Origin of the sequence: Bacillus cereus, from assembly GCF_002561295.1 — a bacterium.
GTDB lineage: Bacteria > Bacillota > Bacilli > Bacillales > Bacillaceae_G > Bacillus_A > Bacillus_A cereus_S.
The window spans coordinates 115,343-167,918 of sequence record NZ_NTUG01000003.1 but is presented as its reverse complement, the minus strand read 5'-3'; the positions used below and the strand labels follow the sequence as shown (position 1 = coordinate 167,918).

Below are 52,576 nucleotides of genomic sequence, written 5' to 3'. Positions count from 1 at the left end.
ATTCTAGCCGCTAGAGCTGGGACATTGTTTGCACCGAATTTTGAGGTGGGAGTATTACTGCCCATTAATGCGGGATAAAAGGAAAGTATACGTTGCGTTTCAAAACGACATGATATATGGTACGAAATGGCGCTATTTTTCGGTGTAACGTATAGGTTGCGCAGATTATGCAACTACAACTATCTTTACTCTTCATCATTCATGTACTCATACTAGGGCATAGAGAGAGGTGATGAGCTCATTATGATTTTTAGCGAACGCTTAAAAGAAGAAAGAGAAAAAAGAAATTGGTCGCAAAATGATTTGGCTGAAAAAATTCATGTAAGTCGTCAGTCTGTTTCGAAATGGGAGACGGGAAAGAACTATCCGAGTATCGAAATCATCATTCATTTGAGTGATCTATTTGGTATTACAATAGATGAGTTATTGAGGAGTGATGAGGAGTTGAAGCAGAAAGTGATTCAAGATAGTAAACAATTAGCGCATCCAAAATGGAAGATGTTTTTTGATAGTGTATTTATGTTAGGGTTATTTTTGTTGTTATTAAAAATTAGTGTACTGCTGTTAAATAAGTTTGCAGGAGCAAATATAACCATTTTAGCAGGGGCACCGTATGTCATGAATTTTGCGCCGTTACTACTAATGGTGATAGGTGGCACAGGGGCGGATAAGTTGAAAAAGATGTATCAATAAAAAGCTTCCCCTAAATTGGGGCAGTTTTTTTATATCGGCGGAAAGCACGAATATATCAGCGGTTTTTCAAATATATCGGCGATTCGACATAGGATATCGACCGTTCGACAAGGTGCGACAAGGAAGCGAGTTGAAAATTTCCACAACTCGCTTTTCTTTTCTCCTAAATTGTGTACTATAAAGGGTAGAATGACGTAAAGAAGGGGATTTTTGAATGGAATTTCATGAACAACAGATTTTGCCAGCTGTTCGGCAAATTAAAGATTTAGAAAAGTTACTACATAGCTCTTATGAGTATATTGTTATTTTAGATATTCATATCGGTCAATTGAAAAGTGTCGTGGCACTGGCGAAGCTGCATGGTAAAAAGGTATTTTTGCATGTCGATTTAATTCACGGACTGCAAAGTGATGGCCATGCGACGGAGTTCTTATGCCAAGAATATAAGCCGTACGGACTATTATCGACCAAGGCAAGTGTCATTATGAAGGCGAAGCAAAAGGGTGTTGTCGCGATTCAGCGTATCTTTTTAATCGATTCGAGTGCAATGGAGAAAAGTTGCAATCTTTTAGAGAAGACAAAGCCAGATTATATTGAGGTGCTTCCAGGCGCTTTAACAGGTGTGATTGCTGAAGTGAAAGAACGTACGGGCGTACCGATTTTAGCAGGTGGATTTATTCGCACAGTGGAGGATGTAGAAAGAGCGCTCGCGGCTGGTGTCACAGCAATTACAACGTCGAAAAAAGAACTGTGGAAACATTATAAGAAATAGGAAAAAGGAAAAGCTTTCTTTTAGGTAGGAAAGAGGATCCACCAATGTATAGAAGCGGTCAGAGCCTAAATTCGCCCCGAGCCGTGTGAAAACAGAGGGGGAAAATGAGTGGAAGGCCGCTTTTGTCTTCATAGCACTGGCTTGTATGTTGAGAAATTAAAGTGGATGTAAAAAGTGTCGAAAATGTGAAAAAATTTTATTGACACCGCTTTCAATTGAGGTTAACATTATAGACAAGTTAATAAACGTGACGGAGAAAAGTAGAGATCCACATTTCATTGATTCTATACAAGTGTTGTATAGAATCGTGCCAGATGTGGATCTTTTTCTTTTGAAAAAAAACGAATGGCCATTCATTTTGCCTCTATCACATTGGAATCATTTAAATTGATTGTGGAGGGATTTTATGTCAGCATTTTTAGGGGAGTTAATAGGGACAGCGTTGTTAATCGTTCTTGGTGGCGGCGTTTGTGCTGGTGTAAGTTTAAAGAAGTCATTTGCTAAAGATTCTGGTTGGATCGTTATTACGATGGGCTGGGGCTTAGCAGTTGCTGTTGCAGCATATGCAGTTGGATCAATTAGTGGGGCACATTTAAATCCAGCTTTAACAATTGGACTCGCATTTAAGGGAGCGTTCCCATGGAGCGATGTACCAGGCTATATCGTAGCGCAAATGATTGGGGCAATCATCGGTGCAATTATCGTATATTTACATTACTTACCGCATTGGAAAGAAACAGAAGATCCTGGTACAAAATTAGGTGTTTTCGCAACAGGACCAGCAATTCCGAACACATTTGCAAACCTTTTAAGTGAAATGATTGGAACATTCATTTTAGTATTTGGTATATTAGCAATTGGTGCAAATAAATTTGCGGATGGTTTAAATCCATTTATCGTAGGTTTCTTAATTGTAAGTATTGGTTTATCATTAGGTGGAACAACAGGATATGCAATTAACCCAGCACGTGACTTAGGTCCACGTATTGCACACTTCTTCTTGCCGATTCCAGGAAAAGGCGGATCAAACTGGAAGTATGCATGGATTCCAGTTGTAGGACCGATTTTAGGTGGATCACTTGCAGGTTTATTCCATCAAGTTGTATTTGAAGGGAAACAAAATGCAGCACTAATTTATGTGATAATTGCAACTGTGATTGTACTAGCAATCTCTTATATGACAAGCAAAAAGAGCGAAAATAATACAAATAGTAGAAAAGTAGCATAAGGGGGAACCGATTATGAAAAAATATATTCTTTCATTAGACCAAGGAACTACAAGTTCACGTGCAATCCTTTTTAATAAGGAAGGAAAAATTGTTCATTCTGCTCAAAAAGAGTTTACACAACATTTTCCAAAGCCAGGTTGGGTAGAGCATAACGCGCACGAAATTTGGGGATCTATTTTAGCCGTTATCGCAACTTGTTTAAGTGAAGCGGATGTAAAACCAGAACAAATCGCGGGCATCGGGATTACAAACCAACGTGAAACAACGGTTGTATGGGATAAAGAAACGGGTAAGCCAGTTTATAATGCAATCGTATGGCAATCACGCCAAACAGCGGAAATTTGTGATGAGTTAAAAGAAAAAGGTTATGGCGACATGGTTCGCGAAAAAACAGGTCTTTTAATTGATGCATACTTCTCTGGTACGAAAGTAAAATGGATTTTAGATAACGTTGAAGGTGCAAGAGAAAGAGCAGAGCGCGGTGAATTATTATTCGGAACAATTGATACATGGCTTGTATGGAAACTGTCTGGTGGTAAAGCGCACGTAACAGACTACTCAAATGCATCACGTACATTAATGTTTAATATTCATGACCTAGAGTGGGATAATGAACTTTTAGACATGTTAACAGTGCCAAAGAGCATGCTTCCAGAAGTACGTCCATCATCTGAAGTATACGGTCATACAATTGATTATCATTTCTTCGGTCAAAATGTACCGATTGCAGGTGTGGCAGGTGACCAACAAGCAGCGTTATTTGGACAAGCTTGCTTCGGTGAAGGTATGGCGAAAAATACATACGGAACTGGTTGTTTCATGTTAATGAATACAGGTGAAAAAGCAGTTGCGTCTGAGCATGGTCTATTAACAACAATTGCATGGGGTTTAAATGGTAAAGTTGAATATGCATTAGAAGGAAGTATTTTCGTAGCAGGTTCAGCAATCCAGTGGTTACGCGATGGCATGCGCATGTTTAAAGATGCAAGTGAGAGCGAAGAGTACGCGAGTCGCGTAGAATCAACAGACGGCGTATACGTTGTTCCAGCATTCGTAGGACTTGGAACACCGTACTGGGATAGTGAAGTGCGCGGAGCAGTATTTGGCGTAACGCGTGGTACAACGAAAGAACACTTTATCCGTGCAACGCTAGAATCATTAGCGTACCAAACAAAAGATGTATTATGCGCAATGGAAGCTGATTCTGGTATTAAGTTGAACACATTACGCGTGGACGGCGGAGCGGTTAAGAATAACTTCTTAATGCAGTTCCAAAGTGATATGTTAGATGTGCCAGTAGAGCGTCCAGAAGTGAATGAGACTACGGCTTTAGGTGCAGCATATTTAGCCGGTCTTGCGGTTGGATATTGGGAAAACCAAGATGAAATTAAAGCGCAGTGGAATATGGATCGAAGCTTTGCGCCAACAATGGAAGCGGAAACAAGCGAAGAGCTATATGCTGGATGGAAAAAAGCAATTGAAGCAACAAAAGCTTTTAAATAATTATAAACAGTGTTATAATGGTGACAAGTTAATAATTCGGTAGGAGATATGGAGAGACCACAACACGCTATAGAGGCGAAATCTATGGCGGCGTTTGTGGTCTCTTTTTTCGTATAAATAGGGAGGAATTACCATGAAATTTTCAAGTAAACAACGTAAAGACGTATTAAACGGAGTAAATAAACAAGAGTTAGATGTGATCGTAATTGGTGGAGGGATTACTGGTTCTGGTATTGCATTAGACGGAGCAACACGCGGGTTATCAACAATTGTATTCGAAATGCAGGACTTTGCAGCAGGAACATCAAGTCGTTCAACAAAACTTGTACATGGCGGTTTACGTTATTTAAAACAACTTGAAGTGAAAATGGTAGCAGAGGTTGGGAAAGAGCGTGCAATCGTATATGAGAACGGTCCCCATGTAACAACACCAGAGTGGATGCTATTACCGTTCCATAAAGGCGGCACATTCGGTGCGTTCAGTACATCAATCGGCCTTCGCGTATATGACTTCCTAGCGGGGGTAAAACGAAGTGAACGTAGAAAAATGTTTAGCCGTGAAGAAACAATGAAGAAAGAACCGCTTGTAAAACAAGAAAACTTAAAAGGCGGCGGTTACTACGTAGAATATCGTACAGATGATGCACGTTTAACAATAGAAGTAATGAAAGAAGCAATCGAGCATGGTGCAAAAGCAGTGAACTATGCAAAAGTAGATGGTTTCTTATATAAAGATGGAAAAGTATGTGGTGTACGCGTTATCGACTTATTAGATGGCGAAGTATATGAAGTGTACGGTAAGAAAATTGTAAACGCAGCTGGTCCTTGGGTAGATACACTTCGTGAAAAAGATAATTCAAAAAAAGGAAAAGTACTGCAATTATCGAAAGGTGTTCACTTAGTTATCGATCAAAAACGTTTCCCACTTGGCCAAGCGATCTATTTTGATACACCAGACAAACGTATGGTGTTCGCGATTCCGCGCGGCGGGAAAACATATGTAGGTACAACTGATACGTTCTATGATAAAGATGCAGCAGTACCACAAATGACAACAGAAGATCGCACATATATCATTAATGCGATTAACTATATGTTCCCAAGCGTTAAGATTACAGAAAAAGACATTGAATCAAGCTGGGCTGGTGTTCGTCCATTAATTTACGAAGAAGGTAAGAATGCATCTGAAATTTCTCGTAAAGATGAAATTTGGACTTCTGAATCTGGCTTAATTACAATCGCAGGTGGTAAGTTAACAGGATATCGTAAAATGGCAGAAATGGTCGTAGATTATGTAACGTCTTTATTACAAAAAGAAGGACATAGCGCATATCCGAAGAGCGAAACGAAACATATGCCAATCTCAGGTGGCCATGTAGGTGGTTCTAAACAATTACCAACCTTCATTGCAAAAAAAGCGCAAGAAGGAACAAAGTACGGTCTAACAACGCAGCAAGCGGAAGAGTTTGCGAAATTCTATGGCTCTAACGTTGATATTCTCTTTAACTTAGCAAAAGAGCTAAAAGCAGATGCAAAAGAGTACAACATGCCGTTAGACGTGATTGTACCGCTTGTATACGCAATGGACTATGAAATGACAGCAAAACCTGTTGACTTCTTCGTACGCCGCAGAGGGGCAGTATTCTTCAACATTCACTGGGTATACGATTGGAAAGAAAACGTAATTGCGTATATGGCAGCAAAATTAGGCTGGAGCAAAGAAGAACAAATGAAATATACAGCTGAATTAGAAAAAGCATTAAGAGACGCTGTCGTGCCTGTAGATCAGCAGGAGCAAGCTGCTGCGTTAGCGTAAGTAAAGTAGAAAAATAGAAAGAAAAAGAGTCTGGATCCAGACTCTTTTTCTTATTATTACAATCTATTATATTTGAATTATTTAGTAATCAATGCAAAAATACCAATGATAATGAAAATAATGCCTCCTACAAGTTGTCCGATTCCTGAAGCTCCGCCCTGTAGTAAGAAGCTAATTATGTTATTTTTCTTCTTATTTTTACGAAAATCGTTTTTTATACGATAAAAGCCCCAAGCGATGAAAATCGCTCCAAAAATAAATGCCAATGCAACCATTCATAAACCTCCGTTGGTTATTAAAAATATATTATCTGTATAAATCTATATTTTTATAATTCATTTGTCCATATTTATTTTTTAAAAACAGAAAAAATCTAGATAAAAGCAACTTTTTTTTATATTTTTTCATGATTTTTTTTGTTATAATAGCATACGGGTTAAGGGTCGAACTTTATCGTCCCTTGTGTTTTTATCTGCATCTAGCTTTTAGCTAGATGCTTTTTTTATGGACGACTAATTCCTATATAGTGTAAACCTTGTTTTGTTACCTCATTTTTCTCAATACAATTGCGTCTATCGATGATGTCTATGAAAGACAGTGCTTCCAATATACTTGGTGTTATAACGAAAAACTACCACAACCGAAATAGTTATGGCAGTTCCAAACGGTGTCCGATATTCCTTGGTATAGCGGGGATGTTTAAGTCAAAATCAGAAATGGAAAACACTATATTTTCTTCATGTTTCAATAGGAGAAAATCGTATTTTATTAGGTTTTTATTTGTTGGTCGAAATTACCAGTTGGGAATATGACAACGGATACAATATTTATGTTGACACTTAGCGTAAGCGCTTTTATAATCAATTTGATAATAATGAAAATCACTATCACTAGAGGCCGTAGGGGGAAGTAATCCATGACATTCAAGTTAAAAGTATTATCTGCAGCAGCAGTAGCATCTCTTCTTTTTGCAGGATGTGCGAAAGAGGAACCAAAAAAATCTGAAGCACAAGACAAAAAAACAGAACAATCTGCTAAGAAAGAAGAAACAAAACAACAAGAAGTAGATTTTGTACAAGCTTATAAAGAGGGAGTAGCTGAACTTGAAAAGGCGAAAGAAGGGAAAGAGGTTGACTTTGATAAAGTAACAAAGTTATACAAAGATAAATTACAATCTCTTGTCCAAAAACGTGATGGTGAATTTAATGAACAAATCGACCAAACAATTACAGCTGCATTAGAAGCAGGGAAAAAGAAAGAAATGGAACCAATGGTTGTAAAGCAACTATTTGATAAATTAATGCAAAAAGAGTTTTTCCAATCGATGCGCCATGAGTTTAAAGAAATTGATACAAACTGGGACAAAAAAGATGTTGTGAAAAAAGAAATGGATGAAGCACTTGCGTTTTATAAAGGCGTAGAAGGTACAGTTGGAAAACGCGATACAGCGTACGGTACACAAATGGCTTCTCAAATTCAAGGCGGATTTGATGAAATGCAAGCTGCAATTGATAAAGACGACAAACTTGCATTTGCACTTGGTAAGCAAGTTGTAGATAAAACGATCATGAAAACATTCTACTTAGCGACAGGTGGAGTTCCACATGGTTACGCTACAAAAATGGTAGAAGCAGTAAAGACAGATGAGAAAAAAGCTGAAATTGAGCAAGCAGAAGGATGGGCATTTTATCAAGCAATCTATCCGTATGTGAAAAAGCATGCTCCTGAAGAAGCGGACTTCATTTTAAAGCAATTTGATTTAAAAACAGATGTGAAAACAGTGGATGCAAAAGCAGTAAATCAAGCATTTGTACGTGGATTCTCAAAAGTTGCCCTTCATGAGTATAAAGAAAGCCAAGAGAACTTTGGAAAAGATAAAGGTCCTATTACAGCATTAGAAGGCGCGTTATTCATTAATATCATTGAAAGTGATTTGAAAACAGTACTTGGCGAACAGGAAACAGTAGAGTTAACAAAAACAGCACAGTCTTATTTAGAAGCAGTGAAAGCGAAGAAGAAAGAAGATGCTGATAAATTGTTACCACAACTTGAGGCTGCGTTAAATAAAGCTGTTGAAGCAGCGAAATAATCTGCTCATACGTATGTCTTTTAGAAGAAACCTTGTCTTGACAAGGTTTCTTCTTTTACATAGTGTGGTAGAGGGTGGTGAAATGAATGAAAGTATTAATTACTGGAGGAGCTGGTTTTATCGGAAGCCATCTTGCTTTAAAGTTGTTAGAACAAGGAAAGCAAGTGGTACTACTTGATAACTTCCACTCCTATTATGCGAAATCAAGAAAACAGTTTCAGTTGGAACAAGTGCAGCAATATGGAAACGTTCCATTTTACGAGTGCGATATTTTGCATAAAGAAGATGTGAAAGCTGTTATGCAGCAAGAAAAGGTTGATGCAGTAATTCATCTAGCTGGATTTCCAGGGGTGAGACCGTCGCTTGAAATGCCAGGTGCTTATATTGATATTAATATAAAAGGGACGAGCAATGTATTAACATGTGCGGGAGAAGAAAATGTAAAACATGTTATCGTGGCATCCTCTTCTTCTGTGTACGGAGAGAAGAAGGGAATGCCTTTGCAGGAGGAAATGGCAAATGGCCGTGTTTTATCTCCTTATGCAGCATCTAAATATGGGGCAGAATCGCTCTGTCACGCTTATCAGTATATGTATGGATTTCAACTAAATATTTTACGTTTCTTTACTGTGTACGGTCCGTGGGGCCGTCCTGATATGGCAATCGCAAGCTTTATTCGGAAATTACTAAATGGAGAAGAAATTGTTGTATACGGCAAGGGAACGGGCCGAGATTACACTTACATTGATGATATTACAGAAGGAATTGCTCTTACGTTAGAGTCGAATAGAAGTGATGTATACAATCTAGGATCGAATGAACCTATTTTAATGACAGAATTGCTTACGCAGTTAGAGAAGCATTTCCCACTTATGCGTGTAAGGAGAGAGGCGCATCGTAAAGGGGATGTGACATCGACGTGGGCTGATATTTCGAAGGCGAGAGAACAGCTTGGATATGAGCCACGTGTATCTTTTGCAGAAGGGTTGGAGCGAACGATTGCTTGGGCGAAACAATATCCGGATACTGTTTAATCTTTGTGGTATTTTTTTGTTATGTGTTTTCTTTGTCATATCGTGGAAATCGTTTGAAGCGTCTTCTTTACGAGAGCAACTATATGAATTATGGAAACATCCTAGTGCGGTAGTGCTCCTCATTGTGATATATGGTGTTGCATTTTTCTTTCGTGCGTATGCATGGAAGCTATATCTTCACCATCATATTACAATGAAAGAGGCTTTATATGGATTGTTTTATAGTTTGTTTATTAATCACGTTTCTCCATTAAAAGTAGGGGATGCTGTTCGCATTGCGATTATTACAAAAGAAAAGAAAGTGACATTAGGAGAAGCGACACAATCCGTTGTCGTGCTCCGTATATTAGATTTGTTAATCCTCGGTATAGTTGGAGCTGCAGGGATGTTTATATTGTGGGGAGATATTTTGCTAAATGCTCCCGTTATTCTTGCTTGTCTATGTATCGGAATTGGTATGTTGTTTCTTATATATAAGAAAGCACCGCAATTTGCAAGGAGCCAGTGGGAGCAATTAAAGGCAGTTTTGTTTACAGTAAAAGGGATTATCATTATTTTACTGATTGTTATAAGCTGGATTTGCGAAGCTTTTGTTATATATGAAATTGCGAGTTCTCTTACATTTATACAAGCGATTTGGGTCAATAGTGTGACCATCGCCGGGCAAGTATTTCAATTAACGCCAGGCGGTATTGGGACATATGAAACGGTAATGACGTTTGCACTAAGGGCGCTTGGTGCAGGATCCGTAGAGGCGTATGAATGGTCATTAATGAGTCATGGGTTTAAGTTTATATTTTCTTATGGTGTGGGCGCACTTTTACTCATTTTATATCCGATGGAGTTGCGTTCACTTGTTAGTCAGAAGGGAGAAAACATCCGGTGGAAGAAGTAAAAAAGGCATCAAAATTTGAAAAGGTAGCAGCTCGCTGCTGGAACTTACTGAATGAAGGGAAACCATTTACACCGATTTTTGTATTCGGTACATTTTTATTGTTTTCTATCTCGCAGTTTGGACAACCTGGTTTTATTCCAGCGTTTTTTAGCAGTTTTGTTCTCATTGTACCTTTACTTGTTTTATATTATTTGTTTGATTTTCCGTTATTTTTACGAAACTATTTATGGTTTCCGTTTGTCGCTTATTTAATTGTATTTAAGATGGTCCATTTACCATTATTCTTTTTTGCATTAGGATTATATTTCTTCTTTACCATTTTATTTTGGGGAACGTTATATTATCATTTGCGGATTGGGACATCATGGTTGAACTTTACACGATTTTGGAAGCTTGTTTTGAAAAATAGTGATTCTACAAGTGGAAATGCACAAGAACAGATGCCAAAGTTTTTATTACTACTTTCGCTTTGGTATTACTACTACGAGTTCTTCCAAGAAGGCGGCGCATTTAGTGGCGTAGATTGGAAAACGCTTCTTATATTTTATGGTGCTCTTCTTGTATATACACTTATATTACATCGTAATTTATTTGATTGGCAGCCGAAAGCAATTTCTACCTATACAGAAAACATGCCTGAAAATCAAGAGGCATTAAATGAAAAAGTAGTCGTGATTGTAATTGATGGTATGCGAAAAGATCGTTTTGAGGCGGCGCATACACCGTATTTAGATTCACTTCGAAAACAAGGGACAGAGTTTTTAAATATGGAAACGGTATATCCGGCTCGTACGGTTGTATGTTTCTCCTCTATGTTTACAGGAACGTATTCATTTGAGCATGGTATTAAATCGAATATGGTCTGGAAGCATGGAGTGAATGTAGAGAGTATTTTCGATTCTCTTCGTAAAGTAGATAAAACAGGAAAAATGTTAGCGGTTGCTCATTTAGTTGACGCATTTGGTGATGATGTGGAAACATTTACTGCTGTCATGAAAAATGATGTTGTCGACTCGAAAATTATGGAGAAAGCAAGAAAGATTATGGATGAACAAGATCCTGACTTATTTATCGTCCAGCTTATTTCGACAGATCAAACAGGGCATAGTCGCGGCGTATTATATGATGAATATTTACAAAAAATCCATGAAGCAGATCAACATGTGAAACAGTTTATTGAGCATTTAGAGAAAACAGGAAAAGCAGAAAATACGACATTTATTATTTGTGCAGATCATGGGCAAGCAGATGGAATTGGTGGTCACGGTCATTTAGACGAGGGTGAGCGCTTTGTACCATTCTTTATGTACGGTCCTCATATTGCTCAAGGTATAAAAGTAGAAGAGAAAAAGAGTCTTGTTTCTATGGCACCTACAATTGCTTACTTATTAGGAGCACCGTATCCATCGCATAGCCGTGGACCTGTATTAGTAGAAGCGTTAAAGGAGCAGGAGAAGGAATGAAAGTAATTGTTTTTATACCGGCCTTAAATGAAGAGGATTCTATTGCACACGTTATTCAAAAGGTGCCGCGTCATTTTCATCCAAATGTAACGGTAGAAGTACTTGTTATCGATGATGGCTCAACTGACCGAACAGTAGCTGTTGCAAAGGAAGCAGGAGCCGATCATATCGTATCATTTACAAAAAACAGCGGACTTGGCGCAGCTGTTCGAGCAGGTTTGCAGGAGAGCTATCGCCTTGGAGCTGATATTAGTGTAATGATTGATGCTGATGATGAATATCCAGCCGACGAGATTCCGAATGTACTTGAGCCTATTTTTGCTGGAGAAGCGGATTATACGATGGGTTCCCGTTTTCGGGGAACCATCCAGGGAATGAGATTGCATCGACGTCTTGGGAATTACTGTTTTACAATGCTACAATGTGTATTATTAAGAAAGTGGATTCGTGATGGGCAATCCGGTATGCGTGCCTTTTCGAGACAAGCGATGGAGCATGGAGAAATTATTCACGATTACAACTATGCCCAAGTGATTACGTTGAATTTAGTCCGAAAAGGATTTCGAGTACAGGAAGTACCGATTACGTATAAAGTACGAGAAACAGGCGAGTCTTTCATATCTTTTCGTAAGTATATGACACGTGTGTTTCCAGCTATTTGGAAAGAGATGACGCGTCCCGTAGAGAAAGTTACAATTGACTATGCTGCGCATGTATTAAAGGAAGGTAAGAAGTGTTCGTGATGAACATTTCTTATCTTGACAATAAAAATGATAATAATTATCATTAAATTCGGGAGGAACGTTCATGAAAAAAATTAGTATATCATTATTTATTGGTATTTTCTTAATATTCTCGATTCAAACGAGTGCATTTGCTTATTCGTATGGAAATCCAAACGAAGAGAAAGTGGCAGAGGCATATAAGCAAATGGTTGCAAAGTTAGATGAAAATCCAGCCAACTTTAAAGAGGCTAAAAAAGCATATGAAAATGTGCAAGAAGAAATTGATCAGCATATGGGAAAAGAACCTTCTAAAGCGATGATGAAAGACTTCGATAAACAAAATAAAGAAGCTATTATTGCTGATATGCAAAAGATTCTTGCGTTAAATATTAATCGTCGTTTAACAAATGTTGATGAGAAGTTTAGTGACTACGATACAAGTAAGCGTTTATTAGCAAAAGCATTTGCTACATATGAAGCATTATCACCAGCTGTTGGTGAACATAATAAAGAGTTAGATACGAAGATAAAGGATGAATTTAATAAAGCGTTAGAATCATTAGGAAACCCGGGGTTATTTGGGGTAGGGCAAAAAGAAGCCAATCAAGATACGTTTAAGAAAAGTAAAGACGTGATTTTAACAAGCTTACAAAAAGAGTTTAAAATTAAAGATTTTAAAGTGGGACATTTTGATACGAGTGGAAAAGAAGAAGCTGTAGAGGGAACAGGTAAAACAGAATGGACCGATTTAAGTAATTTGAAAAACTGGGCTCCAATCGCAGTGATTGTACTCGTACTTGTTGGAGTTATTGTATACGCTGTCAGAAAACGTAAGTAAGGATGAGGGGGAAGAGCAATGCAACTTCAAGCATTTCTCATTACATTTCGTGAAGTATTAGAAGCGTTGCTTATTGTTGGGATTATTACAACATATTTAAAGCGTACAGATAGTAAACAGTTTGTGAAATATGTTTGGTTAGGAGCCGGTCTTGCGGTTGTAGCGAGTTATATTGTTGCTCTGATATTCCAAGTTGTATTTACTGGTTTTGCCGCTATGGGCAGTGAAATGTATTTGAAAATATCCATTATTTTTATTTCTGCCATTTTGCTTACACAAATGGTATTTTGGATGGCAGAACATAGTAAAAATATGACAGCTAATATGGAAAATAAAATGAGTCAGTATATTACGGCTGGAAATATAATTGGAATGGTCGTACACTCTTTTCTTGTTGTACTTCGAGAAGGTGTTGAAACAGTATTTTTCTTTGCTGCTATTACAGGAGGAAACATTGGAGAAGCGATGAAAGGCTGGGGAGCTATTTCAGGTCTACTCGTTGCAGCTGGTGTTAGTTACTTATTCTTTAAAGGGACGATGCGTATTTCGCTGAAAGTATTCTTTAAAGTAACAGGCGCATTTATCGTTTTAATTGCAGCTGGTCTTCTCGTACAAGGCGTTGCCATGCTTCAGGATTTAAAAATAATCGGCAGCGTTATGCCACATGTATATGATATTACATGGTTATTACCAGAGCATCCTATTGATTATGCTCACTATGTACGTGATCATGGTACTGAACCGCTTCTTTCAGGTGATATTGGTATTTTCTTAAAAGCATTTTTAGGATATTCGTCGATGCCATCTCTTGAAGAAATACTTGTGTATGTCGGATATTTTGTTGTGCTGTATATGTTAATCGTCTTTAAAAAACCCGCAAACAAAAATCAACCAGTAGTCGAAAAAAATAAATCAGCAAGCTAAAAGTACAAGGAAACTCCTTGTACTTTTTTTGCAGAAAGGAAATGAGATGAAACAAGTATTACGCATATGGGCGGTTGTCCTCTTTACGAGTGCGATTTGTATTCGTTTTTTCTATGTGAGCCCATTTGCGGCCACGTGGGATGAAGTTGATTTTACTCTCGCATTAAAGCAATATGATATTTTAGCAATGCAGCCCCATTTTCCTGGCTATCCGTTTTTTATTTTAGGGGGCATGATAACGCATCTCTTTATAGAAAACCCTGTGCAATCGTTAGGGGTTTTTAACGCCATCATGGCGCTCAGCGCAGCTTTTCCAATGTATTGGATTGCACGTCATTATGTAAGTAAAACGAGCGCTCTTATTGTTGTAGCTGTTTTACAAACGAGTGGGTATTTTTCTATTTTAGTAACCCAGCCGATGTCAGAAGGGGCAGCACTAGCGGTCGTATGGTGGTATATATGGAGTATAGAACGTGCTTTTCGCACAAAGTGTTTCAAAGCTCAATTCTGGCCCATCCTTTTCTTTGCGCTATTAATGGGCATACGCCTATCATATGCACCGTTAGGGATTGTGCTGATTTTATTATTATGGCAACAATGGCATGAAGAAAAATGGCGATTTATCATTTTATTTTGTACAGCGATTCTTTCCCAGTTAGTTTGGGTTGGTGCCCTTATTTGGAACATGGGTGGAATAACGGGATTATGGAAGATTGCTTTTGGATTTGTAGAGGGGCATTTCACAGAATGGGGTGGAGCGGTTACAGAAACGAGTGAACCACTTATTTCGCGACTCTTCCGTTTGCTTTCCGAAAACATTGTCTCTGCTGGAATCGGCATGCATTCTTATTATTTGATCGGTTTCTTTCTTTTCATTTTGTTTCTATTTGTTTTACAGTGGAAGAATATACGCTTCTATCCGAAGGTTTTCATCGCTCTTGGGAGTTTCTATTTCCTTTGGAATTTACTTGGACAAAATATCGATAAACCGCGTCATTCCTATCCAATTGTAGCGATGTTACTTTGCGTACTTGCTATTTCGTGGTTAAAAAGACATCGCGGTATTATATTGCTTATATTTGCTACAAGTCAGCTTATAGTGAGTATACCGCTGATGAAAGAACAACAGATGGAAATACCGGCAACATATCAGCTCGCATCCTATTTAAAGGAAAAGAAGGAGCCATTTATTGTATACACGTGGGAAGAGACGAGGGTTATGGAATACTTGCAGATGCCGTATGAACATAAACGCTTTTACACATATGACTATTTTTTACAAGACAAAAAATATCATAAAAATGATACGATATACGTTACAAATCATCTGATTGAGGGTTTTCAAAAGCAAGGAATCGATATAAAAGAACAAGTTGAAAAGGAAGCAGTCTTTTATTCCAATCGATTATTTGATCCTGTTTATCATGAAATCGTGTTATATAAGTGGAAACAAGATCATGTTGATGATAACAGTATGAAATAATATAAGTTTAGCTGAAAGTAATACAACGTATATAAAGTGAAATGAAATTCTGTATGCTTTTTTCGTTCCACTCAATAAAATAAGCTGTCAGGGAAACCTGACAGCTTATTTTCATTCAATTATTTTTCTTTTTTTTCTTCTTTTTCAGCTTTTGGCGTTTCAAAAGTATCTTTTAAGTCTTTATCTTCAACTTTCACATCAGCTTTTTTCAATTCTTCTTCTTGAAGTTTAGCCATGAATTCGCCATCTTGCATCTTTTTCGCAACAAGATCTTTTTTGATGTCAGCTTTTGAATCATCAAATGATTTTTCTGGTTCTTTAATATCAGTTACTTTAATGATGTGGTAACCGAACTGTGATTTTACAGGTTCACTTACTTCATCTTTTTTCATTTTATAAGCAGCGTCTTCAAATTCTTTTACCATTTTGCCAGGTCCGAAGTAACCAAGGTCTCCGCCTTTTTCTTTTGAACCTGTATCTTCTGAGTACTGTTTAGCAAGTTCTTCAAAAGATTTACCTTGTCCAAGTTCTTCTTTTACTTTTTTCGCAGTTGCTTCATCTTTTACAAGGATATGGCTTGCTTTAATTTCAGGCTTGTAGTTTTCTTTTAATTCTTTTTCAGTGATAGAGCCTTCAATTGCTTTTGTCATTGCTAATTCAGCACGAACGCTTTCTTTGAATGTTTTCTCAGTAAAGCCTTGTTGTTTTAGAGCAGCATCAAATTGATCGCCAAGTTGCTTTTTGTATTCGTCAAATTTCTTGTCAACTTCTTTATCGTCGACTTTATGGTTTTCAACAAGTACTTTTTCTAGTACCATACCACGTAAAATTTGTGAACCGGCTCTGTCTTTCATCTTTTCATAAAATTCGTCTTTTGTAATGTCACCAGCTTTAGAGGTAACGATTTTTTCAGATGATCCACATGCCGATAAGGCAAGCAAACTTGTTGCGGCTAAGGCAAGCATAGCTTTCTTCATTTACTAAACACTCCTACTATTTATGTATTTTTAATTCATCCCGCACAAACGAACATTTTGTTCATAAGAGCCCGATTAAGTCTCACTGGTTTTGCTTTCTAAAAGCCTGCTTAACAGGGCTTACCGAGGCTGAGGATGAAAACTAGCTGAAGGTAATTTTATTCTATAGTATAAGCAATACGTACAAAAATTAATATATCATATTTCGACGTCTTTTCCTATTGATAAAGAAAAATTACCCATTTGTTTATACTGATTGTCAGATTAGAGAGAGTACCATATTGGGCGATTGTGCATATAAAGGAAATAGGAGGGGATGGGCGAATGAATTCATCACTTATTATTTTATTACTTGTACTGTTTATTTTATTAGTTATAATAGGTATAATTTGCTTATAGAGGAAAAAAGTGAGGAAGGGGCTTCCCTTCCTCACTTTCCATGAAATATAATTTCTATATAACTAGAAATTAATAGAATCGTAATACACACATTAATGACTCGAAAAGCGCTCGTTTGGCGTCTCTCGGATAGTTGTTTTTTTACGCAGAGTGTATGCGTAAGGAAATTCGTGTAAAATAGAACAATAAGTGCAAATGTGACAAAAACAATTTCTATAAGAGTCACGAGGAGATACCTCCTTTTGGCCAAAATACATATACTTTCATATATTGTATCATACGATATTTTGTTCGTGTTATAAAATTCAGAAATAGAAGACATTGTGTTAGAAAGTGAGGGAGAAAATGGACGTTGTAAAGAGACTAGAACAAGCTGAATATTATGTAGAACTTCTTTTTCAAATGATCGACGAAGATAAGTGTCCATTTTATTCTTTAATTATAAAGAAAAAAGCTCGTAAAAAGGATATTGAGCGTATACTAAGTCTTTGTGAACAATTGAACGAACAATACATAAAAGAAAAGCAAGAAGGTTTCCTTTTATTTGATGCTCTTTTGGAGCAATTTGAAAAAGCGCTTCCACATCAGCTCGAGGTAAACGAGACTGCAGAAGCGCTAATCAAACAAGGTTTATTTCAACCACTTATGAAAGAATTTTTACGTATGAATGCGAAAAAATAATTGGTATTATTTTTTAACTAATTTTTGCTCATGTTCCGTAAAGTTTTCCTCAATATTTTCTAGTGATTTCTCAAAAATATCGATAAAATCTTGCCCATAAATATTTCTTAAAATCGCGATTAATTCGATATTTTCTGGGAATTTACCGTAGAAATTGCGAAGAGCAAGAGCGCCGTTAAAAACAGAGTTATTTTCAGGATCATACTCCTCCATTAACTGCAACAGCAATTCTTCCCCTTTTGGTGTAATTTCAATATACGTATTTCGCTTATCGTCTTCTTTCTTTGAGAATACAAGATAGCCGCGCTCTTCCAATTTTTTAGAAAAGTTAAATGCCGTTGATACGTGCATCACGCCAAACTTTGCAATTTCAGAAATAGAAGCCCCTTTTAAATGATAAGCAATGGATAAAATATGATGCTCATTAATATTTAAATCGTATGGTTTAATCCACTGTTGCCAATCTTTTTCCACGCATTTCCATAATGCCTTTGATAATTGAGCAATGCGTTGGCTAAAAATCATTGCTTCTTTGACCGAATATTCTTTTTCTCCACTTTTCATGTACTCACCCACTTTTACATTCTTATTCATTAGTATCTATTATGCCAGTAAAATAAAAATTAATAAAGTCTTTTTGTGAGAATTGTGAAAATTTTTTGGAAAAACTATAATTTTGTACAAATCATGCATAACTGTGGAAGCGTTTTAAGTGTTAGAAGTATAAGTGTCATCTTCACATCGGAATGGATAACATATATTGTAAATGCATAAAAACACGGCATATCTGTGTGATATGCCGTAAGAAGAGAAATGATTATGAAAAATATTTGTTATATGCAAAAACTAAGAATAGAACATCGTTTATGCTTTTTCTGGAACTGCCTGTTGCAATTTTTCAATTGACTGTTGAATATCTAAAATCTCTTTTTCAATATGACGCTTATTCTGTGAAATATCTTGTTTCCATGTGGAAAGTGTATCTTGCATATCATCTTTCAATTCTTGGAACGCTTCTTTACCTTCTGAAGCAGTTTCAACAATTTGACGTTTTAATAATTTTGTATCATTTGCGATATCTGATAATGTCTTTTTTACACCATTTCCTTTTTCTTTTAGTTTACTTCGCATATCTTTACCAGAAGAAGGAGTGGAAAACAGAACGGCTAGCCCAGCGACAGCGCCGCCACAAATTAAACCTGTTACAAAGGATTTAGCTTTTGACATAAAAGGAAACCTCCTTATTTTTTGTTCATATTCATGATGTATAAAACGATGCATATGCTTAAGACAAGGGGGGAGAAAAGTGAAACTTTTGACAACTATTTGCTTTATCGTAAGTCTTTTCTTTCTTGTACGTGCTATGCATTTACTGTTATTTGTAAAACAAAAAAGATCGTATCCTCCAGCACTTTGGGTGAAGAAACAAGCCGTGCAGTATATGTCTTTTGGAGGAATAGGCTTGTTATGTACAATTTTGTTTTATATGCTACTATAGTCTATTTTACACTATTTGCAATGGTACTTGCGATGTTTTGTAAATTTTCCGTCGTATATTCATTTTGGTGTGATTTCCAAACAGCGCCAAAACCATCGTTTTCACCGTAGCGTGGAATTAAATGAAGGTGGAAGTGGAATACAGTTTGTCCAGCTTTTTCACCGTTGTTATTTAATAGGTTAAAGCCGACTGGATTAAATTCAGATTTCATCGCATTGGCAATTTTCGGAACGACAGAAAAAATGTGTGATGCAACTTCTGGCGTTAAAGCAAAAATGTCTTGTTTATGTACTTTTGGAATAACGAGTGTATGTCCTTTTGTCACTTGGCTAATATCTAGAAATGCAAGTACATGTTCATCTTCATATACTTTTGAGCAAGGAATTTGTCCTTCAATAATTTTACAAAAAATACAATTATCCGCTGTGTGGTTCATTATTCTCATCCTTTCAAGTAGGTCTTAGCCGTATTTTACCATACTTACATAGGAGAACAAATACGAAAAACAGGAAGCTGACTCAGCTTCCTGTTTTCTGAAGAGGGATTGAAAAAGCATTTTTATAATCTACCGTTCGCAGACACCTCATTTATTTAGGAAATATGTGACAATTCGGCTCGTATTCTGCCTTAGACACCCCATTTGCAATGAAATGATTATCCTTTATAAAATGAAATTGTTTATTTTATAAAACAGTATATACTCTCCTCGAGACACCCCGTTTCTAAAATGAAACAAATTATCTGGTTTCGTGTAAATTTTCTTTGTCCATTATGGACACCCCATTTCATGATGATTTCGCTAGGCTGTATTCATCAACTTGGTGGCTGCTTTTTCAATGTATTCCTTCTTCACTAATTATGATGTCCCGTTTCGGAAAAGGTATACAAAGAAATTTAAATTTTTTTTGAAGAAATTCGGTACTATGTAGTATCCTTTGTTTTTTGATAAGATGAAAGTATACATTATGATGGAATACAAACAAATGAATATAATGAAGAAAGTGGTGTCATATGGAACAGTTATTACGTGTGGAAAATGTCACAGGAGGATATACAAAACGGCCGGTGCTGCAAGATGTTTCATTTTCTGTTAATAAAGGTGAACTTGTTGGCTTAATCGGCTTAAATGGAGCTGGGAAAAGTACGACGATTAAACATATTATCGGGTTAATGGAACCGAAAAAAGGGAAGGTAACAATTAATGGAAAAAGTATCAGGGAAGATATGACAGCGTATCGATCTAGCTTTTCGTTCATTCCAGAAACACCTGTATTATATGATGAATTAACGTTAGAAGAACATTTAAAGTTAACAGCAATGGCATATGGTCTTGATGAGAAGCAATATGAAGAACGCGTGGGGCAATTATTAAAAGAATTTCGAATGTCGAATCGTTTAAAATGGTTCCCGGCTCATTTTTCAAAAGGAATGAAGCAAAAAGTAATGATTATGAGTGCGTTTCTTGTGGAACCGTCATTGTATATTGTCGATGAACCTTTCGTTGGACTCGATCCATTAGCGATTCAATCATTGCTACAAATGATGGACAAGATGAAAAAGAGCGGCGCTGGTATTTTAATGAGTACCCATATTTTAGCGACCGCGGAGCGTTATTGTGATTCCTTTATTATTTTACATCAAGGTGAAGTAAGGGCGAAGGGAACGCTAGCAGAGTTGCAATCAGAGTTTAACATGCCGGGTGCGACGCTAGATGATATTTATATTGCATTAACAAAGGAAGAAGATTATGAATAGTAAAGCGTTATGGAAAGAACGATTTAAATATTTTTTAAAGGAAGTTCGTACATATAGTAAATATGTTTTTAATGATCATCTAAAATTTATTTTTATATTTATCATTGGCGCCGGTGCGTTTTATTACCAACAATGGCTGGAAACACTGACTCCTTCATTTCCAACTGCGCTCGTTATGGCGGTACTATTAGGACTTGTATTAACAGCAGGATCGATTCAAACGTTATTAAAAGAAGCGGATCTTGTGTACTTGCTTCCAGTTGAAGAAAAGCTAAAACCGTATTTTACGAAGGCGTTTCTTTTTACATTTATGATTCAGCTATATGTAATCGCAATTGTATCTGCCGCACTCGCTCCGCTCTATTTCCAGCAGATGAAACAAACGGGAGGGGCGTACATATGGATTGTGGTCGCGCTTGTTATCGTTAAAGCATGGAATTTATTTGTAGCGTGGGAAAAATCATTTTTAACAGATCAAGGCATGCAGCGCGCGGATTGGTTTATTCGCTTTTTATGCAACGGATTATTTGTATACTTCCTTGTTGAGCGTACGTCAGTCATTTACATCGGAGTCATTCTCTTTGTAATGGTTATCTACCTTGCTTTCATGCATCAAAAGGTAAAAGGAAAACCGTTAAACTGGGAATACTTAATTGCAGAAGAAGGCAAGAAAATGATGCTTCTGTACCGCATTGCGAACATGTTTGTCGATGTACCAGCATTAAAGGAACGCGTATCACGCCGAAAATGGCTTGATTTTGTCCTTTCGATGATTGGTGAAAACCGTACCTATCTATATTTATATACACGTACATTTTTAAGATCAGGAAACTACTTCGGTCTCTATATGCGCTTACTTGCCATCGGTGGAGTCATTCTTTACTTTATACCGTTTTTCTATGGTCGTTTCGTTGTCAGTATCGTATTTCTATACTTAATTGGTTATCAACTATTAAGCCTTTGGAAACACCATCGCTTAAAACTTTGGCTTGACCTATATCCAGTGACAGCTGAAGAAAAGAAAAAAGATTTTCTGAAACTGCTGCGTGCAATTTTATGTATTGGAAGTATTGTATTTACAATCATATTTGCGTTCGCAACAAAAGATATCATCATGACTTGTGTTTTATTTGCTGTTAGCATTGCCTTTAGTATTGCTTTTGTATATCAATACGGCGCAAAGCGTATTGAACGTTTAAGCTGAAAGGAATGAAATTATGACTGATTATGAAGAGAAGGTCATAAAAGAGTTGCAGCAGTGGAAACATACAATCATAAAAAATTCTTCTATGATGAATCGGTTTTCGAAAAAGGTACAAACGAAAGTGCAACAGTTAATTCCGGAAAAAGTGCAAAATGTGCTAACAGAAACGATAAAAAAGATGGTCCAAGGGATTAGTGCCGGATCCAATTTTATAAAACCGAAGTTAAAAGAAACAGATTGGTCTTTGCAACGAAGAGATGAAGAAGTGCGAAAGAAAATGGACGAATATAAAAAGATTGCCGCAGCAGAAGGCGCCGGAACAGGAGCTGGTGGCATTCTATTAGGCCTTGCTGATTTTCCGCTCCTGCTCAGCATTAAAATTAAATTTTTATTCGATGCCGCAACTTTGTATGGATTCGATACGAGCAAAGAAGAAGAGCGCCTCTTTATCCTGCACGTCTTTCAGCTTGCTTTTTCAAGTGATGATCATCGCAAGGAAATATGGAAAGCAATCGAAACATGGGACACAGAGAAAGAAAATCATATGGACTGGGAGAAATTTCAGCAAGAGTACCGCGATTATATTGATTTAGCGAAGATGCTCCAGCTCGTCCCGATAATTGGTGCCCCGGTCGGAGCGTATGCGAACTATCAATTGTTGCAGCGACTTGGCGAGGTGACGATGAATTGTTATCGTTTGCGATTGTTGCAGAGACAGGGAATACGTATATAAAAGATATAAAACCTTTCTTTTTAGGTGGGAGAGAGCGTCCGGCTGAGCAGAGAAGCGGTCAGGACCTTTTTTTGCCCCATGCCATGTGAAAACAAAAGGAGAGAACAAGAAGCAGTCTGCTTTTATTTTCATAGCAACTTAAGTGTTAAAACTAAATAGACGTGTACATTTGAAGAAAGCTTTCACATTTTGTGGAAGCTTTTTCAGAGTTTCGGGAAATGAAAGACAATAGATTTTTGTTTTTGTGTCGCTATTTGCCGAATGGTCGATATCCTATGTCGAATCGCCGATATATTTGAATTTGCGCCGATAAAATTTAATTGCTATAGATTGCTATTTCTATGTAATTTTATGTAAAATGTTAAAATGGGGGGAATTCGTATATTAGATTTCTAGATTTGGAGTGATTAGATGCAGCCATTGGAAAATGAAATTCATCCTGATATGGTCAAAGTTTGGAAGACTGTTGTTTTAATTGAACTGGGTATAAGTATATTAGTGATTCTTGCTTATCTCTTTTTCATGATTCAATTTAATTGGTGGGGATGGATTTTTTATACATTGATTGGAATTACGATTGTGTATACACCGTTTGAGTATTTTCTTTTACAAAAAATACGTCAGCGTTATCATAGTTATCAATTAAATGAAGAAGAATTAGAAATTCAGCACGGTATGTTTACAGTTAAACGTGTATTAGTTCCCATGATTCGCGTACAACACGTTACTATTAAGCAAGGTCCGATTATGAGAAAGTATGATCTAGCAGAATTACAGATTTCAACTGCCGCGACTTCTCATAGTATTCCAGGATTGAAGATGAGAGAAGCAGAACAATTGAAACGACAAATTGGAGAACTTGCGAAGGTGAGTGATGAGGATGTATAAGAGGCAGCATCCAATCACGATTTTATTGGAATTAAAAATAAAAGATTTTATACCATTCATTATTTTTCTGTTTAGTTTAAAAGGGAAATTTCCATTTTGGTATCTCGTACCGATCGGCTTCTTAGTGATTTCAATCGTCTCTGTTATTGTCGGTTGGTACTATAAAGTGTATTGGATTGAAAACGATGTACTACATATTAAACAAGGCTTGTTTGTAAAAAAGGAAAGTTATTTGAATAAAGAACGTGTCCAGACGATTCATACAAATTCAGGCATGCTATATCAAGTATTAGGTTTAACGAAGCTGAAAATTGAAACAGCTGGCGGTGGTGACGAGCCTGAAGTAAGTTTAGCTGGTATTACAATTGACGAGGCGAAAACATTAATTACGATGTTAAATGAACCGGCAGAAGAGCGTGCCAAAATAGAAGAGAACACTTCAGAGATTCATGCAGAAGAGGAAAATAAAACAGAGTATAAGTTGACTTGGAAAGAAATTTTATTAGCCTCTGTGACATCTGGTCAATTTGGCTTATTGTTCTCTCTATTATTCTTTGTATATTCTCAAGTAGATGAATATATCCCGAGATGGATGAAAGAGAAAGTGGAAGCATATGTAATGGATCATGATGTGTACGGTTGGATTTATATGGTTGCAATCTTGCTTGTTGTTTCTTGGATTGTGTCTACGTTCGGTTACGCTTTAAAGCACGCGAATTTTACCGTGCACCGGAAAAATGATGAAGTTCGCATTTCACAAGGGCTTCTCGAAAGAAAAGAACTTGTGTTAAAGCTGCACCGCATTCAAGGAATTACGATAAAAGAAGGGATATTCCGTCAACCATTTGGTTACTGCTCTGTTCATGTGGAAGTCATTCAAAACAATGAAAAAGGTGAGGAGAATGTTACACTCCATCCGGTTATTCGAAAAGACCGCGTCGCAGAATTACTTGCTCACCTGCAGTTGCCATATGAACTAAATCCTAATATTACAGCCTTGCCAAAAACGGCACTGCGCCGCTATTTGCTAGAAGGTTTTCTTTTCTTTTGTATAGTAGCAGTTCCGATTACAGGCGCAAGTATATATTTTGAAAAATACTTTATGATTTGGACACTGTTACCTCTGTTTGTATTGATTTTATCACTTGGTTATGCAACATTCCGTGCAGGTGGTTACAGGGTAGAAGATGAACAGTTAACGCTTGTGTATCGTAACATTGCTAAATATACAGGATTAGTAAGAAGAAGACATGTACAATCAATCGAGAAAACACAGTCTTATTTTCAGCGCGGAGCTCATTTGTGTTCGCAGACTTTCTCTAGTGCATCCACAAATTATAAGTTAGAGCATATGCGCTTAGAGGATGCAGATTGTATGAGAGATTGGTATAAGAATAAGAAAGAACAAAAGAAAAACATTTCTTTTTAGGGGCAACCGATTTCTAAAGTTGATAGGTATGTGATGAGAGCCCAAAATGTATTCATTCCTATTCGTAGATGATATACTTTTAGTTGGATTCTTACGCTGAAGCAGCAAGAAATTGTTGTTCTTTACGCATGAATTTGATTTTTTATGGAAAGATATACTAGTAAGTATGTGATTTGAACGTTCTATTTTTAGCGTATAACAGGAGGAGAATGAATATGTCAGAAATTGAAGTAGGCGAAATTTTTACACTTAGCGATGAGAGTAATGAGGAGCAGGAAGTTGAAGTGCTCGGAACGATGAATGTTGAAGGAGCAGAATACATTGCGGTTGGCTTTGTAGAAGACATTCAAACGGAAACAGAGGAAGACATCGATATCTTCTTTTTAAAAGTAGAAGAAGATAACGAATTCTCATACATTGAGAGTGACGAGGAATTTGAAAAAGTATCTGCTGCGTTTGAAAAAATTCTGGACGAGCAAGAATAATATTGGTTAGACACAAGAGGGGGATGCATATCTGCTCTCTTTTTTGTATATCGGGGTACCGCCATGTCCATCATTCTAAGCTTATATAAGTTCCATTTCAATAAAAAGGATAATTTATCTTAAAATAACAATTTTTATATGATACTGTTAAATGGGGAAAAGATTATGGGAGAAAGAGAAGGATAAAAAATGAAATTTAAAACAGTATTTGTAATTGGAGCCTTCGTTGTTGCTGGAGGTTTATTCATAGCGTATACATTGACGAAAGCGGATGAAAAGCCAAAAGCAAGCCCAAAAGTAGAAGTTGTTAAAAAGGTTGTTGAACCGAATAAAGAATGGAAAGATTTATCAGGAGCTAGCGATGGGGACGTAGCTGATTTTCCTACAAATGCGAAAGAATGGATTGCGTATAATGTCAATAAATTTTCTGAACCTGATCCAAGAGGGGCCAATGCAGAATTTGATGAAGGATACGATTACTATTTGAAAGCAACATCCGTTTCAAATGCTATGGGAAGATATATTCGAGTTGAAGGCGAAGACCTTAAGAAGGATTTTAGAAACTTGTCTGTTCTTACATCATTAATTGATCATCTCCAATTTGTACGAACTGCTGACATTGACCCTAATGGGAAAGCAAAAGATAGAACAGAATACGTCAAGCAATGGAAGCCAGTCGATGAAGATATGCGGCGAGCATACGAATATATGACTAAATTATTAAATGATATTGACGTAGCGATTAATAAGGACGGAAAGGGCAAAACGTTTGGTGTATCACACCAATTGAATGGTGAAGCAACAAAGGAAATGGAATCATTCATTACTGGAAGATGATGATGAAAAGTAAAAGGTTCGTTTTACTGCCCGTTAGTGTGGGATAAAAATAGTGAGCATTATTTTGAAAATTCATTTGGAATCCTATGGTACTTAATCAAGAATATTAATTTTATATGTTCCCATAGTACGTAAGATTGGATTTAGGTAATATAAATGATGAATGTTGTAATTGAAAAATGGGGTGAATTCTAGTGAAAAAGTTCGCCATATCTTTTTTATATTCTTTATTAAGTTTAGTGATTGCAATGAATATACTTCAACTGTACGATGGTACAAATATTTTTGAAGGCGAAGCCTTTATTAATATGCTACGAATAACAGTTGTTGTTGGAGTTCCTGTAGTTTTATTTGGGTGTATGATTGGTGAGGTATTGTTTAAATATTTTATTTTACCTAGTAAACTCCATTTTATGATTTCTTTATGGTTATATATCCTTTTGGGAGCAGGAATTGTTTTTATATTTGAAATTATATCTGGAGGAGTTCCAACGGTATATGAAAATCTACGTATTGTTGCCATGATGTATTATATGGGATTGGCTATTATTTGCTCTGTTACTTTTTTTATAAGAAGGACTATATATGAATGAAGTTTGAAAAAGAGAAAATGAGGATACTATTTTGTAGTAAAGAGTCGATGTACTAACAAAATAGCATCCTCATTCAGCTAAAGTGAATTTGTATCCATAAAATGAAAAAAACGCTATTCTTTCTGTAGAATCATAGGAAAGGGTAGCGTTTTTGGCACTTCACTTGTACGTTAAAGATCCGGCTTTTCAAGGAGGGGCTTATTGAACTAAGCCCCCATTATATGAATTACTGAATTTTAGCCTTGCGGATACCATCAAATACATTGATTGCTGCAGATAATAGAAAGATGAAAATTGTGCCGCTAATTATCCGCGATTCAAATTGGTTAGCAGTAATATTGAATAAATCAGCTGTATACGTAATAAAATCATGGTTCATTACATGTGGATTCGTTACGATTACTATGAATACAATGGTTCCGATTAGCTGGAGAGCGGTATTAAATATTGCGATTCCTTTTGTCCATTGCCCTTTTATTAATTTATAAATAGACAATACGATTTCCAAAACGATTACAATAAGAACGATGGGCCAATATTGAAGCAAAACATCTTGATTAAGAGCTGAAACTACAAAATCGGGTCCGTGTTTACTAACTCGATACATACCGACAAGGTGATTTGCATAAAAATAAATGGTTGCCCAAATAGCAGTCCATAGTAAACTTCCAAATACTTCTAATTTCGTAATCGCTTTTTTCTTGGGAATATAAGATATATCTTTCAAATTGTCCGCAGTCCATTTTGTAAACTTTGTTGTGAATGATTGAATCCCTTTCGAATAATCTACTCGTTCAATAAGCGCGAAAACAAGTGTCAGCCAGAAAAAGACGTGCATACCTACTTCAACGATTCTCCCTATACTAAAACCAATCATATCAAAAACAACAGTAATGACTGCTTCTTCGCCATGATATCCAATGAAATATTCAGCAATAAGCGAGATGAGAGAAATAATAGCAGCGATTGGTAAAATCATTTTTAATAATGTAATGTATGTCTCAAAATAGTGAGGGCCAATAAGATGCATTGGTTGATCGCGGTATTTTCTAGCTAATATAGCGGGATTCCCTAATGTTTCAAGGACCCCTTTTATATTTTCTTCACTGTAATCATCAAGTAACATATCCTCAATGGTTGATCTTAACTCGAGAGCAATATCTTCACGATTCTTTTCAGGCAGTCTTCGAGTTACTTCTTGTATATAAATCTCAATTAGATTCATCATTTTCATCCCCTTTTAACACTTCTAAGAGTTTTTTAGAATTGTCCATCCATTCTCTTTTTAACTGTAAAAAAATTTCTAAACCATATTCACTTAGAACATAGTACTTACGCGGCCTACTTTCAGACGTATCCCAGCTACTTGTTACTAACTCCTGTTTCTCTAAGCGGCGTAACAATGGATATAAAGTACTTTGATCAATATGAATCCCTGATTGTTCTAACAATTGAACAAGTGAATATCCGTACTGGGGTTTTTGTAATTGACTTAAAACAGCTAACGTCAAAGTTCCTCTCCTAAGCTCTGTCGTTAATGAATTCAATAAAGTGTTCATTCATCCACCTCTTTTCTTGGTGTATGTGATACGGTATATGTTTTATACTATGCGTCACACATCATTATTGTTCCAACATCAATGTAAAAAAATAATAATCTATATTTTTACATAAAATGACCGTTTTTCCTTGTTTTGTATAATTGTGAGATATTACAATGAAAGATAAGTAATATACATATTTCATAGATTTTTTGATTTGGAGTGATAAAATGCAGCCATTAGAAAATGAAATTCATCCGAGTATGGTCAAGGTGTGGAAGATTCATGCTTTAATTGGGACAGGAGTACTTGTAAGCATTGTGTTAACCTATTTCTTTTTCATGATTCAATTTCATTGGTGGGGCTGGTTGTTGGGTGTATTGGTTACTGTAACGATTGTATATGCACCGCTCGATTATTTTATTTTTCCGGCATTACGTCAGCGGTACTATAGTTACCGGTTAGATGAAGAGGAGATTGAAATTCAAAAAGGGATGTTTGTTGTAAAGCGTATACTTGTACCAATGATTCGTGTCCAACACGTAACAATTGAGCAAGGGCCGATTATGAGAAAATATGAGCTAGCAGAATTACAAATTTCAACGGCAGCGACTTCCCATAGTATCCCAGGATTAACAAAGAGAGAAGCAGAAGAGTTAAAACGACGAATTGGGGAACTAGCGAAAGTGAGTGATGAGGATGTATAAGAGGCAACATCCGATTACGATCTTATTTGATATAAGGATTTCTGGTTTAATTCCTCTTATTATTATTGTGCTGCTTGATGAAGATGGGGTAGAGCCTTGGTATTGGTTTCCTATTTTTATTGTAGGATTTGTGTTGATTTTAGCCTTATTTTCATTTGTGAAATGGTACTTTAAAGTATATTGGATCGAAAATAACATTTTACATATTAAACAAGGGGTATTTGTGAAGAAGGAAAGTTATTTAAATAAAGAGCGTGTGCAAACAATTAGTAAAAGTTCAAATATCATTTATCAGCTCTTTGAATTAACGAAGCTCAAAATTGAGACGGCTGGTGGCGGTAGTGAACCAGAGGTCACATTAGCTGGTATTAAGGAAGAAGAGGCGAAAGAATTAATCGCCTTATTAAATAAAGTAGAAACTGAGGAGACTTTAAAAGAAGAGGAAATCTTGCGAGACGAACCAAATACAACGGTTTATCAGTTAACAGCAAAAGAAATTTTGCTAACGTCCATTACGTCTGGTCAGTTTGGCTTGTTATTTTCAGGATTGTTTTTCCTTTATACACAATTTGATAACGTTCTTCCTAGGTGGTTAATAGACAAGGTAGAATCGTATGTGAAAGATAATAGTATATATGAGTTAGTATATATGGGTGCTATTTTAATCGTCATTTCATGGATTATTTCTACAATTGGCTATGCTTTAAAACATGCGAACTTTACAGTAGAGCGAAATGGAAATGAAATTCGTATTTCACAGGGGCTACTGGAAAAAAAAGAAATGGTTTTAAAACTGCACCGGATTCAAGCACTGACAATGAAAGAAGGAATTCTTCGTCAACCGTTTGGATATTGTTCTATGGAAGTAGAAGTGATTCAAAGTATAGATACAAAGAATATGAATGTCATACTGCACCCGCTCATGAAGAAAAAGGATGTACAAGAATTGTTGACATATTTAAAGTTGCCGTATGAAATGGAAGAGGAAATTGTACATTTGCCAAAAGCAGCGCTACGCCGTTATCTCATTATGGCGTGGATGATTTTTGGACTTGCATCGGTACCGATTATAGGAGCAAGTGTATATTTCCAGCAATATAGTGCTTTATTTACGTTAGTACCGTTATTTTTATTCTTTACGATTCTTGGATATGCCAAGTATAAAACGGGTGGCTATGCGATAAAAGGTGATCAGGTAACGCTTGTGCACAGAGGGATTGCGAAGCATACAGGTTTTGTGAAAAGAAGACATGTACAAGCAATGACAAAATCGCAATCATACTTTCAGAAGAAAGACCAGTTGTATACATATATTGTAGCGGTAGCTTGCACCGTTGCCGGGCGTCATTACGAATTGAAGCATGTGCGTGAAGAGGATATAGCTTGTATACATGAGTGGTATAAGCTCAAATAAAACGAACGCTAGTATAATCCGGATAATAGAGCAGTTGAAAATTATATTATTCCGCTTTTGTATGTTTCAGAATGTATCTTATGGTTATCTTTAAAATATATAAATGAGATATGAATCAGTTATTGTAAGGTGCAAGAAATACTTTTGTCAAAAATCTATATCGTGAAAAGGGGAGGAGACAAATTTGAAAAAGAAGCGCACTCTATTTTTATGTTTTTTTGTAGTTTTTATAGTGTATTTTTTCCAAAAAGGATACAGTGGGGATTTTATACGATGGGGTGATAGTGTTGAGACAGTGAATACAGAAAAACTTGAAAGAAATAATGTTCCATATAAAATTAAAGATAATAAAGTTTATATCCCTGAAGATGCCTTTGATAAAGCAACATGGTGTTGCTCATAAGGCTCTAGATATATATGATAAATAGAAATATAATTCTTGTTTTTCGCATTTATGTGTTTAAGAAAAGGTTGATATACTTGTTTCATTTTGCAAAAGCTATACAAATATCTGTGATTATGTAACTCGATTCATATAAGCGATAGAAAACAGCACTTCTTTTCATTAAAGAAGTGCTGTTTCTATTTTTAATATTTAAGCTTGTACATCAAACGTCGTCACAAAAGAAGGTCTTGAGAAAATACTCTTTTGCGGCTCTGCACTTGCTTGTGCAGGGCGTTTTTTATGTGCATTTTCGAAAGAACGTGACTCTGTCCAATCTTTAAAGTTTTGCTCTGTTTCCCACATTGTCATAATGACATATGTATCGTTACTTAATGGACGAAGAACGCGGATTGCTTGGAAGCCAGGTTCGTTTTCAATCAGTCCTGCACGGTTTTTGAAACGATTTTCAAAAACAGGACGGCCTTCATCTGTAACGGAAATGTTGTTACAAACAATAAACCCAGGTTGTCCTTTAAATTCTCCTACAGCATCTAGCACATCATAATGAAGTGCTCCTTCTGCAGTTTCTTCTGTATTTTCTTTATAAAACATATCTTTTTCATTATCTTTTGCAGTGAAATGTGGTTGTTCTAGAGGTGTTTCGTATGAAATAATCGCTTTCATTGTAATGCCCCCTTTATAAGTTTGATTTCACCCCGCTATTTGCGGGCAGTAAGTCCCCCACCTCAAAGCTCAGAGAGAAACTGGGAAGTTAGGTGGAGGATAACTTCCCATAAAAGCCCGATTGGTTCAACTAACCATCAGTGGGGGATGAAGCTCCCCACTGATGGAAGTTTCACTTTATTATAGCAACTCTTATAAAAAAGTTCGAAGATTATATACATAAAGAGAATCATTTTCCAAATAATAAATGTACCATCATTTGGAAAGAAGGACGACGAATGAAGAAAATAAAGTGGATTTTAATGAGCGGCGTAGCAGTGTTTGTAGTGGCGATTGTACTCTATAAACTGATTGTGTTAGCTGGTGGTCATATGATGGATGAAAAAAAACTTGTTTTCCACTCTTCATCACGTATCGTTGATCAGCGAGGAAAAGAAATTACAAAATTATATGTAGAAAATAGAGACATTGTACCGATTGCACAAATTCCGAAACATGTACAGCAAGCATTTATCGCTGTAGAGGACGCACGGTTTTATAATCATCATGGAATTGACTATCCTTCTGTATTTCGCGCGTTGTATAAAGATATTTTAGCGCGAGAAAAAGTGGAAGGCGGTAGCACGATTACGCAGCAACTCGTTAAAAACGTTTTTTTAACGCATGAAAAAACATTTACGCGTAAATTAAAAGAAGTAGCAATCGCTCTTAAATTAGAACAAACCTATACGAAAGACCAGCTTCTTGAAATGTATATGAATCATATTTATTTCGGTCATGGTGCATACGGGATTCAGGCGGCAGCAAAATTGTATTTTAATAAGGATGTAGAAAAACTAACAGTGGAAGAAGGAGCGATGCTTGCGGGGCTTCCGAAAGCACCAAATGGATATTCTCCGTTCCTCCATCCAGAAAAAAGCAAGGAAAGACGGGATTTAGTATTGTCTCTTCTCCATAAACAAGGTTTTTTATCAGCGGAGGAAAGTGTTCGCTATCAAGGGAAAACAATCGCGCTTTATAAAAATTTAGATGAACGAGAACTCGCATACATGCCGTATGTTGATATGGTTGTAGATGAAGCGGCAAGATTATATGGCCTGTCACATCAAGAGGTACTTCGCGGGGGCTATACATTTGTTGTTTCAATGGATGAAAAAATCCAAAAAGTAGCTTACGATCAATTTCAAGATGCACGAAACTTTCCTGGTAAAGAAAGCGGCGCACAAGGTGCATTTTTACTAATGGATAATGCGACTGGTGGGATTAAAGCTGCGATTGGCGGGAGAGAGTACGTGCCAAGAGGGTTTAATCGAGTGTTTGCGAAAAGGCAGCCAGGTTCTGTTTTAAAGCCGCTCATAGTCTATGCACCGGCGCTAGAAACAAAAAAGTATTCTCCATATTCTCTATTAACAAATGAACGCGTCTCTTTTGAAGGGTATGAACCACGAAATTATAATCAAAGGTATGCAAAAGAAGTAACGATGTATGATGCACTGTTAGAATCGGCGAATGTACCAGCTGTATCGTTGTTACATGAAATGGGAGTTGAAGAAGGGAAGCAGTATTTAGAGAAGGGAAATATCCATATTGCGGACGCGGGCTTAAGTACGGCACTTGGCGGGCTGAAAGAAGGCGTCTCTCCATTTGAACTTGTAAAGATGTACCGGGCGTTTTTGGCAAATGGAAAAATGATTGAGCCACATGTGATTGAGAGGGTACTTGATCGGCATGGGAAGGTAATTGGAGAATCGTCTAAAAATGAAACGAAAATTTTTTCAAAACAAACGGCATGGTATATGACAAAAATGCTAGAAGGGGTTGTAAGAGAAGGAACTGCAAAAGCGGGTGAATATAAAGGGGCGCTAGCAGGAAAGACAGGAACAACGTCACTTCCAAATCAAAGGGAAGGTGCTAGAGATGTTTGGTTTGTTGGATATACGCCAAGTTTAGTAGGTGCAGTATGGATTGGATATGATCGCACAGACAGAGAACACCAATTACATCATGGAAGTGCGTCTGCGACAGAATTGTTTAAAAAGATTTTAACGAAAGCGAACGTACAAGATCAGGCGAAGTTTAAGCAGCCAAAGGGTGTTGAGACGATTGGGAAACCAATTCGCCTAAGTAGAATTGAAGATATAGAGGCGAAATTAACCTTTCATCCGTTTGGTTTGTTTACTACGAAATTGAGCTGGAAACCACTTCAAGATAAAAGAATCATATACCGAATTTATAAGGTTGAGAATGGGGTCCATACTCACGTTGGAACAGTAAAAGGGATTGGTCAGTATGAAGACAAGTTTACGAATATATTTGCAAAGCCAAGTTTTTATGTTGTCCCGTATAATTCGCAAACCAATCGAGAGGGTGAAAAGACAAAAGTAGCTAAACCGTAGTTTTTGCTTGTGATATAATAAGAATGTTGTGAAAAAGGTAAGCGGTTTTACGAACGTTTGTGTCAATTTCATGAACAACGTACATAAAGTTATGCAATTTGTTTTTACAAGCTGTATAGTAAAAAAAGATAAATAATCGGATAGGGTTCGTATAGGTAAGGAAGGGAGCAAGGGTCTTGGTAAGAACTATAAATGAGACATTTTTAAAAGCGTGTATGGGGGAACAAACAGAATATGTACCAGCATGGTATATGAGACAAGCAGGTCGTTCACAGCCTGAGTATAGAAAGATAAAAGAGAAGTATTCTTTATTTGAAATTACACATAATCCGGAGCTATGTGCATACGTTACAAAGCTTCCAGTTGATCAATATAATGTTGACGCAGCAATCCTGTATAAAGATATTATGTCACCACTACCAGCAATTGGCGTTGATGTAGAAATTAAATCAGGAATCGGACCGGTGATTGATAACCCAATCCGTTCTTTACAAGACGTAGAGAAGCTTGGTGAAATTCATCCGGAAGACGATGTTCCATACATATTAGATACAATTCGTTTATTAACAACAGAAATGTTAGATGTTCCGCTAATTGGTTTCTCAGGGGCACCATTTACATTAGCAAGTTACATGATTGAAGGAGGACCTTCTCGTAACTATCATAAAACAAAGGCATTTATGTATGCAGAGCCGAAAGCGTGGTTCGCTTTAATGGATAAACTTGCAGATATGGTGATTACGTATTTGAAAGCACAAATCAAAGCAGGGGCAAAAGCAGTGCAAGTCTTTGATTCTTGGGTAGGAACACTGAATGTGGCAGATTACCGCGTATTTATTAAACCTGCAATGGAGCGTATTTTTACAGAAGTTCGCGCAATGAATGTTCCGATGATTATGCACGGCGTTGGAGCTGGTCATTTAGCAAATGAATGGAATGACCTTCCTCTTGATGTAGTTGGACTTGATTGGCGTCTGTCGATTGAAGAAGCGCGCGGGCGCGGCATTCATAAAGCGGTACAAGGAAATATGGATCCTTCGTTCTTACTTGCACCATGGGACGTGATTGAGGAGCATGTAAAAGGGATTCTAGACCAAGGAATGAAGCAACCTGGTTATGTATTTAACTTAGGTCACGGTGTATTCCCAGAAGTAAATCCAGATACATTGAAACGTTTAACAGCGTTTATTCATGATTATTCGAAAACACAGTTAGCGAAGTAAAGGAGAATACGTGTATGAAAAAGAAAATTGGTTTGCTTGTAATGGCATACGGAACACCGTATCAAGAAGAAGATATTGAACGTTACTATACACATATTCGTAGAGGCAGAAAGCCAAGTCCAGAAATGTTAGAGGATTTAACAGAGCGTTACCGTGCAATTGGTGGTATTTCGCCTTTAGCTACTATTACATTAGAACAAGCGAAAAAGTTAGAACAACGTCTAAATGAAGTGCAAGATCAAGTAGAATACCACATGTATCTTGGCTTAAAACATATTGAACCTTTCATTGAGGATGCTGTACAAGCTATGCATAACGATGGGATTGAAGAAGCAATTGCTCTTGTTCTTGCACCGCATTATTCTACGTTCAGCGTAAAATCATATGTCGGCAGAGCACAAGAAGAAGCAAATAAGCTTGGCAACTTAACAATTCACGGAATCGATAGCTGGTATAAAGAACCGAAGTTTATCCAGTACTGGGTAGATGAAGTGAAAAAAGTATATAACACGATGTCAGAAGAAGAACGCGAAAAAGCAGTTTTAATTGTATCTGCGCATAGTTTACCAGAAAAAATTATCGCTTTAGGTGATCCGTATCCAGAACAGTTAAATGAAACAGCTGATTATATTGCGCGTGGTGCAGAAGTTCCAAATTATGCGGTTGGTTGGCAAAGTGCCGGTAATACACCAGACCCATGGATTGGGCCAGACGTACAAGATTTAACGAGAGAACTACATGAAAAATATGGTTACACTTCATTTGTATATGCACCAGTTGGATTTGTAGCGGAACATTTAGAAGTATTATATGATAATGACTTTGAATGTAAAGTCGTTACAGAGGAAATTGGAGCGAAGTATTATCGTCCAGAAATGCCAAATGCATCAACTGCATTTATCGATTGTTTAGCAGATGTTGTGTTAAAGAAGCAAGCTGAGGTTTCGTAATACCATAGGAGAGGAGGAGCCTTTTTGAAAAAGAAAGTTGTTATCATCGGTGGTGGAATTACAGGTTTAACAACAGCGTATTACTTACAAAAAGAAATTCGCGAAAAAGGATTGCCGGTTGATACATTGTTAATAGAAGCGTCGGGTAAGCTTGGCGGGAAAATTCAAACCGTTCGAAAAGACGGATTCACAATTGAGCGTGGTCCAGATTCTTTCTTAGAAAGAAAAGAGAGTGCAGCGAGACTCGCAAAAGAACTTGGGCTTGGAGATCAGCTTGTAAACAACGCAACTGGTCAATCATTCGTTCTTGTGAACAATCGGTTACATAAGATGCCGAGCGGATCCATGATGGGAATTCCAACGCAAATTACCCCGTTTCTATTTTCAGGGTTGTTCTCTCCGATTGGTAAAGTAAGAGCAGGTTTTGATTTTGTATTACCACGTTCGAAACCTGTTTCTGATCAATCACTTGGTCAATTTTTCCGTCGTCGTTTAGGGAATGAAGTGGTTGAAAATTTAATCGAACCATTGTTATCGGGTATTTATGCAGGGGATATTGATCAAATGAGTTTAATGGCTACATTCCCACAGTTTTATCAAGTAGAGCAAAAATATCGTAGTATTTCACTCGGTATGCGCAATTTAGCTCCGAAAAAAGAAAAAGATGCAGCGCCGAAAGGAATCTTTTTAACATTAAAAACAGGGTTACAATCTATTGTGGAAAACATAGAAGAACGACTTGATGCGGGGACCGTTGTAAAGGGAACTCGTATTGAAAAAGTTTTAAAAATGGGCGACGGTTATATGATTACGCTAAGTAACGGAAAAGAAGTGTATGCAGACTCTATCGTTGTCGCTGCGTCTCATAAAGTATTGCCGTCTATGTTTGCACAGTATAAAGAGTTCCGCTTCTTCCGCAATACGCCATCAACATCCGTTGCGAATGTTGCATTAGCGTTTCCAAAAGAAGCAATCAAACGTGATATTAATGGTACAGGCTTCGTTGTATCTCGTAATAGCGATTTTTCTATTACAGCGTGCACATGGACACATAAGAAATGGCCACATACAACGCCGGAAGGAAAAGTCCTTCTTCGCTGCTATGTTGGTCGCCCTGGTGACGAAGCAATCGTAGAACAAACAGATGAAGAAATTGTTCAATTTATATTAGAAGACTTGCAAAAAACAATGGACATAACAGCTGATCCAGACTTTACGGTTGTAAGCCGCTGGAAAGATGCTATGCCGCAATATACAGTAGGGCATAAAGATCGAATGAAGAAGCTAACAACATTTATGGATAAAGAATTACCTGGTATATATTTAGCTGGTAGCTCTTACGCTGGATCCGGCCTTCCAGATTGTATCGATCAAGGGGAGGCAGCTGTACAGCGTGTGTTGTCTTATTTAGAAAAAATAGATGAGACGGAATTAATTGCGCAATGATAAAAACAGGAGCTATTGGCTCCTGTTTTTTTGTTGTTATTTGTCGGTTGGTCGATATCCTTTGTCGAACCGCTGATATATGGGGACTACCCCATGCCCTTCAAGCTAAGAAAATGGGTTACCCCAAAACGATAAAAATGATTAGAGACCCTGATTTTTTTTATACAGGTCAGAAAAATCAGGGCTATTTTTAAAGGATTTAGGATTATTGAGTAAGCAATAGTTAATTGATTAGGCCAGTATTTTTATTCTTCACTAATAAAGGGAGCAATTACTTTTTTTTCATAAGAAGATAATACGATATTCGTTGAAGGCGTACCATATTGCATTGTATCATCAATAAATTGCTCTAAACTTTCTACAGAATATGTTGCTAATTTGACAATATAGCTAATTTCCCCTGCTACTCTGTAACATTCAAGTACATCTGGATGATTATAGCAAAAATTAGCTAATGATTTACAATCCTTTGATTTAAACAATATAAGTGCAGAAATTGGACGGTTTATTTTTTTTAGAGAAACATGTGCATGGTAACCTTCAATAATTTGTTGCTCTTCTAACTTCCGTACTCGCTCAGTTACTGACGGAGAAGATAAGTGAACGGCTTCTGCTAAATCCTTCATTGAAATTTTTGCATTTGACTGTAATAATCCCACGATTTTTTTATCAATTTGATCCATAAATTATCCAACCTTTTTTTATAAACTAGAATAAACTAAATTCTTTATATAATAAAGCTAAACAATCGAATATCCTTATTTAACTTATTTATCAGCCTTCTATATCTGTATAAAATAAGGATATTAGGAGGCGATTTACGATATGAAAAAGATTTTATTATTATTAGCTGATGGATTTGAAGCAGTGGAAGCTAGTGTATTTACAGATGTACTAGGTTGGAATAAATGGGAGGGAGATGGATCAACCGAGGTCATAACAGTTGGTCTTCGGAATAAATTAACCTGTACTTGGAATTTTACTGTCATACCCGAAAAAACGGTTGATGATATTGAATTAGATGAGTTTGATGCACTAGCTATTCCAGGAGGGTTTGAAGAAGCTGGTTTTTATCGGGATGCATACAGTAGAGAATTCTTAAATGTTATTCAACATTTTTATGCCAAGCAGAAGCCTATTGCCAGTATCTGTGTTGCATCATTAGCGCTTGGTAAAAGTGGAATTCTTACAGATAAAAAAGCCACCACATACAGTCATCCAACGAGTAAACGAAAAGAGCAGTTAAAGAATTTCGGTGCAATAGTACAAAATGATTTAATTGTTCAAGATGGAAACATTATTACATCTTCAAATCCAGGTACAGCTTTTGATGTTGCATTTTTATTACTTGAAAAACTAACATCTAAAAAGAACGCAAAACATGTAAAGGATCTTATGGGATTTTAGGCATGGATATTCAATAAAGGGGTACTATGAAAATACTAGAAAAAAATTAATGTGGGATATTCAAATGCAGAAGTACACCTATTCACCTCCTAAAATCAAAGATTCCACTAAATTGGTTGATGTAATCGACCAGCATGGAAATGTTGTATGTAGGTTTAAAAGAAATTACAAAAATATATTAACAAGAATGACATCCTATGTATGGAATATTGATTGGAACGTTCAAATCGACGTTTATTCCAACGATAGAGATATAGTTTATCAGTGTATAAAGAGTACCAAATGGTTAGGAAAGCCTACGTATAAAGTTATTAACTGTCTGACGAGTGAAGAATATGAAGTAAGTTATATTTCATGGCAAAAAATTGTCCCTGAATTTCGTATTATAAATAACTTGAATGAATACATAGTTAAGAAGGAGATCATGGATTGGGTGAAGGTTTACTGTCAAGGGAAAGAAGTAGCCAGATGGAAAATGAAAACAACTGAATTGTTTAAGACATACTTAGAAATTGAAAAAGACTGCCCAATCCAAGAACCAGATTTTTTTGTCTGTTTATTTCAAAATATTTTCTTTGTGGGAGATTAGAAAATTAAGGTTTCAATAGTAACAATGATTTGGATTAAAAGAACGTGGAATCTCAGTTAACCCAACAACTATCATGCGCTAGGTTCATGAATACGGAAACCTTCTCTATCAAATCACGATAGAGATAGGAATGCTGCACTCAATCTGAAAACGAAGCAGTTCGTCTCTTAACCGTAGGAACTACGAGGATAGCCTAGATAGAACTCTGTACTTAGGAATCTCCCACTTCAAACGGTCCGTAAGGGCGTTAAGTGGTGAGTAGTTCAATACATATTAATATCTTTAATAATCTGATTATCAGGGGGATTATGATGAAAAAAATTATAACATTTATTTTATTCTTCACAATTATTATAGTTTGTGGGATATTTCTACTTTTCAAAACATCAACTAAAAATAACATTGTGAATTCGACAAGTGACTCTACATCTACAATGGAAGGATATATAATATTCAAAAATAATAATGTGTATTTTATTCAAAATAGCAAAATCAATAATGATAATATTCAGTCTAATATTGAGAAATTGAAAGATAAAAATCACCCTTCGGATTCTATATTAGTGATCGATGACCCAGATTTTTCAATAAAAATTAAAACTGGAGATAAGATTAAAATATGGGTTGAACAAATATTGGAATCATATCCTCAAAAACTAATAGTAACAAAATACGAAAAGATAAAAAATTGATAAATATTTTATTCTTTACCATTTATTCTCATTTATTATAAAATTAGTATGCATACTAATTTTATAGGAGGAAAAAAATGAAAGTTAAACACTTAATCTACTCTTTTGTTTTTTTACTTTGTTTTGCTTCTTTTACTAGTTTTGTTTCTGCAGATACGCAAGATTCACCAGAAAATGCATCAACACAAACCGACAATGCCCCCTATGATATGATAAAATCTGATGGTACGGTAGTAAAATTCAGTGAATATTCGAAGTCTTTAACACAAAAAGATTATGATGAAATTAGTAATGGAATACTAGGTAATGGTAAAGAAATTACTCCAGGTGCTCCTTTTCATTTAAAGCCTTTAAATGAATTAGGTTTCTCGAAAGTAAAAGATACTCCGAATGAAGTTGTTTTTGGAACCGATACTCGAAAAAAAGTATCTGATACATCTAAAAAGCCAAACCGCTCAATATCATATATTTCCACAACATTTTCAAATGGAAACTTTGTGTGTACAGGAACAGTAATTGGTAAAGATACAGTGTTAACTAATGCTCATTGCGTATATGACAAAAAAACAAAAAAGTATTTAAAATCAGGATACATCATTCCGGCATTAAATGATTCTCACTATCGTTATGGATACTATAAAATTGCAAGTTACAGTGTTCCTTCTGGATATATTAAAAGTGGGGGTAGTCCGCAATATGACTTTGCGGTAATAAAAGTATCAACAAACGGCGGTTTACATATTGGTAATGTTGTTGGTAGCCTAGGTGTTAAACAAGTTAACAGTATAAAAGGTACTGGCATTAAAATATACGGATATCCTGGAGATAAAGCACAAAAAACAAAAAAAGTATCTCAATGGGGAGCATCTGGTTCGATAAAAAAAGAAAATTCGTTTTTAGCTTTCTATGACGTTGATACTTATGGTGGGCAATCTGGTTCTGCTATGTTAAATTCTTCAAATCAAATTATTGGTGTTCATAATGGTGGATACGACCTCAATTCCAATAAGGTTATAGATGTAAATGGTGGTCCAAAGATGACTAAGCCTATGTATAATTTTGTTACGTATGCTCGTTAATTGGATGTATAAAGTGGGAATCACTCCATCTGATAAAACACCTTAGCTACAGCTAAGGTGTTGTTTTATTTTCTGCTATGTTCAATGAGAAGATTGATTGATGGATTATCAATAGGTTCTTCAGTTACTGGACAGGTGGCGGTAAAATTGATATGTGTTCCTTCTACTTTAAATACATAGGAATCGGATTTTTTCTATAATTATTTATGTATTTCCTGGAGTATCACTACATCGCTATCAAGCTAAGAAAAGCAAATACCCCAAAACTAAAAAATGATCTTTTTGTTACAAGTTTGTACAAATTTTCATTCCGGGGACTATAAATTTTGGGTTTGATGGACATGGGAGGCATCCTATTAGGCGAACTCTAACCTAAAAAATTCGGATTTCTGTACATTAATTAAAATGACTTTTTATTCACATAATTCTTATTATCTGAAATTAACAAAACATGTTACACTCTCTTCTTTAAGAACGTTTCCATAATATCCTTCTTGAATCTTTCATAATCAAACTGAAAAGCTACATTATGTGTTTTATAGCCTGGATTAGTAACAAAACGAAAGTCTGCAATGCTTTGACCAAATCCTTCTCCTTGATCAGGAATAACTTTAATGGGTACTCTTGAAAGACTAACAGCCTCTTGATTCAGCAAATACCACACTGTTACAAAATCATGCATAGGGCTTCCGCTTATACCAGGATTAGACTTGGAGTAGAAATTATAATAATAGTCTAACATAGGTTTGATGATGAGTCCTGCAAGGTCCTGTGTATTCCGATGAAATGCATCGATTTGCTGGACCATTTCGGGTGTAACAATTGCATGCTGTGTTATATTTAATGGAATAACTGTCAAGTTCTTCGCATGCTGTAAAATTAAGTTTGCTGCATAAGGGTCTGCGTAAAAGTTAGCTTCAGCCACGGCAGTTACGTTACCTGGATAGAAAAAAGCTCCCCCCATGCAAATGCATTCTCTTACGTTTCGCATTGTTTCTAAATTCAATACAAAAGTTGTAGCTAGCGAAGAAAGTCTCCCTAAATTGATAATGGTAAGATCTTCTAAATTTGATTGTATAATTTGATAAATATCATTTAAAGGATAAACTGGATATGAAATTTCAGGGGGAATGATAGGTCCTAATCCGACTTTTCCATGTACCTCAGGGAAATACTGAATTAATATACCTGTCAACGGTACAGAAGCACCAAGGAATACAGGTATCTCTTCTCTTCCTGCAATGTACTTCAAATAGTTAATATTTCTTATTACATTTTCTCTCGATACATTTCCATAATCGGCTACAATTCCTACAAGTTGAATGTCTTTACGAAAAAAGGTGTACAGTATAGCAAACGCATCATCAATCCCTAAATCTGTAAACAGGAGAACTTTTTTTTGCATATCTCTTCCTCCAAAAAATATAGAATTCTACTTTCACCAATGATGTGGTGATCAGATTAAGCTTGTATGTATATATTTTATGTATTCTTAAAGAGTGGATTCTATTCACTTGAAATAGCTTTGCTAATATAAATTTGATATTATGTTCAAGCGTAAGTTTCTGTTCTTAAGTTGATAGGTATGTGGCGAGAACCCATTTATAAAAATAGATTCCAATAGAAATTTATATACCTCTTTCAAATAAATACAATCTTTGTACCAGAACCATATATACTATATGAACGTATACAATAAACATAATTAAAGGAGAATAGAACTTGATAAAACATATACTCAGTTTCATTCTTGGAACAATTGTTATATTAATTGGTTCCTTTTGGGTTATTCCTTACACCCTCGAAGCAATTGACAGTAACGTAAGCCATATTACTCGTGACAAAAAGTATTTTAGTAAGCTATATGACTATGATATTAACCTTTGGATGATTGCAAATCTTATATTTTCCATTTTTTGTGCAATTACTGTTCTTATATCTAAATTACCTAATTATAAGAAGAACAGAAGTACTCATATAAAAAAATATAGTCATACAAATCAGCGTAAAAAAGCAAAGAGAAGGCGTCGTAAATAATTGTTTTTTATAAAACAATATACATATTTTATTTTGGATAACATAAAAAGAAAATTGTGATACTCATTATTAGGGTAGCGTTACATGCCCATCAAGCTAAGGTTTTGAAGTATCCCCTAAATGAAAATTTTCTTTCTCTACAGATAGTTACTCTGAGAAGTCAGCTCATTTTTTCGTTTTGGGGGCATTTATTTTTCTTAAGTTGATGGATGTGTGGCGGTACCCCATGCCCATCAAGCTAAGATTTTAAGACACCCCCATAACGAGAATTTTACTTTTTTACAGTTATTTATGAAAATTCCGCTTGTTTTTTTCATTTTTGGGGTGCTAAACCTAAAACTTCAGCAATAAGCACAGACTAAAACATCTAGTTTTCACGATATAATTCTCAGCTAAATTCGCAAAAAAGAGCTTGAATTCCCAAGCTCTTTTAAATATCACTTAATAACTTTATAACCACCATTTTTCCTGTGGAATTAAAACTGTTTCAATATCAAAGTTATTCTCAAACCATTCCTTCATCAATGTTTTATGGACCAGATATTCTGATGCTGAATGGGAAACGCCGATTAAAGACATCGAAGTATTAGAAACATAATCCATCATTTGTTTGTATCTTTGTTTACCATATTCGTTATCAATATGGCAATGGATTTCGCCAGTGATATAGGCTTGAACTCCTCTTTTTTCAGCTTCCTCCATCCAACTTACTTTGTCGCCACAACCTGCAACGATAGCTATTTTCTTTACGTTATTTATGTTCTTACCTTCAAAATCAACATATGGAATATCGAATATTTCTTTTAAGTGAGAAGTTAGTTCACTTGTACTCTTTTCTTCAATGTTACAAATTAGAACTAGGTCTTCATTATTTATAGAACTTGTTAAAAACCCATCAATAATTTCTGCATTTAATTGTTTAGCAATAGCTACACTTGTACCTAAATTGGCATGATAATCCATCGGTACATGGCATGTATAGAATGATAATTCCTTTTCTTTTATTTGTTTAATGTATTTTTCTTTTATAGGAACAAAACCTTTGCCCCATACTCCTTTTGGATCTCCACATTCCATCAATAAGGGATGGTGCATAAAAAGTAAGTCTCCGCTATTACTTTCTTCTATAAAACGTTCCAACACTTCATCTGTAGGGAAGACGGCAAGAAAAATTTTCTTTACATTTGCATCTCCTTTTAACATTAGACCATTAAATAATTCCACAAAGTCTTTTTCAAAAACTGATTTCCAGTCAAACTTTAAAGGTTCATAGACCATTGGTATGAATTGACTGAAAGCAGAATCCTTCCCAAATGATTTTATATTAAGTTCAATGTCCAGTTTAGACACTATTTCACTTAGTTTAACCATAAAATTATTCCCCCAAAAATTTTATAATTCAATACAAACGGTTAGAAAAATAAAAATTATTATATTCTTTTAAATATTTTAACATAAAAATCCATTTTTCTTCATGAAAAAATCACTCCTGTTGTTTAAAGTGGTCCCTCCACATTCCCTTCAAGCAAAGTTAAAATCATACCTTCAAAATGAAAAAACGCTATGCTTATTGTAAACAGTTTATAAGAAAGGATGGCGTTTTGATGAATCCTATCATTTCAAATAGATTGAATCTTTTCGCTCAAGAGCTACAATACTTTTTATCTCCAGTGGTCCTACAAGATATTGCCAAACAAGTTGGCTTTGTACAGCGATCTAGTAAGTATCAAGCAAAAGAACTCATTGCCCTTTGCGTATGGCTTAGTCAAGAAATTGCTAGCACATCACTTACACAATTGTGTAGTCAGTTAGAAGTTTCCACTGGGGTACTTATGAGTTCAGAAGGACTGAATCAACGCTTTAATCCAGCAGCTGTCGCATTTCTTCGAGAAGTCTTTACTTCTCTTCTCAAACAAAAACTCTGTTCAAATCACTCACTTTCTGCACACATGATCTCTACACTTTCAATCGTATCCGTATTTTAGATGCAACAGTGTTTCAACTGCCTGATCATTTCGCCACTGACTATCAAGGTTCAGGTGGAAGTAGTAATACGGCAGGCGTGAAAATCCAATTGGAATATGATTTACTTAGTGGTCAATTTCTTAACGTGCAGCTTGGTCCAGGAAAGAATAATGATAAAACATACGGTACCATCTGCCTTGAAACCGTAGAGGCGGGCGATTTGTGTTTACGTGATCTTGGTTACTTCGATTTAGGAGACTTACAAACTATTCATGATAAAGAGGCTTACTATATCTCGCGGTTGAAGCTAAATACACGCATTTATATCAAGAATCCTGAGCCAGAATACTTCAACAACGGCACGTTAAAAAAGCAAACAGAATACATACAGCTTGATATGACACAAATGATGTCGAGCCTAATCCCTGGTGAAACAATAGAAATTTCCGAGGCATACATTGGACAAAATCAGAAGCTTCCAGCACGTGTCATTATCCATCGTTTAACCGATAATCAAACGCAAACACGCCTGAAAAACCAAGCGATACGTGAAAAGAAAAAAGGCATTGTCATGAAGGATAAAAGTAAACGTTTAATGGGTATGAATGTATATATCACGAACACGTCTCTAGAAGGAGTACCAACGAACTACGTGCACTCACTGTATTCACTTCGTTGGCAGATTGAAATTTTGTTTAAAACGTGGAAGTCATTTTTTGAAATTGATGAATGTAAAAATATTAAAAGAGAACGCCTAGAGTGCCATTTATATGGACAACTCATCGGCATTCTCCTCTGTTCTTCTACGATGTTTCAAATGCGACAGTTTCTGCTTGAAAAAACAAAGCAGGAGCTGAGTGAATACAAAGCGATTTATATGATTAAAGATTACTTTCCGTTACTGTTTCAAGCGATAGCCATTGGCACAGAAGAACTTTTGAAAATTTTGCATCGTCTTTATCTACTGCTCAAAAAGAACGGTCGTAAATGTCATCGGTATAAGAAAATGACCGTCTTTGATATTCTGGGCATTGTGTATAAAACGACGGTGAAGCATAGACAAGCTGCCTAGCGAAAAAATCAGATTTTAATAGGCTTCTTTAGTATGCCTACTTTTCTATCAATTGTTAATTTTGAACCAAGGATCGTTCCATATCTAGTAAGTTACTTGGTTAGCTTGATGGGCATGTGGCGGTACCCCTATATTGAAAAAATCGCTGATAAAATTTTATTTACTAATATGTTTTATCCTTTACATAGCAATTAATCAATTTCACCAACATAAACAGGACCAGGCTCATTACCAGCATGAAAGTCTTGAATAATTTTTCGAATACCGATAGGAAAAAGAGGAGCTTGTAATAGGTCATCTATTGGTAACCACGAAATACCCGTTTGGTTGCTGTCCATATTCAGGGCATTTAAATTCGGAACGGATACAAGTGTACAGGAATACATAAACTCAACTCTGTGTACTTCAGGATCCATAAAACATTCTCTTATAAATAAGAGGTCGCCTTCTTTTACTTCAATTCCTGTCTCTTCAAGACATTCTCGTTTCAAAGTTTTGACTAGCGTTTCACCAATCTCTTGTCCTCCACCAGGGAGTAGGTGATAGATGCCATCTTCATCTTCATACGTTGTTACTAATAATTTGTCTTCGTGTATGAGTATAGCTTTGACTGAATTTCTAATTTTCATATATGTCTCCCTTCATTTAATAGCTTTTTGTAACTCTCGCAAAAAACAAATAAATTTCTTTAAGCCTTGCGAGTGCTGCTTTCTCCGTTTTATTACAAAATCAATTTTGACTGTGTCAGGCAGTTCTTCATACTGAATTGATTCTGCCCTCACTCGGCTATACGCAACATTAGCAGGTACAAGCGTAATGCCAAGACCACCATGAGCAGCTTGCATAATTGATTCAAGCGAATCAAATTCTAGTAGCGCCCTTTGATCAAAGTTATTCATATGACAATAATCTAGTAACGTCTTTCTATATATACAATTTGAATCACTGTTTACGAGTAAAGTTTGGTTTTCAATAAGAGTATCTTTTGATGAAATAAGAATCATATTTTCAAAATAACTATACACACTTTCGAATTGTGAATCATTATATGAACCGCTTAAAAAAATCCCATCAAGTTCCCCATACAAAAGCATCTCTTGTAACTGTACGTTATGATTTGTTTTTATCTTCAAATCAATATCTTTATGTGATTTTAAAAAAGAAGAGAATAGCTGAGGCACTTTCACCGCAGAAATCGTTTGAGATGCTCCGACGGTTAAAGATTCTCGCCATTTTTGAGGATTTATTTTTGATTTTGCTTCATTCATTAGGAACATAATTTGATTTGTGTAATCTAGTAACATTTCGCCTTCTTTCGTTAATGTGACACCTCTATTATTACGTTTGAACAGTTTAACACCTAATTCATCCTCTAAAGTTTTTATGCGCTGGCTTATATTCGGTTGAACATATCCTAATTTTTCAGCTGCTTTGGATATGGATTGTAGTTCAGCGACATGTTTAAAAATCCATAAGTCATGGCTTTCCAAGAATAAATCCCTCCACTCAGGTATCATTTAAAATGATATCGGCTTCATTATTCAGTATTATACTCCTCAAATGAACGGAGATAAAATGAAATCAGATGTAGTGAGGAGGTTTTCAAATGAACATAAAAGATAGAGTAGTTATTATAACAGGTGGTGGCACTGGCATCGGCAAGGCAGCTGCTTTGAAGTTAGCGAGTTTAGGAGCGAAAGTTGTGGTAAATTATAGTCGTTCCGAAAAAGAGGCGTTAGAAACTGTTCATGAAATTCAAGAGCGAGGCGGTACGGCAATCGCCATTAAGGCTAATGTAGCAAAAAAAGAAGAAGTGGAGGCGATGGTCGCTCAAACTGTTAACCTTTTTGGAACAGTAGATTGTTTATTGAACAATGCAAGTATAACCGCTCAAATACCGATGGATGACTTAGAGTCTGTAACGGATCAAGTATGGGATGACCTTTTTCGTGTAAACGTGAAAGGAATGTTTTATTGTATACAAGCTGTTGTTCCTTATATGAAAAAGCAAAAATCGGGTGCGATCGTGAATATGGGGAGCGTTGCCGGGATAACGGGACTCGGATCATCGGTACCGTATGCAGCAACAAAATCAGCCATTCATACGATGACAAAATCGCTTGCTATCGCATTAGCACCTTTTATTCGAGTAAATAGTATTTCTCCTGGTGCAGTCGAAACAAGATGGTGGGCAGGCAATGAAGATAAGATGTACCAACTTGCAGGGAACTTACCACTTCAAAGAATTTCAACACCAGATGATATTGCAGAGGCGATTCTTTTTCAATTGACGCAGGAATCTATTACGGGTCAGATCTTTACAATTGATAATGGTCAGACGTTGTAATATGGTGCAGTAAAGCACTCTTAATGAATAAGAGTGCTTTTGCTATTATAATACTCTCTTTCATATTCACGAGGCTGCCTTGAAGGTTGGTCATTTAGTGCAATAGCAGGCAATGAATTTGCATCAAATATAAGATCGTAGAGAAAAGATAAGATTAAAAAGCTACATATATAGATTAACATGTTAATTCACTTCTTTCTGTATGGCTCTTACTTATAGTGTAAGAAAATAAACTGTAAATAAAATCCATAAAAGGAGTGGGATTCTGTAAGAAAATAGTAGCGGAATGATAATAGAAATCTCATACGGAAGTACGAGATTAATTTTTTGTAAAATTTGTCGGATTATAGTTCTTTATAAAGAACAATTTGTTATGATAGTACATGCCGATAAAATATAAAATTAGGGGAGGAAGATGGATTTGAAGAAATTAATGAGTATCTTTTTATCATTGATACTACTGATTTCATTTACTGGTACTGTAGTAAATGCAGAAAAGAACGGTGTATTATCAGTAAATGATGCAATTCAAATGTTTAAGCAGCAAGGAAGTAGTAAAGGGGTAGTGGAAGGGTATATTGTTGGATATACAGAAAATCCTTCTAAGTATACGAAAGATCCAGCGAAGTTTGGAGATACGAATGTTGCCATTGCAGATTCTCCAAATGAGACAGATCCAGCGAAAATTATGCCTGTTCAGTTACCAAAAGGTGATGTGAGAACGGCAGTGAATGTAAAAGATCATCCTGAAAATGTTGGGAAGAAAGTCCAATTAACAGGGACACTTGAGTTATATTTTAGCAGCCCTGGTTTAAAATCCGTAACGGCATATAAGTTTCAAGGGGAAACAGAAAACCGTGTGGGTGATGTGACTGCATCACCAAATGGCGGAGAAATTGAAAAAGGAACGGCAGTAACATTAACAACAAATACAGAGGGAGCAACGATCTACTATACATTAGACGGGTCAGTCCCAACAGATAAAGGTATTCGCTATAATGAACCAATTGTATTAAATGAAAATAGTGTGATAAAAGCAATTGCAGTGAAAGAAGGACTAGAATCTTCAGCAGTTTCTACTTTTTCTTTTACAGTTGTAAAGAGCGAACAAGTTCGCATTCATGATATTCAAGGTAAATCGCATGTTTCTCCTTATGATGGGAAAACAGTGCGAAATGTAGAAGGTGTTGTAACAGCGTTAGATAAGTACGGTTTTTATATGGAAGATTCGCAGCCTGACAATGACCCTGCTACTTCAGAGGGAATTTATGTTTATAAGAAAGATGCAAATGTAGCTATTGGGGACCTTGTACAAGTGGATGGCGAAGTGGAAGAGTTCATTGGACCCGGATATGCTGAGAAATTTGAAACAGATTTACCGATTACAGAAATTAAAGCAAGCCGTGCGGTCGTAAAAGAAAAAAATCAGCAGTTACCGCCTGCAGTTGTATTAGGCGAAAATGGTATAAAGATACCAGATCAAATCATTGATAACGATGCATTTGGTGTATTCGATCCAAATGAAGATGCAATTGATTTTTATGAAAGTTTAGAAGGTATGCGCGTGAGAATGCAAACGCCGAAGATTATTGCACCGCAAAAAAATGGAAATCTATATGTAACAGTTGAAAATGGTAGTGATAAAGTTGTAACGAAATATGGAACTCCTTTATTAGATGAGAACCAATTTAATCCAGAGCGCCTTTCATTAAAGGTATCTCGTGATTATGTAGCGAAAGTTGGAGATCAGTTCACTGGAGATATTACAGGGGTAGTTGGGTATGACTACGGTGCGTATCGCATTTCGCCAGTAACAGAACTACCATCTATAACAGATGGAGGATTTAAACAAGTTGGGGCAAATATTCAGCCGCGCCTTGGAAAACTTACAGTAGCAACATATAATATTGAAAACTTTTCAGCGAATAAAAAAGAAACATCGGATGAAAAGGTAAAATCGCTTGCGTACTCTATTAAATATAATTTGAAAATGCCAGATATTATTGGTGTACAAGAAATGCAAGATAATAACGGAGCAGTTAATGATGGCACAACAGATGCTTCTTTAAGTGCAAAACGTATTATTGATGCAGTACAAGAAATTCGCGGGCCGAAGTATGAATATGTAGAAGTTGCGCCTCTTAATAACCAAGACGGGGGAGCGCCAGGAGCGAATATTCGCGTTGGTTTCTTCTACAATCCATCGCGTGTGAAATTAGCAGAAAAGCCAAAGTTACTAGAGACAAATCCAACGCGTATTGGACAAGATAACCCATTATTTGAAAGTACGCGTAAGCCATTAGCTGCTGAATTTACATTCCAAGGACAAAATATCGTCGTTGTATCGAATCATTTAAACTCGAAACTAGGAGATGCGACTCCATTTGGAAAAATTCAACCACTTGTATTCAAAAGTGAAGAAAAACGAATTCAGCTTGCGCAAGAAGTGAACAGTTTTGTAAAAGGAATTCAAAAGAAAGATGCGAATGCACCAGTTGTTGTAGTTGGTGATATGAACGACTTTGAATTCTCTAAACCATTGCAAGCATTAAAAGGTGATGTAATGAAAGATATGTTAGAAACGGTTTCGAAAGATAATCGTTACACATACATTCATGAAGGAAATGCACAAGTATTAGACCACATTTTAGTAACAAATAACATTGCACCGCACACAATTGTAGATCCAGTACATTTAAATACAAATATTATGAAGGAACATGGCCGTGTGAGTGACCATGATCCAGTGCTGGCTCAAATTGATTTGAAACAGGCTTCTTAAAAAAATCCCCTTTGGCACCACTGCCATGGGGGATTTTTTATTTTAAGCTAATGGATCTTTGAACAGCTTTTTTACAGCGCAATCTTCTTTGAATTCTACGCATATACTTTTTTTGATCTTTCCGCACACCTTTTATATACATAAATAAACTAATTCCTAAAAATAAAATGCACTGCACGATTAAAACGTAAGGTGACATCCCTTGGAGCGGTTGCTTAGGATCGTATAAATGAATCGGTGCCCCTCCAATTGTAGGAAATACGATATTTAAAATTACATATGGAAGTGAGGCGACAGCAAAAGGGAAAAGAAGTGCCATGTAATCTTTTCTAGACCATATGGATGCAGAAAGCCCCAATACTGCCATAAGACCCGCGAATAAAAAGTTAATCCCGATATAGAGGGAAATATAAGTAATAGGAGAAGAGAAATACAATGAAGCAAACATGCCGTTATCGTTTATCATACCTAAGGTCGGTGTAGGGCTGCCATCTGGGATTGTTAGCTTACAAAATAACAATGAAAACCCGAATGGAAGGATATAAAGAAAGCCTCCAATTAGGAAGGTAACGATATATTTTGTACACACATAAGGAACAAAAGGAATTTCTTTGCTTACAAATGATTTGAATTTATCAGCTTTATCAGAGTTATAGCTTGTACTAAAGGGTAGTGCGGCTAGTACAGGCATTAGAAGTAAATATACATCCATTTCATTATCACGAAAGCCAATCCATTTATAAGCAGTCGTTAACAGTTCGTCAGGTACGCTATTCAAATATTGTGTAATATAGTAATAATGATAAATTAAACTCAGAATAAACCAAGTAAATAAGAGAGTGAGAGAAATCTTATTGAAAAAGGCTTGCTTTGTATTTAAACGAAGTGCACGTATCATAATTGAAAGAGCTTCCACT

Annotated in this window: 53 protein-coding genes and 1 pseudogene; 39 read left to right on the top strand and 15 right to left on the bottom strand. The window is 36.2% G+C overall.

The window, feature by feature from the left end; genetic code table 11:
* The first annotated feature begins 243 nt into the window (after window positions 1–243).
* The 5 genes from CN373_RS02835 (at window position 244) to glpD (ending at window position 6,013) form a co-directional block, all read left to right on the top strand.
* Window positions 244–693 (top strand): helix-turn-helix domain-containing protein, encoded by a 450-nt coding sequence (locus tag CN373_RS02835; protein WP_000577642.1) that lies wholly within the window; start codon window positions 244–246, stop codon window positions 691–693.
* 214 nt (window positions 694–907) lie between these two features.
* Window positions 908–1,465, top strand: coding sequence for a glycerol-3-phosphate responsive antiterminator (locus CN373_RS02830; protein ID WP_000394298.1), 558 nt, complete (start codon window positions 908–910; stop codon window positions 1,463–1,465).
* 406 nt (window positions 1,466–1,871) lie between these two features.
* Complete coding sequence (gene glpF / locus CN373_RS02825) at window positions 1,872–2,693, top strand: glycerol uptake facilitator protein GlpF (protein ID WP_001272198.1); 822 nt, start codon at window positions 1,872–1,874, stop codon at window positions 2,691–2,693.
* Between the two features lie 13 nt (window positions 2,694–2,706).
* Window positions 2,707–4,197, top strand: coding sequence for a glycerol kinase GlpK (gene glpK, locus CN373_RS02820; RefSeq protein ID WP_000759978.1), 1,491 nt, complete (start codon window positions 2,707–2,709; stop codon window positions 4,195–4,197).
* A 133-nt stretch (window positions 4,198–4,330) separates the two neighbouring features.
* Window positions 4,331–6,013, top strand: coding sequence for an aerobic glycerol-3-phosphate dehydrogenase (gene glpD / locus CN373_RS02815; protein ID WP_000672797.1), 1,683 nt, complete (start codon window positions 4,331–4,333; stop codon window positions 6,011–6,013).
* Window positions 6,014–6,090: 77 nt separating this feature from the next.
* Here glpD and CN373_RS02810 read toward each other — a convergent pair whose 3' ends face one another.
* On the bottom strand, window positions 6,091–6,288 hold the full coding sequence (locus tag CN373_RS02810; RefSeq protein ID WP_000226091.1) for a hypothetical protein: 198 nt from the start codon (window positions 6,286–6,288) through the stop codon (window positions 6,091–6,093).
* A 641-nt stretch (window positions 6,289–6,929) separates the two neighbouring features.
* Between CN373_RS02810 and CN373_RS02805 the strand changes: the two genes are divergently transcribed.
* The 8 genes from CN373_RS02805 (at window position 6,930) to CN373_RS02770 (ending at window position 15,464) form a co-directional block, all read left to right on the top strand.
* A complete protein-coding gene (locus CN373_RS02805; protein ID WP_098358791.1) occupies window positions 6,930–8,102 on the top strand; it encodes a hypothetical protein in 1,173 nt (390 codons plus the stop codon).
* A gap of 86 nt (window positions 8,103–8,188) precedes the next feature.
* A complete protein-coding gene (locus CN373_RS02800; protein WP_000866098.1) occupies window positions 8,189–9,136 on the top strand; it encodes an SDR family NAD(P)-dependent oxidoreductase in 948 nt (315 codons plus the stop codon).
* A gap of 16 nt (window positions 9,137–9,152) precedes the next feature.
* On the top strand, window positions 9,153–10,031 hold the full coding sequence (locus CN373_RS02795) for a lysylphosphatidylglycerol synthase transmembrane domain-containing protein (RefSeq protein ID WP_000882810.1): 879 nt from the start codon (window positions 9,153–9,155) through the stop codon (window positions 10,029–10,031).
* Window positions 10,019–11,494: an alkaline phosphatase family protein gene (locus CN373_RS02790; protein WP_000393226.1), complete on the top strand. Its 1,476-nt coding sequence runs from the start codon at window positions 10,019–10,021 to the stop codon at window positions 11,492–11,494. Before CN373_RS02795 ends, CN373_RS02790 begins: the two co-directional genes overlap by 13 nt.
* Window positions 11,491–12,237, top strand: coding sequence for a glycosyltransferase family 2 protein (locus tag CN373_RS02785; protein WP_000864842.1), 747 nt, complete (start codon window positions 11,491–11,493; stop codon window positions 12,235–12,237). Before CN373_RS02790 ends, CN373_RS02785 begins: the two co-directional genes overlap by 4 nt.
* Window positions 12,238–12,301: 64 nt before the next feature.
* On the top strand, window positions 12,302–13,057 hold the full coding sequence (locus CN373_RS02780; protein WP_000724000.1) for a hypothetical protein: 756 nt from the start codon (window positions 12,302–12,304) through the stop codon (window positions 13,055–13,057).
* Window positions 13,058–13,075: 18 nt separating this feature from the next.
* Window positions 13,076–13,981: an FTR1 family iron permease gene (locus tag CN373_RS02775; protein ID WP_001176819.1), complete on the top strand. Its 906-nt coding sequence runs from the start codon at window positions 13,076–13,078 to the stop codon at window positions 13,979–13,981.
* A 46-nt stretch (window positions 13,982–14,027) separates the two neighbouring features.
* Entirely contained in the window at window positions 14,028–15,464 is a 1,437-nt protein-coding gene (locus CN373_RS02770) for a hypothetical protein (RefSeq protein WP_000815791.1), read from the top strand.
* Between the two features lie 119 nt (window positions 15,465–15,583).
* Here the strand turns inward: CN373_RS02770 and prsA are convergent, their stop codons facing one another.
* Window positions 15,584–16,441: a peptidylprolyl isomerase PrsA gene (gene prsA, locus CN373_RS02765; RefSeq protein ID WP_000710038.1), complete on the bottom strand. Its 858-nt coding sequence runs from the start codon at window positions 16,439–16,441 to the stop codon at window positions 15,584–15,586.
* Window positions 16,442–16,729: 288 nt separating this feature from the next.
* On the opposite strand from prsA, the gene CN373_RS25775 reads away from it, so the two are divergent.
* Complete coding sequence (locus CN373_RS25775) at window positions 16,730–16,840, top strand: hypothetical protein (protein ID WP_425290457.1); 111 nt, start codon at window positions 16,730–16,732, stop codon at window positions 16,838–16,840.
* Window positions 16,841–16,871: 31 nt separating this feature from the next.
* On the opposite strand, the gene CN373_RS02760 is transcribed toward CN373_RS25775, so the two are convergent.
* Complete coding sequence (locus CN373_RS02760) at window positions 16,872–17,066, bottom strand: hypothetical protein (protein ID WP_000172529.1); 195 nt, start codon at window positions 17,064–17,066, stop codon at window positions 16,872–16,874.
* 119 nt (window positions 17,067–17,185) lie between these two features.
* Here CN373_RS02760 and CN373_RS02755 point away from each other — a divergent pair, with 119 nt between their 5' ends.
* On the top strand, window positions 17,186–17,521 hold the full coding sequence (locus CN373_RS02755; RefSeq protein ID WP_000383623.1) for a DUF1878 family protein: 336 nt from the start codon (window positions 17,186–17,188) through the stop codon (window positions 17,519–17,521).
* 6 nt (window positions 17,522–17,527) lie between these two features.
* On the opposite strand, the gene CN373_RS02750 is transcribed toward CN373_RS02755, so the two are convergent.
* Both CN373_RS02750 and CN373_RS02745 read right to left on the bottom strand, forming a co-directional pair.
* A complete protein-coding gene (locus tag CN373_RS02750) occupies window positions 17,528–18,085 on the bottom strand; it encodes an HTH-type transcriptional regulator Hpr (protein ID WP_000834927.1) in 558 nt (185 codons plus the stop codon).
* A gap of 300 nt (window positions 18,086–18,385) precedes the next feature.
* Window positions 18,386–18,748, bottom strand: a complete 363-nt coding sequence (locus tag CN373_RS02745; protein WP_000030308.1) for a YtxH domain-containing protein — start codon at window positions 18,746–18,748, stop codon at window positions 18,386–18,388.
* 79 nt (window positions 18,749–18,827) lie between these two features.
* Between CN373_RS02745 and CN373_RS02740 the strand changes: the two genes are divergently transcribed.
* A complete protein-coding gene (locus tag CN373_RS02740) occupies window positions 18,828–19,019 on the top strand; it encodes a hypothetical protein (protein ID WP_000772036.1) in 192 nt (63 codons plus the stop codon).
* 1 nt (window position 19,020) lies between these two features.
* On the opposite strand, the gene CN373_RS02735 is transcribed toward CN373_RS02740, so the two are convergent.
* Entirely contained in the window at window positions 19,021–19,455 is a 435-nt protein-coding gene (locus CN373_RS02735; RefSeq protein WP_001016845.1) for an HIT family protein, read from the bottom strand.
* A gap of 575 nt (window positions 19,456–20,030) precedes the next feature.
* Between CN373_RS02735 and ecsA the strand changes: the two genes are divergently transcribed.
* The 8 genes from ecsA (at window position 20,031) to CN373_RS02695 (ending at window position 26,943) form a co-directional block, all read left to right on the top strand.
* Window positions 20,031–20,774, top strand: a complete 744-nt coding sequence (gene ecsA / locus CN373_RS02730; RefSeq protein WP_000436715.1) for an ABC transporter ATP-binding protein EcsA — start codon at window positions 20,031–20,033, stop codon at window positions 20,772–20,774.
* Window positions 20,767–21,978, top strand: a complete 1,212-nt coding sequence (locus tag CN373_RS02725) for an ABC transporter permease (RefSeq protein ID WP_001084986.1) — start codon at window positions 20,767–20,769, stop codon at window positions 21,976–21,978. The genes ecsA and CN373_RS02725 overlap by 8 nt, the downstream gene beginning before the upstream one ends.
* Before the next feature lie 13 nt (window positions 21,979–21,991).
* Window positions 21,992–22,711, top strand: coding sequence for an EcsC family protein (locus CN373_RS02720; RefSeq protein ID WP_000133166.1), 720 nt, complete (start codon window positions 21,992–21,994; stop codon window positions 22,709–22,711).
* Window positions 22,712–23,122: 411 nt separating this feature from the next.
* Window positions 23,123–23,599 carry a PH domain-containing protein gene (locus tag CN373_RS02715; RefSeq protein ID WP_001182693.1) on the top strand — a complete coding sequence of 159 codons (477 nt, stop codon included), beginning with the start codon at window positions 23,123–23,125 and terminating at the stop codon, window positions 23,597–23,599.
* Entirely contained in the window at window positions 23,592–25,028 is a 1,437-nt protein-coding gene (locus CN373_RS02710) for a PH domain-containing protein (protein WP_098358790.1), read from the top strand. The genes CN373_RS02715 and CN373_RS02710 overlap by 8 nt, the downstream gene beginning before the upstream one ends.
* Window positions 25,029–25,237: 209 nt before the next feature.
* The gene (locus CN373_RS02705) at window positions 25,238–25,513 is read left to right on the top strand and encodes a DUF1292 domain-containing protein (protein WP_176540893.1); all 276 of its coding nucleotides are present in this window, start codon (window positions 25,238–25,240) and stop codon (window positions 25,511–25,513) included.
* A gap of 189 nt (window positions 25,514–25,702) precedes the next feature.
* Window positions 25,703–26,350, top strand: coding sequence for a hypothetical protein (locus CN373_RS02700; RefSeq protein ID WP_165770699.1), 648 nt, complete (start codon window positions 25,703–25,705; stop codon window positions 26,348–26,350).
* Window positions 26,351–26,544: 194 nt separating this feature from the next.
* A complete protein-coding gene (locus CN373_RS02695; protein WP_098358789.1) occupies window positions 26,545–26,943 on the top strand; it encodes a hypothetical protein in 399 nt (132 codons plus the stop codon).
* Window positions 26,944–27,169: 226 nt separating this feature from the next.
* Here CN373_RS02695 and CN373_RS02690 read toward each other — a convergent pair whose 3' ends face one another.
* Entirely contained in the window at window positions 27,170–28,168 is a 999-nt protein-coding gene (locus CN373_RS02690) for an HAAS signaling domain-containing protein (RefSeq protein WP_098358788.1), read from the bottom strand.
* Complete coding sequence (locus tag CN373_RS02685) at window positions 28,155–28,502, bottom strand: PadR family transcriptional regulator (RefSeq protein ID WP_098358787.1); 348 nt, start codon at window positions 28,500–28,502, stop codon at window positions 28,155–28,157. The genes CN373_RS02690 and CN373_RS02685 overlap by 14 nt, the downstream gene beginning before the upstream one ends.
* Window positions 28,503–28,714: 212 nt before the next feature.
* Here CN373_RS02685 and CN373_RS02680 point away from each other — a divergent pair, with 212 nt between their 5' ends.
* The 3 genes from CN373_RS02680 to CN373_RS02670 all read left to right on the top strand — a co-directional run bounded on the left by CN373_RS02680 (window position 28,715) and on the right by CN373_RS02670 (window position 31,008).
* A complete protein-coding gene (locus CN373_RS02680; protein WP_001182694.1) occupies window positions 28,715–29,191 on the top strand; it encodes a PH domain-containing protein in 477 nt (158 codons plus the stop codon).
* A complete protein-coding gene (locus CN373_RS02675; protein WP_098358786.1) occupies window positions 29,184–30,605 on the top strand; it encodes a PH domain-containing protein in 1,422 nt (473 codons plus the stop codon). Before CN373_RS02680 ends, CN373_RS02675 begins: the two co-directional genes overlap by 8 nt.
* Window positions 30,606–30,789: 184 nt before the next feature.
* Window positions 30,790–31,008, top strand: coding sequence for a hypothetical protein (locus CN373_RS02670; protein WP_000730297.1), 219 nt, complete (start codon window positions 30,790–30,792; stop codon window positions 31,006–31,008).
* Window positions 31,009–31,200: 192 nt separating this feature from the next.
* Here the strand turns inward: CN373_RS02670 and CN373_RS02665 are convergent, their stop codons facing one another.
* A complete protein-coding gene (locus tag CN373_RS02665) occupies window positions 31,201–31,674 on the bottom strand; it encodes an antibiotic biosynthesis monooxygenase family protein (RefSeq protein ID WP_000644091.1) in 474 nt (157 codons plus the stop codon).
* A 278-nt stretch (window positions 31,675–31,952) separates the two neighbouring features.
* Between CN373_RS02665 and CN373_RS02655 the strand changes: the two genes are divergently transcribed.
* From CN373_RS02655 to hemY, 4 genes are all read left to right on the top strand, one after another.
* The gene (locus CN373_RS02655; RefSeq protein WP_098358785.1) at window positions 31,953–34,070 is read left to right on the top strand and encodes a transglycosylase domain-containing protein; all 2,118 of its coding nucleotides are present in this window, start codon (window positions 31,953–31,955) and stop codon (window positions 34,068–34,070) included.
* Window positions 34,071–34,246: 176 nt separating this feature from the next.
* Window positions 34,247–35,293, top strand: coding sequence for a uroporphyrinogen decarboxylase (gene hemE / locus CN373_RS02650; RefSeq protein WP_098358784.1), 1,047 nt, complete (start codon window positions 34,247–34,249; stop codon window positions 35,291–35,293).
* 14 nt (window positions 35,294–35,307) lie between these two features.
* Complete coding sequence (hemH, locus tag CN373_RS02645) at window positions 35,308–36,243, top strand: ferrochelatase (RefSeq protein ID WP_000726810.1); 936 nt, start codon at window positions 35,308–35,310, stop codon at window positions 36,241–36,243.
* Between the two features lie 24 nt (window positions 36,244–36,267).
* A complete protein-coding gene (gene hemY / locus CN373_RS02640; RefSeq protein ID WP_098358783.1) occupies window positions 36,268–37,689 on the top strand; it encodes a protoporphyrinogen oxidase in 1,422 nt (473 codons plus the stop codon).
* A gap of 245 nt (window positions 37,690–37,934) precedes the next feature.
* Here the strand turns inward: hemY and CN373_RS02630 are convergent, their stop codons facing one another.
* The gene (locus CN373_RS02630) at window positions 37,935–38,372 is read right to left on the bottom strand and encodes an Lrp/AsnC family transcriptional regulator (RefSeq protein ID WP_098358781.1); all 438 of its coding nucleotides are present in this window, start codon (window positions 38,370–38,372) and stop codon (window positions 37,935–37,937) included.
* Window positions 38,373–38,514: 142 nt separating this feature from the next.
* On the opposite strand from CN373_RS02630, the gene CN373_RS02625 reads away from it, so the two are divergent.
* The 4 genes from CN373_RS02625 to CN373_RS02610 all read left to right on the top strand — a co-directional run bounded on the left by CN373_RS02625 (window position 38,515) and on the right by CN373_RS02610 (window position 41,456).
* Entirely contained in the window at window positions 38,515–39,096 is a 582-nt protein-coding gene (locus tag CN373_RS02625; protein ID WP_098358780.1) for a DJ-1/PfpI family protein, read from the top strand.
* Window positions 39,097–39,160: 64 nt separating this feature from the next.
* Window positions 39,161–39,685 (top strand): tubby C-terminal domain-like protein, encoded by a 525-nt coding sequence (locus CN373_RS02620; protein WP_098358806.1) that lies wholly within the window; start codon window positions 39,161–39,163, stop codon window positions 39,683–39,685.
* A gap of 311 nt (window positions 39,686–39,996) precedes the next feature.
* Window positions 39,997–40,377 carry a DUF3221 domain-containing protein gene (locus tag CN373_RS02615; protein ID WP_165770980.1) on the top strand — a complete coding sequence of 127 codons (381 nt, stop codon included), beginning with the start codon at window positions 39,997–39,999 and terminating at the stop codon, window positions 40,375–40,377.
* A 77-nt stretch (window positions 40,378–40,454) separates the two neighbouring features.
* Window positions 40,455–41,456, top strand: coding sequence for a trypsin-like serine peptidase (locus tag CN373_RS02610; RefSeq protein WP_098358778.1), 1,002 nt, complete (start codon window positions 40,455–40,457; stop codon window positions 41,454–41,456).
* 454 nt (window positions 41,457–41,910) lie between these two features.
* On the opposite strand, the gene CN373_RS02605 is transcribed toward CN373_RS02610, so the two are convergent.
* Window positions 41,911–42,861, bottom strand: a complete 951-nt coding sequence (locus CN373_RS02605; protein ID WP_098358777.1) for a nucleoside hydrolase — start codon at window positions 42,859–42,861, stop codon at window positions 41,911–41,913.
* A gap of 317 nt (window positions 42,862–43,178) precedes the next feature.
* Here CN373_RS02605 and CN373_RS02600 point away from each other — a divergent pair, with 317 nt between their 5' ends.
* Window positions 43,179–43,493, top strand: a complete 315-nt coding sequence (locus CN373_RS02600; protein ID WP_098358776.1) for a hypothetical protein — start codon at window positions 43,179–43,181, stop codon at window positions 43,491–43,493.
* Between the two features lie 450 nt (window positions 43,494–43,943).
* Here the strand turns inward: CN373_RS02600 and CN373_RS02595 are convergent, their stop codons facing one another.
* The gene (locus CN373_RS02595; protein ID WP_098358775.1) at window positions 43,944–44,864 is read right to left on the bottom strand and encodes a Nif3-like dinuclear metal center hexameric protein; all 921 of its coding nucleotides are present in this window, start codon (window positions 44,862–44,864) and stop codon (window positions 43,944–43,946) included.
* A 233-nt stretch (window positions 44,865–45,097) separates the two neighbouring features.
* On the opposite strand from CN373_RS02595, the pseudogene CN373_RS02590 reads away from it, so the two are divergent.
* A pseudogene (locus CN373_RS02590) lies at window positions 45,098–46,530 on the top strand (IS4 family transposase).
* Between the two features lie 191 nt (window positions 46,531–46,721).
* Here the strand turns inward: CN373_RS02590 and CN373_RS02585 are convergent.
* Both CN373_RS02585 and CN373_RS02580 read right to left on the bottom strand, forming a co-directional pair.
* The gene (locus CN373_RS02585; protein WP_098358774.1) at window positions 46,722–47,159 is read right to left on the bottom strand and encodes an NUDIX domain-containing protein; all 438 of its coding nucleotides are present in this window, start codon (window positions 47,157–47,159) and stop codon (window positions 46,722–46,724) included.
* Window positions 47,160–47,171: 12 nt separating this feature from the next.
* Window positions 47,172–48,020, bottom strand: a complete 849-nt coding sequence (locus CN373_RS02580) for a LysR family transcriptional regulator (RefSeq protein ID WP_098358773.1) — start codon at window positions 48,018–48,020, stop codon at window positions 47,172–47,174.
* A 116-nt stretch (window positions 48,021–48,136) separates the two neighbouring features.
* Here CN373_RS02580 and CN373_RS02575 point away from each other — a divergent pair, with 116 nt between their 5' ends.
* Both CN373_RS02575 and CN373_RS02570 read left to right on the top strand, forming a co-directional pair.
* Window positions 48,137–48,877, top strand: coding sequence for an SDR family NAD(P)-dependent oxidoreductase (locus tag CN373_RS02575; protein WP_098358772.1), 741 nt, complete (start codon window positions 48,137–48,139; stop codon window positions 48,875–48,877).
* Window positions 48,878–49,292: 415 nt separating this feature from the next.
* Entirely contained in the window at window positions 49,293–51,659 is a 2,367-nt protein-coding gene (locus tag CN373_RS02570; protein WP_098358771.1) for a DUF6359 domain-containing protein, read from the top strand.
* 37 nt (window positions 51,660–51,696) lie between these two features.
* On the opposite strand, the gene CN373_RS02565 is transcribed toward CN373_RS02570, so the two are convergent.
* Window positions 51,697–52,557 (bottom strand): hypothetical protein, encoded by an 861-nt coding sequence (locus CN373_RS02565; protein WP_000617274.1) that lies wholly within the window; start codon window positions 52,555–52,557, stop codon window positions 51,697–51,699.
* Window positions 52,558–52,576 lie beyond the last annotated feature (19 nt).

Coding starts and splice junctions, on each gene's coding strand:
- CN373_RS02835 (WP_000577642.1), top strand. CDS start 244: ATGATTTTTAGCGAACGCTTAAAAGAAGAAAGAGAAAAAAGAAATTGG.
- CN373_RS02830 (WP_000394298.1), top strand. CDS start 908: ATGGAATTTCATGAACAACAGATTTTGCCAGCTGTTCGGCAAATTAAA.
- glpF (WP_001272198.1), top strand. CDS start 1,872: ATGTCAGCATTTTTAGGGGAGTTAATAGGGACAGCGTTGTTAATCGTT.
- glpK (WP_000759978.1), top strand. CDS start 2,707: ATGAAAAAATATATTCTTTCATTAGACCAAGGAACTACAAGTTCACGT.
- glpD (WP_000672797.1), top strand. CDS start 4,331: ATGAAATTTTCAAGTAAACAACGTAAAGACGTATTAAACGGAGTAAAT.
- CN373_RS02810 (WP_000226091.1), bottom strand. CDS start 6,288: ATGGTTGCATTGGCATTTATTTTTGGAGCGATTTTCATCGCTTGGGGC.
- CN373_RS02805 (WP_098358791.1), top strand. CDS start 6,930: ATGACATTCAAGTTAAAAGTATTATCTGCAGCAGCAGTAGCATCTCTT.
- CN373_RS02800 (WP_000866098.1), top strand. CDS start 8,189: ATGAAAGTATTAATTACTGGAGGAGCTGGTTTTATCGGAAGCCATCTT.
- CN373_RS02785 (WP_000864842.1), top strand. CDS start 11,491: ATGAAAGTAATTGTTTTTATACCGGCCTTAAATGAAGAGGATTCTATT.
- CN373_RS02780 (WP_000724000.1), top strand. CDS start 12,302: ATGAAAAAAATTAGTATATCATTATTTATTGGTATTTTCTTAATATTC.
- CN373_RS02775 (WP_001176819.1), top strand. CDS start 13,076: ATGCAACTTCAAGCATTTCTCATTACATTTCGTGAAGTATTAGAAGCG.
- CN373_RS02770 (WP_000815791.1), top strand. CDS start 14,028: ATGAAACAAGTATTACGCATATGGGCGGTTGTCCTCTTTACGAGTGCG.
- prsA (WP_000710038.1), bottom strand. CDS start 16,441: ATGAAGAAAGCTATGCTTGCCTTAGCCGCAACAAGTTTGCTTGCCTTA.
- CN373_RS02755 (WP_000383623.1), top strand. CDS start 17,186: ATGGACGTTGTAAAGAGACTAGAACAAGCTGAATATTATGTAGAACTT.
- CN373_RS02750 (WP_000834927.1), bottom strand. CDS start 18,085: ATGAAAAGTGGAGAAAAAGAATATTCGGTCAAAGAAGCAATGATTTTT.
- CN373_RS02745 (WP_000030308.1), bottom strand. CDS start 18,748: ATGTCAAAAGCTAAATCCTTTGTAACAGGTTTAATTTGTGGCGGCGCT.
- CN373_RS02735 (WP_001016845.1), bottom strand. CDS start 19,455: ATGAACCACACAGCGGATAATTGTATTTTTTGTAAAATTATTGAAGGA.
- ecsA (WP_000436715.1), top strand. CDS start 20,031: ATGGAACAGTTATTACGTGTGGAAAATGTCACAGGAGGATATACAAAA.
- CN373_RS02725 (WP_001084986.1), top strand. CDS start 20,767: ATGAATAGTAAAGCGTTATGGAAAGAACGATTTAAATATTTTTTAAAG.
- CN373_RS02720 (WP_000133166.1), top strand. CDS start 21,992: ATGACTGATTATGAAGAGAAGGTCATAAAAGAGTTGCAGCAGTGGAAA.
- CN373_RS02715 (WP_001182693.1), top strand. CDS start 23,123: ATGCAGCCATTGGAAAATGAAATTCATCCTGATATGGTCAAAGTTTGG.
- CN373_RS02710 (WP_098358790.1), top strand. CDS start 23,592: ATGTATAAGAGGCAGCATCCAATCACGATTTTATTGGAATTAAAAATA.
- CN373_RS02705 (WP_176540893.1), top strand. CDS start 25,238: ATGAATATGTCAGAAATTGAAGTAGGCGAAATTTTTACACTTAGCGAT.
- CN373_RS02700 (WP_165770699.1), top strand. CDS start 25,703: ATGAAATTTAAAACAGTATTTGTAATTGGAGCCTTCGTTGTTGCTGGA.
- CN373_RS02690 (WP_098358788.1), bottom strand. CDS start 28,168: ATGAATCTAATTGAGATTTATATACAAGAAGTAACTCGAAGACTGCCT.
- CN373_RS02685 (WP_098358787.1), bottom strand. CDS start 28,502: ATGAACACTTTATTGAATTCATTAACGACAGAGCTTAGGAGAGGAACT.
- CN373_RS02680 (WP_001182694.1), top strand. CDS start 28,715: ATGCAGCCATTAGAAAATGAAATTCATCCGAGTATGGTCAAGGTGTGG.
- CN373_RS02675 (WP_098358786.1), top strand. CDS start 29,184: ATGTATAAGAGGCAACATCCGATTACGATCTTATTTGATATAAGGATT.
- CN373_RS02665 (WP_000644091.1), bottom strand. CDS start 31,674: ATGAAAGCGATTATTTCATACGAAACACCTCTAGAACAACCACATTTC.
- CN373_RS02655 (WP_098358785.1), top strand. CDS start 31,953: ATGAAGAAAATAAAGTGGATTTTAATGAGCGGCGTAGCAGTGTTTGTA.
- hemH (WP_000726810.1), top strand. CDS start 35,308: ATGAAAAAGAAAATTGGTTTGCTTGTAATGGCATACGGAACACCGTAT.
- CN373_RS02630 (WP_098358781.1), bottom strand. CDS start 38,372: ATGGATCAAATTGATAAAAAAATCGTGGGATTATTACAGTCAAATGCA.
- CN373_RS02625 (WP_098358780.1), top strand. CDS start 38,515: ATGAAAAAGATTTTATTATTATTAGCTGATGGATTTGAAGCAGTGGAA.
- CN373_RS02620 (WP_098358806.1), top strand. CDS start 39,161: ATGCAGAAGTACACCTATTCACCTCCTAAAATCAAAGATTCCACTAAA.
- CN373_RS02615 (WP_165770980.1), top strand. CDS start 39,997: ATGAAAAAAATTATAACATTTATTTTATTCTTCACAATTATTATAGTT.
- CN373_RS02610 (WP_098358778.1), top strand. CDS start 40,455: ATGAAAGTTAAACACTTAATCTACTCTTTTGTTTTTTTACTTTGTTTT.
- CN373_RS02605 (WP_098358777.1), bottom strand. CDS start 42,861: ATGCAAAAAAAAGTTCTCCTGTTTACAGATTTAGGGATTGATGATGCG.
- CN373_RS02595 (WP_098358775.1), bottom strand. CDS start 44,864: ATGGTTAAACTAAGTGAAATAGTGTCTAAACTGGACATTGAACTTAAT.
- CN373_RS02585 (WP_098358774.1), bottom strand. CDS start 47,159: ATGAAAATTAGAAATTCAGTCAAAGCTATACTCATACACGAAGACAAA.
- CN373_RS02575 (WP_098358772.1), top strand. CDS start 48,137: ATGAACATAAAAGATAGAGTAGTTATTATAACAGGTGGTGGCACTGGC.
- CN373_RS02570 (WP_098358771.1), top strand. CDS start 49,293: ATGGATTTGAAGAAATTAATGAGTATCTTTTTATCATTGATACTACTG.
- CN373_RS02565 (WP_000617274.1), bottom strand. CDS start 52,557: ATGATACGTGCACTTCGTTTAAATACAAAGCAAGCCTTTTTCAATAAG.